We start from the raw sequence: 55,235 nt of genomic DNA, 5'->3' as shown, positions 1-55,235 counted from the left end.
GAGCGCCAGCTCGGGGCCCCCGGTCTTCACGATGCGGCCATTGGCCATGATGTGCACCACGTCGGGCGTGATGTGGTCGAGCAGACGCTGGTAGTGCGTGATGACAAGAAACGACCGCCCCTCGTTGCGGAGCGCGTTGACGCCGTCGGAGACGAGCTTCATCGCGTCGACGTCGAGGCCCGAGTCGGTCTCGTCGAGGATGCACATCTTCGGCTCGAGAACCGCCATCTGCAGGATCTCGTTGCGCTTCTTCTCGCCACCCGAGAAGCCGACATTGACGGGACGCTTGAGCATCTCGGCGTCGATCTTCAGGTCCTTGGCCTTCTCGCGCACGATCTTGAGGAACTCGGCCGCCGAGGCCTCCTCTTCGCCGCGTGCCTTGCGCTGCGCGTTATAAGCGGTGCGCAGGAAGGTCATGTTGCCGACGCCCGGAATCTCGACCGGGTACTGGAACGCGAGAAAGAGACCGGCGGCGGCGCGCTCCTCGGGCTCCATGTCCAGAAGATCGATGCCCTCAAGCTCGGCGGAGCCTTCGGTCACTTCGTAGCCGTCGCGTCCCGACAGCACGTAGGAGAGCGTCGATTTGCCCGAGCCGTTCGGCCCCATGATCGCATGCACCTGACCTGCGCCGACCTCGAGGTCGACGCCCTTCAGGATCTGCTTGTCCTCTTCTTCAAGTTTGACCTTCAGGCCACTGATCTTAAGCATTTATTTCTCCTTCCGCATCACTTCCTGCGGGTGAATGTCTCTAGGATCCAGGTCAGGTCGTCTGCCGGGATCGATGTGGGATCGAGGGCGAACTCGGCCATGCGGCCATGCATCGCCACCGGGGCGCCGTAGCGTTCGACCTCGTGGTAGATCGGCCGCCCGGCATAATCGTCGAAGAACAACCGCACCGGACGTGTGATCCGGAACAGCGTGGTCAGAAAGCACGCCGCACGGAACCGCCCATCGACCAGAACCACGTCGGGATGGACGAAATCGTCCCGGTCCCAGACGGTCGTCGGATAGCGGTGAAACCGCCGCCAAGTCGAAGCCTCGTCCGCCGGCTGGCCCCACTTGTTCGTGGGGCCGATATCGCCGTGATGCAGATGCACCGTGGCCTCCGGAGGGCTGGCCTCGAACCAGCGGGTCAGCTCCGCGATATAAGCGCGGTCGCTTTCCACGGCGAAGACGGTCCGACCCGGCAGCAGCGCCGCCATCGCGGTTGAACCGCCAGAGCCGTATTCGAGGATCGTGGTCGCACCCTCATAGGCCGCGCCAAGGGCGCGGGCCTCCGCCTCCGGAAAGGCGAAGTCCGGGGGCGCGACCAGATCCATCAGCCGACCGAGCCTTCGAGCGAGATCGCGACGAGGCTTTGGGCCTCCATGGCGAACTCCATCGGCAGCGCCTGCAGGACCTCCTTGCAGAAGCCGTTGACCACGAGGGCCACCGCCTCCTCTTCGTCCATGCCGCGCTGGCGGCAGTAGAACAGCTGCTCGTCATCGACCTTCGAGGTGGTCGCCTCGTGCTCGACGCGAGACGAGTTGTTCTTGACCTCGATATAGGGGACGGTGTGCGCCCCGCATTTGTCGCCGATCAGAAGGCTGTCGCACTGCGTGTAGTTGCGGCTTTCCTTGGCCTTGGGGTGCATCGAGACGAGGCCGCGATAGGTATTCTGCGCCTGCCCAGCCGAGATGCCCTTGGAGACGATGCGCGACTTGGTGCGCTTGCCCAAATGAACCATCTTGGTGCCGGTGTCGGCCTGCTGGTGGTTGTTGGCGATAGCGATCGAATAGAACTCGCCCTGGCTGTCGTCACCGCGCAGGATGCAGGACGGGTATTTCCACGTCACGGCGGAGCCGGTCTCGACCTGGGTCCACATCACCTTGGCCCGGTCGCCGCGGCAATCGGCCCGCTTGGTGACGAAGTTGTAGATGCCGCCCTTGCCGTCCTCGTCGCCCGGATACCAGTTCTGCACCGTGGAATATTTCACCTCGGCGTCTTCCTCGACGATGATCTCGACCACGGCAGCGTGCAGCTGCGCTACGTCGCGCTTGGGCGCGGTGCAGCCTTCGAGATAGGACACGTAAGAGCCCTTGTCGGCGATGATTAGCGTCCGCTCGAACTGGCCGGTGTTCTCGGCGTTGATGCGGAAATAGGTCGACAACTCCATCGGGCAGCGCACGCCCGGCGGCACGTAGACGAAGGAGCCATCCGAGAAGACGGCCGAGTTCAGCGTGGCGTAGAAGTTGTCGGATTGCGGCACCACGGTGCCGAGATACTTCTTCACCAGCTCGGGATGCTCGCGGATCGCCTCCGAGATCGAGCAGAAGATCACGCCCGCCTTCTTCAGCTCGGCCTGAAAGGTCGTGCCGACCGAAACGCTGTCGAACACGGCGTCCACGGCCACCTTGCGCTCACCATCGGCGGGCATGGCCTCGGCGCCCTCGACACCGGCGAGGATCATCTGCTCTTTCAGCGGAATGCCGAGCTTCTTGTAAGTTTCCAGAAGCTTGGGATCGACCTCGTCGAGCGATTTGGGCTTCACTTCCATGCTCTTGGGGCGGGCATAGTAGAAGATGTCCTGAAAATCGATCGGTGCGTATTTCACCATCGACCAGTTCGGCTCGTCGAGCTGCTCCCAGCGGGCAAAGGCCTGCAGACGCCATTCGGTCATCCACTCGGGCTCTTCGTTCTTTTCCGAGATCAGCTTGACGATGCCGGTGTTCACGCCCTTGGGGGCGTAATCCATCTCGATCTCGGTGTTCCAGCCGTGCTTGTAGGCGCCCGACAGCTTCGCCACGGCATCGACCGTTTCCTGGTCGACGCCTTCCTTGGCTTCGTTGGTCATGTCCTTCTCGAGGATCGCCATGACGGTCTCCTTTTGTCACTCACGCCGCGCGGGCGCGCATTTTCCTGTAGGCCGAACTCCAGGCATCCGCGAAACGCATCACCTGTTCTTCGGTCGTCTCTACTCCGAGCGAGACGCGGATCGCGGATTGCGCGACGTCGCTCTCGTATCCCATGGCGGTCAGCACCCGGCTGGGGCGGACCTTGCCGCTCGAACAGGCCGATCCGGCGGAAATCGCGATGCCGGCGAGGTCCATCGCCATCACCTGCGTCTCGCCCTTCCAGCCAGCGGCGGCAAAGCAGCTCGTGTTGGGCAGGCGTGCAGCGCCCCTGCCGGCAAAGATAAGATCTGGTGCGGCGTTTTCCACCGCCTGCTCCATCCTGTCGCGCAGAGTTTTCACCCGGCTCCAGACGCCCTCTCCGAGGTCGCGCTGCGCCGCGCGGGCCGCCGCCGCCATCCCGGCGATGCCGATCACGTTCTCGGTCCCGGCGCGGCGGCCCATCTCCTGCCCGCCCCCCCTGATCCGCGCGGCAAGATCGGTGCCACGCCTGAGGATCAGCACGCCGACCCCCTTGGGCCCGCCGAACTTGTGGGCCGAGAGGATCGCCATGTCGAGGCCGGACCAGTCGAAGGCGAAGGGCACGCGCCCGAAGCCCTGCGTGATGTCCGACACCGCCAGCCCTTGGGGCAGCGACTGGATCACGCCGGTCTCGGAATTGGCGAGCTGCAGCACCGACCGGGCCGGTTCGGCCACCGTGACACCGCCATCCCCATTGACCGGCAGCGCGTCCGACACCCATGCGGCCACGGCGTCATGTTCGACCGCCGCACCGTCGAGCCCGCGCCCGTCGAGCGCCAGTGCCGCGGCCTCGGTCGCCCCTGATACGAAGACGATGTCGGCCGAGGCCGCGCCCGCCGCTTCGGCGATCTCGGCGCGCGCGCGCTCGATCACGGCCTTGGCGGCGCGGCCCTCGGCGTGGACCGAGGACGGGTTGCCGGTGACGTCCATCGTCGCGATCATCGCCTCGCGGGCCTCCGGCCTGAGCGGCGCGGTGGCGTTGTGGTCGAGGTAGATCCGGCTCATTCGTCCACCACATGAAACAGCGTCGGCACGGCCGGGCACGGGGCGAGCCCGTTGCCGGTCACATCCGACAGGCGGGTCTGGTGCAAAAACACGTAGACATGCGCCGAGAGTCCCTCCCAAAGCCGGTTGGTGAGGGATTGCGCCCTGCTGCCCGACGCGCCGCCCGAGACACCCGCGCCCTTGTGCATCGCGCTGACGGTTTCATCGACCGCGCCGAGGATCTCGGCCACCCGGATCTCGGAGGCGGGCCGCGCGAGGCGGTAGCCGCCGCCCGGACCACGCACGCTGTCGACGAGACCGTCGCGGCGCAGCTTGACGAAGAGCTGTTCGAGATAGGGCAGTGAAATGTCCTGACGCCGGGAGATTTCGCCCAGCGTCACCAGCGCGCCCGGAGGCTGCAGCGCCAGATCGGCCAGCGCCACCATGGCATAACGCCCCTTGGTCGACAGCTTCATGGCTCTCCCGCTCCGTTCCGACGCCCGCGTGGGGCCATTGTGATTGACGCCGCAAGGGGGTCTGGTTAACTCCCCTACAGCCGCTCCGATGCAACCGCCTCCGGAGTTAGAACCGTTCTAAGGTGTCCGATGGTTTCTGTCAAGAAACTGTCACACGCACCGCAGCCGCAAGGGACGTCCATGCCCGAAGTCATCTTCCCCGGCCCCGAGGGCCGGCTCGAAGGCCGCTACCACCCGCAGAAGGACCGCGATGCGCCGATCGCCATCGTGCTGCATCCGCATCCGCAGTTCGGCGGCACGATGAACAACCGGGTCGTCTACAACCTGCATTACGCCTTCTACGAGATGGGCTTCACGGTGCTGCGCTTCAACTTCCGCGGCGTCGGACGGAGCCAGGGCGAATACGACCAGGGTATCGGCGAGCTTTCGGACGCGGCCTCCGCGCTCGATTATCTCCAGTCGATGAACAACAATGCCAAGCATTGCTGGGTCGCCGGCTTTTCCTTCGGCGCGTGGATCGGCATGCAACTCCTGATGCGCCGCCCCGAGATCACCGGCTTCGTGTCGGTCGCGCCGCTGGCCAACATGTACGACTTTTCGTTCCTTGCGCCCTGCCCTTCGTCGGGCCTGATCATCAACGGCTCTGCCGACCGCGTGGCGCCGCCCGCCGATACGGTGGGCCTCGTGAACAAGCTGCACGACCAGAAGGGCATCACCATCACCCACGAGGTGGTCGAGGGCGCCGGACACTTCTTCGAAGACCCGCACATGGACACGCTGATCGGCTCGGTGAAGGGCTATGTCGGCCGTCGCCTGACCGAGAACACCCGCTGATGGGCATCACCGAGGATCTCGCCGACGCGCTCGCGCGCGACGTCATCGCCGCCGCGGAAAAGCTGGGCGATGACGAGGTGATTTCCGAAGTGTCCGAGGCGCTCGGCGCGTCCTCGACGACGACGCAAGAGGCGTTCCTGACGATGGTGCGGGTGCGGCTCGCCGAACAACGCGCGCGGCGGCTTCTCGACGAGAGGCTGCGCCAGGGCAGTCGGAAATGAGCCGCCTCGACGCGCAGCTGGCGTTCCTCGGTGAGGCGGACCGCCTGAAATCGGTGCTGCGCGCGACCTCCCTGCACGACCGGTCACGCCGCGAAAACTCGGCCGAGCATAGCTGGCACGTGATGCTGCACGCGCTCGTCCTCGCAGAGCATGCGGCGCGACCGGTCGACATTTTCCGCGTCATGACAATGCTGCTTCTGCATGATCTGGTGGAGATCGACGCGGGCGACGCGCCGGTTCACGGGGATCACGACCCGGCCGAGCAGGAGGCCAAGGAGCAGGCCGCCGCCGACCGTCTCTTCGGCCTGCTGCCGGTTGATCAGCGCGACGCGATGCGCTTCATTTGGGAAGAGTTCGAGGCCGCCGAAACCGACAACGCCATCTTTGCCAAATCCATCGATCGTGTGCAGCCAGTGCTGTCGAACCTCGCCACCGATGGCGGCACTTGGCCCGAATACAACGTGACGCCCGAGCAGCTGGAAACCCGCGTCGGCGTCAAAGTCGCGCGCGGCGCGCCCGCCGTCTGGTCCGGCCTTCGCTCGCGCATCGACGCGTGGTTCTCCGGGCGCTGAGCCCCTGCCACTCTACTCTCGAAGTACTTGTAACCGCCGCCCCGGTCAGGCGCGCGGCGTCACATCGCGCGCCGACGCCACCGCGTCCCGCTCCAGATGCTCGCGCAGGATCGCCGCGTTGCGCAGGTTGGCCTTGAAGCCGAAATCGATGAGATCGCCGATCACCGGGATCGAGCCCACGACGTAGTCCACGCCCGTGTTCACCGCCATCCGCCCGATCTTGCGGCGCGGCACGCCGAGCTGATGCGCGCGCCACACCAGCCATGCCGAGGGCGCGAGCGAAATCGTGTCGCCGACGCCCGGGATCAACCCGAGCAGGCTGTCATAGCCGAACCGGAACCCGAACAGCTTGAAACGCGCATCCATCAGATGCGCCATGCGGTCGAGCCGGGCCAGCTCCTCGGCATGGCGGATGGGTGCGGCGGTGTCTTTCGGCATGATCTGGCTCCTTTAGCTGCCTCAACACGTGAAACTGCGCGAAGTTCGATCGTATACGAGTGTATGCCGCCTTCCAAACCGGCGCGAGACACGTTATGCCCCGCGACGAGACAGCATAACAAACGCGGAGGCCCCCGTGACCAAGATCAAAGTCGAAAATCCGGTCGTCGAGCTCGACGGCGACGAGATGACCCGGATCATCTGGGACTTCATCAAGCAGAAACTGATCCTGCCCTATCTTGACATCGACCTGAAATATTACGACCTCGGCATCGAGGCACGCGACGAGACCGACGACCAGATCACGGTCGACGCGGCCCACGCGATCCAGAAATACGGCGTCGGCGTCAAATGCGCGACGATCACCCCCGACGAGGCCCGCGTCGAGGAGTTCGGCCTCAAGCGAATGTACCGCTCGCCCAACGGCACGATCCGCAACATCCTCGGCGGCGTCATCTTCCGCGAGCCGATCATCTGCCGCAACGTGCCGCGCCTCGTGCCGGGCTGGACCCAGCCGATCGTCGTCGGCCGTCACGCCTTTGGCGACCAGTACCGCGCCACCGACTTCCGCTTTCCGGGCAAGGGCAAGCTGACGATCAAGTTCGTCGGCGAGGATGGCGAGACCATCGAGAAGGAGGTGTTCGACGCGCCCTCCTCCGGCGTCACCATGGCGATGTACAACCTTGACGATTCGATCCGCGACTTCGCCCGCGCCTCGATGAACTACGGCCTCGCCCGCGGCTGGCCGGTGTATCTGTCGACCAAGAACACGATCCTCAAGGCCTATGACGGCCGCTTCAAGGACCTGTTCCAAGAGGTGTTCGACGCCGAGTTCGCCGAAGACTTCAAGAAGGCCGGCATTACCTATGAGCATCGCCTGATCGACGACATGGTCGCGGCGGCGATGAAGTGGTCTGGCGGCTATGTCTGGGCCTGCAAGAACTACGATGGCGACGTGCAGTCCGACACCGTGGCGCAGGGCTTCGGCAGCTTGGGCCTGATGACCTCGCAACTGATGACCCCGGACGGCAAGATCGTCGAGGCCGAGGCCGCGCATGGCACCGTGACGCGTCACTTCCGCCAGCACCAGAAGGGCGAGCAGACCTCGACCAACTCGATCGCCTCGATCTACGCCTGGACCGGCGGCCTCAAGCACCGTGCCAAGCTCGATGACAACGCGCAGCTCATGACCTTCGCCGAGACGCTCGAGAAGGTCACCGTGCAGGCGGTCGAGGACGGTCACATGACCAAGGACCTCGCGCTGCTCGTCGGGCCCGATCAGAAGTGGCTCACCACCATGGGCTTCCTCGAGAAGATTGACGAGTATCTCAACAAGTCGCTCGCCTGAGCGCCATGCGCTTTCCGCGCAAGTTGATGATGGTGGCGGCGGTCCTGATCGGGGCCGCCGTCCTCGTCTCTGTCGCCCGCGACCGCTGGGGCGGCGAACGCCTTCCCGTGGCCGATGACTGCATCTCGGCCGTGCGCACCAACCGCTGCGACGTCGATCTCGTGGTGCATGCGGGCGATCTGGTCAACGGCCGGCGCATCTGGCTGCGGCCCGACCAGGCGCTGCCGCGTGACGCGCAGCCGCCCTTCCACGCCTGCGAACTGCCGAACCTGCCCGTGCAGATGTCGCATCGGTTCATCCCCGGCGCGCGGGTCTGGGGCTGCGAGCTTCCGCCGCGCCGGCGTGGCGACTGACCCCTAGACAGGTCAGAATGCCTGCCCTATGTGACGGGAATGCGCAGCGTCTCTACCCCCACCCGCCACTCCGTCGTCGAGGACCTCCAGGGCCTCGGCATCGGTGTCTTCGCCTGCTCGATCGGGCTGCATGTCCTGACGCAGGTGGGCCTGATCACCGGCCAGACGGCGGGCATCGCCGTGATCATCTCCTATCTGACAAGCTGGTCCTTCGGCGCGGTGTTCTTCGCGATCAACCTGCCGTTCTACTGGCTGGCCTGGGTGCGGATGGGGCCGGAGTTCACGCTCAAATCGATCATCTCGGTGACGCTGCTCTCGGCCGTGACCGAGTTTCTGCCAGCGCATTTCGAAATCGTGCGCCTCGACACATGGCTCGGCGCGACCGTGTTCGGCGTGCTCACCGGCCTCGGCCTCTTGGGTGTGTTTCGCCACAATGGCAGCCTCGGAGGCTTGGGCATCGTGGCGCTCATCGTGCAGGATCGCCTTGGCTTTCGCGCGGGCTACGTGCAGCTTGGGGCCGACGCGATGATCTTCGCCACAGCCCTGATGCTGTTCGACACGACCACGGTGCTGTGGTCACTTCTGGGCGCGGTGATCCTTAACACGGTGATCGCGTTCAACCACCGCCGAGACCGTTACATCGCCACCTGAGGTGCCGCCCATGCCTTGGATCGTCCTGTTTTTCGCCATCGCATGCGAAACCGTCGCCACCACCGCGCTGCATGCCAGCCAACAGTTCACTCGCCCCGGCCCTGCCGTGGTCGCCGTGCTGGGCTATTGCCTGTCGTTCTACCTGCTGTCGCTGGCACTCGAAGCCATCCCCGTGGGCATCGCATATGCGATCTGGGCGGGCCTCGGGATCGTGCTCATCGCCGCGATCGGCTGGACCCTGTTCGGCCAGAAGCTCGACGCGGCGGCGCTGGTTGGCATGTCGCTGATCCTGTCGGGCATCGTCGTCATCAACGTCTTTTCGGGCAACAACCCGCACTGAGAGCGTCTCGTCGCGCGCATCCCCGCCATGCCGCTGCGCCGCGGCGACAAGGCTGGCCAACCGCGCGATTTTGGTGTAGAGGCGCGCTGACCCCTGAAAGAGTGAATTGAATGGAAATCCGCAACATCGCGATCATCGCGCACGTTGACCATGGCAAGACGACGCTGGTGGACGAGCTCCTGAAACAGTCCGGCGCCTTCCGCGAGAACCAAGCCGTCTCCGAGCGCGCCATGGACAGCAACGACATCGAGCGCGAGCGCGGGATCACCATCCTCGCCAAGGCGACCTCTGTCGAGTGGGGCGACACCCGCATCAACATCGTCGACACCCCCGGTCACGCCGATTTCGGCGGTGAGGTGGAGCGGATCCTGTCGATGGTCGATGGCGTGGTGCTGCTGGTAGACGCTGCCGAAGGCCCGATGCCGCAGACCAAATTCGTGACCTCCAAGGCGCTGGCCCTCGGCTTGCGTCCGATCGTGGTGCTCAACAAGGTCGACAAGCAGGACGCCGAGCCCGACCGTGCGCTCGACGAATGCTTCGACCTCTTCGCCAACCTCGGCGCCGATGAAGATCAGCTCGATTTCCCCGCGATGTACGCCTCCGGCCGCTCCGGCTGGGCCGACATGGAGCTCGATGGGCCGCGCAAGGACCTGACCGCGCTGTTCGACCTGATCGTCAAGCACGTTCCCGCGCCCAAGCAGCAGCAGGCCAAGAACGAGCCCTTCCGCATGCTGGCCACCACGCTGTCGGCCGACCCGTTCCTGGGCCGAATCCTGACCGGCCGCGTCGAGAGCGGTTCGCTGCGCGCCAACGAGACCGTCAAGGCGCTGTCGCGCAAGGGCGACAAGATCGAGCAGTTCCGCGTCTCCAAGATCCTCGCCTTCCGCGGCCTCGGCCAGCAGCCGATCGAGGTCGCCGAGGCCGGTGACATCGTGACGCTGGCAGGCATGTCCAAGGCCACCGTGGCCGACACGATCTGCGACCTTTCGGTCGAGGAGGCGATCCCGGCCCAGCCGATCGATCCGCCGACCATCACCGTGACCTTCGGCATCAACGACAGCCCGCTCGCCGGTCGCGATGGCAAGAAGGTGCAGTCGCGTGTGATCCGCGAGCGGCTCCATAAGGAAGCCGAATCGAACGTCGCGATCCGCATCGACGACACGCCCGGCGGCGAGGCCTTCGAGGTGTCGGGCCGTGGCGAATTGCAGATGGGCGTGCTGATCGAGAACATGCGCCGCGAAGGCTTCGAGCTGTCGATTTCGCGGCCGCAGGTGATCTTCAAGGAAGAAGACGGCGTCCGCATGGAGCCGGTCGAGGAAGTCACCATCGACGTCGATGACGAATACACCGGCGCCGTGGTCGAAAAGCTCACCGGCGCCCGCAAGGGCGAGCTGGCCGAGATGAAGCCCGCGGGCACCGGCAAGACCCGGATCATCGCCTACGTGCCCTCTCGCGGCCTGATCGGCTATCACGGCGAATTCCTGACCGACACGCGCGGCTCGGGCGTTCTCAACCGCATCTTCCACGGCTGGACCCCGCACAAGGGCGCGATCCAAGGCCGTCGTCAGGGCGTGCTGATCTCAATGGAGAACGGCACCGCGGTGGCCTACGCGCTGTGGAACCTCGAGGATCGCGGCAAGATGTTCATCCACCCGCAGGCCCCGGTCTATGAGGGCATGATCATCGGCGAGCACAGCCGTGACAACGATCTCGAAGTGAACCCGCTCAAGGGCAAGAAGCTGACCAACGTGCGGGCCTCGGGCACCGACGAAGCGGTCCGCCTGACGCCGCCCGTCGAGCTGAGCCTCGAGCAGGCGATCGCCTATATCGACGACGACGAGCTGGTCGAAGTGACCCCGCTCGCCGTGCGCATGCGCAAGCGGTTCCTCGACCCGCATGAGCGCAAGCGTCAGGCGCGCGCGAGCTGATCGACGTCACCCGAACATGAAGACGCCCGGTCGAAAGACTGGGCGTTTTTCGTTCCGTCGTGGTTTCAGACCGGCGTGACCGCGTCGCCGAGTTCGACCCATCCCGGCTCGATCACCTCCAGACACCAGCCGCCATGCCCGCGCATCGCGTTATAACCGCCCTCGCCAAGCGCGACCTCCATGCGCGAGCACGGCGCGCAGGGCACCGAAAACCGCAGCAGAGCCGTGCCGACGCGCAGGTCGCGGTGCCGCGCGGCGGTCAGGTTCACACCCGATACGACGATGTTGCGGCGCAGGGTTTCGGGCGCGACCGTCTCCAGCGCCGACAAAGACGCGATGACCGGCAGATGCTCGGATTGGAGGAGCGTCACCGCCCGCTTGCCTGGCCGCGCGTGATCGCCCGCGAGGCCCGAGGCGGTGATCTCCACCCTGGCGAAGGAGAGAAGGCCCGCGCGTCGCGCGGGCCTCGTTCCGATCCACTCGACCCGGCCGGGGCGCGGAAACCGCGAGGTGAGGCTTGCGACCGTCTCCAGCCTCAGATCTCCTCGACGATCACCAGATCGCGCTCGGCCGCGCCGCGCGCAAAGCTCAGCGCCTCCTGATAGGCCGCCGAATGGTAGCAGTCATGCGCCGCCTGAAGGCTCGGGAACCGGGCCACGACATTGCGCGGACGGTCCTTGCCCTCAAGCTGCTCATAAGCGCCACCACGTACCAGAAAGGCGCCGCCGTGATCGGCGATCGCGCCGGTCGCGCGTTTCGCGTATTCCATGTAGGCTGCCTCGTCGGTGACGGTCACATGGGCGATCCAGAGCGCGCTCATGCCACGCCCTCCACGGCCTGCGCCAGCACCGCCTCGGCGGCCTTGATCGCGGCCTCGGCATTGTCGGCGCTCGCCGCGCCGCCCTGCGCCATGTCCGCACGGCCGCCGCCGCCCTTACCGCCAAGCTCGGCCACCGCCGCGCGCAGCAGATCGACCGCCGAGACCTTGTCCTTGAGATCATCGGTGACGCCCGCCGCCACGGCTGCCTTGCCACCGGTCTCGGCAATGAGCAGCACCGCGCCCGAACCGATCTGGCCCTTGATCTGGTCGATCAGCGCCGGAAGATCCTTGCCGGTCACGCCCTTGAGCACCTGGCCCTGAAACTTCACGCCGGCGACCTCGACCGCCTGCGCGCCCGCCCCGCCGGAGCTTCCGCCCATGGCGATGTCGCGCTTGAGCTGCGCCACCTCATTGGCGAGACGGCGGCGCTCTTCGGCCAGCGCCTTCACCCGTTCGAGCACCTCCGACACCGGCGTCTTGAGAACCTGCGCCACCTCCGAAAGGGTCTGGCCCTGCTGTGCGAGATGCTTGAGAGCCTCGCGGCCGGTCAGCGCCTCGATCCGGCGCACGCCCGAGGAGGACGCGCTGTCCGATAGCAGCACGAAAGCCCCGATGTCGCCGGTCTGGCGCACATGGGTGCCGCCGCACAGCTCGATCGAATAGGTCGCCTGATCGGTGCCCTTGCCCGAGCCGTCGAGCCGGCCCATCGACACGACGCGAACCTCGTCGCCGTATTTCTCGCCGAACAGTGCCTGCGCGCCAAGGCCCCGCGCCTCGTCCGGCGTCATCACCCGCGTCTCGACGGGATAGTTCTGCCGGATCATCTCGTTGACCTCGTCCTCGATCTTCTCGATCTCGGCGGGGGTCAGCGCGGCACCGTGGCTGAAGTCGAAGCGGAGCCGGTCATGCGCGTTGAGTGAGCCGCGCTGGGCCACGTGATCGCCCAAGGCCGCGCGCAGCGCCTCATTGAGCAGGTGCGTTGCCGAGTGGTTGGCGCGGATGCCGGTGCGGCGCGTGTGATCGACCTTGAGCTCGGCGCCCTGCCCGCGTTCGACATGCCCCTCGGCCACCTCGCCCACATGGACGAAGAGCCCGGCGATGCGGCGGCAGTCATTGACGCGCACAAGGCCCGTCTCGGTGCGGATCGTGCCGGTGTCGCCGACCTGACCGCCGCTTTCGGCGTAGAACGGCGTCTGGTTCAGCACGACCTGCACCTTGGTGCCGATCTCGGCCTTGTCGATCTGCTCGGCACTGCTCAGCACGGCGAGGATCTGGCCCTCGGCTTCCTCGGTGTCATAGCCGAGGAACTCGGTCGCGCCATGCGTGTCGGCGAGGTCGTACCAATGCGAGGCGTCGGCCACCTCGCCCGAGCCGGACCATGCGGCGCGGGCCTTGGCCTTCTGCTCGGCCATGGCGGCGTCGAAGGCTTCGGTGTCGACGCCGCGGCCCTTCTCGCGCAGCGCGTCCTGCGTGAGGTCGAGCGGGAAGCCGTAGGTGTCATAGAGCTTGAACGCCGCCTGACCGGGCAAAGCCGCCCCTTCGGGCAGGCCCGACAGCTCGTCATCCAAGAGCCGCAGGCCCCGCTCCAGCGTCTGCCGGAACCGGGTCTCCTCGGCGCGCAGCGTCTCTTCGATCAGCGCGCGGGCCTGACCCAGTTCGGGATAGGCCGCGCCCATTTCCTGCACCAGCGCCGGCACCAGACGGTGCATCAGCGGGTCCTTGGCGCCAATCTGGTGGACGTGGCGCATGGCGCGGCGCATGATCCGGCGCAGCACGTAGCCGCGCCCCTCGTTCGAGGGCATCACGCCGTCGGCGATCAGGAAGGAGGTCGAGCGCAGGTGATCGGCCACGACGCGGTGATGCATCTTGGCATCGCCATCGGGATCGGTCGAGGTGGCATGCGCCGAGGCCTCGATCAGCGAACGCATCAGGTCGGTGTCGTAATTGTCGTGCTTGCCCTGCAAGAGCGCGCCGATCCGCTCCAGCCCCATGCCGGTGTCGATCGACTGCTGGTCGAGGTCGCGGCGGGTGCCGTCCTCGAACTGCTCGTATTGCATGAAGACGATGTTCCAGATCTCGATGAACCGGTCGCCATCCTCTTCGGGGCTGCCCGGAGGGCCGCCCCAGATCTCGGGGCCGTGGTCATAGAAGATCTCGGAGCACGGGCCGCAGGGACCGGTCGGCCCCATCATCCAGAAATTGTCCGAGGTCGCGATGCGGATGATCCGCTCGTCGGGCAGGTTTGCGATCTTCTTCCAAAGGTTCGCCGCCTCGTCGTCGGTGTGGAACACCGTAACCAGAAGCTTGTCGGGGTTCAGGCCGAAATCTTTGGTCAGAAGCTCCCACGAATAGCGGATCGCCTCTTCCTTGAAGTAGTCGCCGAAGGAGAAGTTGCCCATCATCTCGAAGAAGGTGTGGTGCCGCGCGGTATAGCCCACATTGTCGAGATCGTTGTGTTTGCCGCCCGCGCGCACGCATTTCTGCGCCGTGGTGGCACGGGTGTAGTCGCGCGTCTCGACCCCGGTGAACAGGTTCTTGAACTGCACCATGCCCGAGTTGGTGAACATCAAGGTGGGGTCGTTGCGGGGCACCAGCGGCGAACTGCGGACCACGGCGTGGTCCTGCCGCTTGTAGAAATCCAGAAAAGTGGAGCGGATATCGGCGAGGCTGGTCATGACGTCTCCTTCGGGTCGCGGCGTAGCCGTCCTATCCCCGGCCTCGCTGCGCGTAAAGTCCCGCGCGCATCAACGCCCGTGGCGGCCCTCTCGAACGCAGGAGGGCCGGAGCTTGCGCCCCGGCCCTCCTGTTTTATGCGGGAGCGGATCACATGTCGACGAGATCGTCGTCGTCGCCACCGCCGTTTCCCGTCTCTTCGGTCATGCCGAATTCGAGACCATGGGCGGCACGGATCTTGTCTTCGATCTCGTTGGCGACGCTCGCGTTCTCCTTGAGGAAGGTCTTGGCGTTCTCGCGGCCCTGACCGATCCGCTGATCGCCATAGGAGAACCACGAGCCGGACTTGTCGACCACGCCGGCCTTCACCCCGAGATCGAGAAGCTCGCCGGTCTTGGAGATGCCCTCGCCATACATGATGTCGAACTCGACCTGCTTGAACGGAGGCGCGACCTTGTTCTTGACGACCTTCACCCGGGTGGCGTTGCCGACGACCTCGTCGCGGTCCTTGATCGCGCCGATGCGTCGGATGTCGAGGCGCACGGAGGCATAGAACTTGAGCGCGTTGCCGCCGGTGGTCGTCTCGGGCGAGCCGAACATGACGCCGATCTTCATCCGGATCTGGTTGATGAAGATGACCATGCAGTTGGAGCGCGAGATCGAACCGGTGAGCTTGCGCATCGCCTGAGACATCAGGCGGGCATGCACGCCGACCGAGCTGTCGCCCATGTCGCCTTCGAGTTCGGACTTCGGCGTCAGTGCCGCGACCGAATCGACCACGACCATCGATACCGCGCCCGAGCGGACCAGCGTGTCGACGATCTCAAGCGCCTGCTCGCCGGTGTCGGGCTGGGAAATCAACAGTTCGTCGAGGTTCACCCCGACCTTCTTGGCGTATTGCGGATCGAGCGCGTGCTCGGCGTCGACGAAGGCGCAGACGCCGCCCTTCTTCTGCTCCTCGGCGACGGCGTGCAGTGTCAGCGTCGTCTTGCCCGAGCTTTCGGGGCCGTAGATCTCGATGATCCGCCCTTTGGGCAGGCCGCCGATGCCCAGCGCGATGTCGAGACCGAGCGATCCGGTCGAGGTCGCCTCGATGTCGGGAAACTTGTTCTCGCCACCGAGCTTCATGATGGAGCCCTTGCCGAACTGCCGTTCGATCTGGGCCAGGGCGCTGTCGAGCGCCTTCTGCCGGTCTGCCGTGCGCTTGTCGCTCATCTGGAGAAGATCTGCCATTGCCATTGTTCGCAATCCTTATCCCACACCCGCCACATGGCGGCAATCATTGCGTCGTTCATGTCTTGTTCACTACGCTGGATATGAGACCATAAGGAGAACATTGCAAGGGAAACCTGCCCGCAGTTTCCCTCGAGAGCGGTTAATGTAAGGTTACCGAGATCACGTCACGGAGAGCGTCATGCTGGTATTCTGGAAAGAGCGCCTGATCCTGCTGGCGGTGCCCAAGACCGGCACCACGGCACTGGAGGGCGCGCTGGCGCCGCGCGCGCAATTCGTGCTGCGCGACCCGCCGCAGATCAAGCACGCGCCGCTCTATCGCGCCCGTCGCTTCGTGGTGCCGCTGATCGAGGCGGCGGGGGGCGAGGGCTTCGAGACGGTGGCGGCGGTGCGCGAGCCGGTGGACTGGCTCGGCAGCTGGTGGCGATACCGGCAGCGCGACGATCTGGCGGGGCATCCCAATTCGACGCACGGCGTGCCCTTCGAGGAGTTCGTGGACCAGTACGCCCGTGGCAAGCCCGCGCCCTACGCTTCGGTCGGCAGCCAGGCGCGTTTCGTGGGCGACGGAGAGGGCAGCATCGGCGTCGATCACCTGTTCCGCTACGAGGCGATGGAGAGCCTCAAGGGGTTTCTCGAAGAGCGGCTGTCGCTGTCGATCGATCTGCCCCGGCTCAATGTCTCGCCAGAACGTCCGATGGAGCTTCCCGACCACGTCGCCTCCAAGCTGCGGCGCAAGCGCGAGGCCGAGTTCGCGGTCTGGCAGGCGGCGCGCGCCTAGGCCGCCTCCGGCGTCGTGCCCAGCGCGGCGGCGCGTTCGGGGTCCATGCCGCGCTTGAGCGCGCTCTCGCGCACCGCCTCGCGCAGCGCCGGGCTGCGCCGCATCAGCCGCAGGAACCGCGCCTCGTCCAGTTCAAGGAGCACCCCGTGGCTGATCGCGCGCACCTCGACGCGCCGCCTGCGTGGCGAGAGCAGCGCCAGCTGACCGAACATCTCGCCCCGGCCAAGCCGCACCGTCTGGCCCGCGGTTTCGACCTCCACCGCGCCCGAGGCGATGAAGCTGACCGCCCGGGCGGTGGCGTCGCGCTGCTGCAGCACCTCGCCGGCGGCGACGAAGCGCGTGACCAGCGCCTTGGAGAGCCGCTGGCGCACCGCCTCGTCGAGATCGGCGAAGAGCGGGAATTGCTGCACCAGAACGGCCTTTTGCACCGCGAGGTCGAGCTTGGGCCGGGCCTCGGCCTCCATGCGCTGCGCTTCGAGCTGCGCCAGCAGCGTCGCGTGAAGTTCCGGCCCGATCAGCCCGTCCTCGCGCAGCGCCGCGTATTCGCGCTCCTCGATCCGAAGCGCGGTGCGGCGGATGAAGCGGCGCTCCAACTCCTCGGCATAGCCCGGATACTGGAGCCTGAGCCCGTCGAGCGCTTGGGCCACCTGCTCACCGCGCCGTCCGATCAGCTCGTGCAGCAGCTCCGCCACGCGGCGTCCGTGAATGCGGCGGATGCGGCTGTCGATGAAGCCGTCGAGATCGCGCAGCACAAGCCCTTGGGTCAGCAGCAGTTCGAACCGGTCGGAGGTGAGCCCCGCCAGCGGTCCGGAGATGTGCAGCCGGTTGTGCAGGAAGGCCGCAAAGCGCGTCGGCCCGCCCTGCCCGAGGCTTTCGCGGGCGGCGCGCCGATACCCCATGCGCCCGCTGGAGCGGGTCATCTCGATCAGCCGATCGGCTTCGGCCAAGGCCCGCTCGGCCTGCCGGTTGGAAATCGCCCGGTCCCGAAACAATTGAAGAACATGCTCGCGTTCCGCGCCGGCCAGCGCGATCAGGCCCAGCGTGATCCGGTCGCGGTCCGAGATCGCCTCGCCCTCCTCCGCCTTGGCCACCGCCTCGTCGAGCCGCTCGGCAAAGCTCTTGGCCTCCGAGCGGACCGTCTCGCGCGTGAGGCCGTAGTTCTCGGCCGCCTCGCTCACCGACTCGCGCACGGTCTGCAGCGCCACGGCGACGACCTGTCGGGCAAGCGCCGCGTCGAGCGGCGACAGCTTCTCGAGACCCAGCCGCTTGACCAGAGGGCGCAGGGTGACGCCCTGCACGATCAGGGTGAACAGGGTGAAACCGGTGGCGAGGATGCCGGTGAGGCGACGCACCTCCTCGGGCACCCGCAGGCTTTCGGTCACGGCCAGCGCCAGCGCCAGCGTGATCGCGCCGCGCAGGCCGCCCCAGAGGATCGCCATGCGGTAGGGCCGCTCCACCGGGGGCGAGAGGCGAAGGCGGCTCAGCAGCGGCAGCAGCCCCCACAGGATCGCCACCCGTCCGCCCAGCGCGGCCAGCGTGACCACGGCGACGAGGACGAAATCCATGAGCTGCGCGCCATGCAGCAGCCGCGGGATCAGCAGCGCCGCAAGCAGGAAGATGAAGGCCCCGGCCCAATGCGCCAGCAGGTCCCAGACCTCGCGCATGTTGGTCCACGCCACGGGCGAGAGACGACCGGGGGCCGCGAGGTTGAGTGTCAGCCCCGCCCCCACCACTGCGATGACACCCGAGGCGCCGACCAGCTTCTCGGCCACGATATAGGCCAGATAGGGCAGCGCCACGGAGACCGAGATCTGCGCCAGCGGAAACCGCCCCAGCCAGCGCATCAGCCGCACCGCGATCTGCGCCATGATCCAGCCGGTGAGACCGCCCGCGCCCAGAAGCCACGGGAACTGCGCCAGCGCGGCGCCCAGCTCGGGGTTGGGCACGCCGCGCATCACGAAACCCATGAACAGGCCGAACAGCGCGATGGCGGCGGCGTCGTTCAGGAGGCTCTCGCCCTCGATGATCCGGCTCAGCCGGCGTGGTGCGGCGAGGTTGCGAAAGATCGAGACCACGGCCGAGGGGTCGGTGGTCGACACGATCGAGCCGATCAGAAGGCACGCCATCAGCGGCAGCACGCCCGTCAGGAACAGCGCGTAGCCGACCGAAAAGGTCGCCACCACGACTGCCACGATGGCGAGCGTCAGGATCGGCACCCAGTCGTCGATCATCCGCCGCAGGTTCACCCCCAGCGTCACCTGGAACAGCAGCGTCGGCAGGAACACGTAAAGGAACACGTTCGAGCGGATCGGCAGGTTCAGGATCGCCTCGGCCACCGGGTTCAGCGCATCGGTGATCTGCGTGTTGAGAAAGAACGTGGCCCCCGCGCCCGCCATGAGGCCGAAAGCCGCGAGGATCACGTTGAACGGCAGCCGCAACCGCGCGGCGAGCGGCTCTCCCAAACCGATCAGCAGGAAGAACGAGGCGAGGATGACGGTGGCGATGACGATGTCCATGCCTCCTGCGATACAGCCTTGTCGCGGCGCGGGAAATGGCTTGCGCGCGCGGATCGGCGGCGAAACGTCGCGCCGCCCGAGGGTCTCTTCCGACCGGTCAGGAAACCTGACCGCGCATCTTGCCAGACCGCTGCCGCTGAGGCAGGCTCACCACCGGAACGGCGGCCGGGGAGAGCCGTCGCAACGGGAGGAATTCATGACCATCACCACCATTCTCAAGGGGGCGGCGGCGAGCGCCGCGCTCGTGACCGCGCCGCTGGCCGCAAACGCGCAGGAGTTCATCAACGTGCTGACGGGCGGCACCTCGGGCGTCTACTACCCGCTCGGCGTCGGCCTCTCGAACATCTATGGCGAGAACATCGAAGGCGCGCGCACGCAGGTGCAGTCGACCAAGGCGAGCGTCGAGAACATGAACCTGTTGCAGGACGGGCGCGGCGAGCTGGCCTTCGCGCTCGGTGACACGGTGGCGATGGCCTGGGAAGGCAACGCGGATGCGGGCTTCACCGCGCCGCTCGACCAGATCCGCGGCATCGCCGCGATCTATCCCAACTACATCCAGATCGTCGCTTCCGCCGAGAGCGGCATCACCAGCTTCGAAGAGCTCAAGGGCAAGGGCCTGTCGGTCGGCGCGCCGGCTTCGGGCACCGAGCTCAACGCCCGCGCCATCTTCGGCGCGATGGAGATGAGCTACGACGATCTGGGCAAGACCGAGTACCTGCCCTTCGCGGAATCGGTCGAGCTGATCAAGAACCGCCAGCTCGACGGCACGCTGCAATCGGCGGGCCTCGGCGTCGCCTCGATCCGCGACCTCGCCTCCTCGATCGACATCAACGTGGTGGCGATCCCGGCCGAGACCGCCGAGGCGCTGGGCGCGCCCTATGTCGCCGCGACCATCCCGGCGGGCACCTACGACGGTCAGGAGGAGGACGTGTCCACCGTGGCGGTGTCGAACTTCCTCGTCACCCATGCGGGCGTCTCCGACGATCTCGCCTACGAGATGACGCGCCTGCTCTACGAGAACCTCGACACGCTCGAGGCCAACCACATGGCCGCCGCCGACATCAAGATCGAGAACGCGCTGAACGGCATGCCGATCCCGCTGCATCCGGGCGCGGAGCGCTACTACCGCGAGCAGGGCATGATCGACTGATCGGATTTCGGCCCCCCATAGGGGTCGATCCCGCCCCGAGCGCGCCCCGTCCTCCCGCCGGAAGACGGGGCGTTTTGCCCTGACAGCCCCGAAAGCCCGCGCCATGACCACCCATCCAGACCCGCTCACCGACATTCCCGCCGAGGCCGGAGGCCCCGATCACCACATCTCGGCCTTTCCGCCGGGGACCACGGGGCATTGGCTGTTCTGGATCGCGGTCGCCTTCTCGACCTTCCAGATCGTCACCGCCGCACATCTCGTCGATCTGCCGAGCCAGGTGACGCGGGCGCTGCATGTGGGCTTCCTGATGCTGATGACCTTTCCCCTCGTCGCCGCCGCGCGCGGACGCGGTACGGGGTGGAAGACCGTCGCATGGGCCTTCGCCGCCGCGGGCGTCGCGGTCGCGCTCTACCAGTGGTGGCAGTACCAGCCGCTGATCATGCGCGCGGGCCGACCGCTGCCGATGGACCTCGCGATCGGCGTCACGGCCCTCGTCACGGTCTTCGCGGCCGCTTGGGTGCTGATGGGCCCGGCGCTGCCGATCATCTCGGGCACCTTTCTGGCCTACACGCTGCTGGGACAGTACCTGCCGCCGCCGCTGATCCATCGCGGCTATGATTTCGAGCAGGTGATCGACCACATGGCCTTCGGCACCGAGGGCATCTACGGCATCCCGATCTACGTGTCCTCGACCTACATCTTCCTGTTCATCCTGTTCGGCGCCTTTCTCGAAAAGGCCGGGATGATCCGGCTCTTCACCGATGTCGCGCTCGGGCTGTTCGGCCACAAGCAGGGCGGCGCCGCCAAGGTCGCGGTGGTCTCCTCCGGCCTCATGGGCACGATCTCGGGCTCGGGCGTGGCCAACGTCGTCACGACGGGACAGTTCACGATCCCGCTGATGAAGCGCTTCGGCTACCGCGCGGCCTTTGCCGGCGGGGTCGAGAGCACCGCCTCCATGGGCGGGCAGATCATGCCCCCCGTGATGGGCGCCGTGGCCTTCATCATGGCCGAGACGCTGGGCGTCGAATACGTGGAGGTGGTCAAGGCCGCCATCGTGCCCGCGATCCTTTACTTCCTCTCGGCCTTCTGGATGGTGCATCTGGAGGCCGGAAAGCACGGGCTGCGTGGGTTGTCCAAGGCCGAGCTGCCCTCGGCGCTGGGCGCGCTCCGTGAAAACTGGATGCTGATCGTCCCTCTGGGCATCTTGGTTTACCTTTTGTTCACCGGCTACACGCCACTGTTTGCCGGCACGGTCGGGCTCGGCCTTACCGTCCTTCTGATCCTCGGTGGCTCCATCGCGCTTGGCTTGCCCAGCGCCGTGCTGCGCGCCATTGTCTGGGTTGGCCTCGGTCTCGTCGCCGCCGCCTTCCTGCAATGGGGCATCGAGGTGCTGGTGGTCGCGATCGCGGCGCTCGTCGCGGTCAGCGTCTTTTTCAAGGGCGGGCGCGAAACCCTGCTCCTGTGCCGCGACAGCCTCGCCGACGGCGCGCGCACCGCCCTCCCCGTGGGAGTGGCCTGCGCGCTGGTGGGCGTGATCATCGGCGCGATGACCCTCACGGGGGCGGCCAACACCTTTGGCCAGTTCATCGTCGCGGTGGGCCAGAACAACCTGTTTCTGAGCCTCGTGCTGACCATGATCACCTGCCTGCTGCTCGGTATGGGCATCCCGACCATCCCTAACTACATCATCACCTCTTCGATCGCGGGGCCGGCGCTGCTGGAGCTGGGCGTGCCGTTGATCGTCAGCCACATGTTCGTGTTCTATTTCGGCATTCTCGCCGATCTTACACCCCCCGTGGCGCTGGCCTGCTTTGCCGCGGCCCCCATTGCCCGCGAAAGCGGCCTCAGGATATCGATCGAGGCGATCAAGGTCGCGGCGGCGGGCTTCGTGATTCCGTTCATGGCGGTCTATTCGCCGGCGCTGATGTTGCAGGCGGGCGGCCCGCTGGCCGAGGCGATCGGCTACTGGCCCGCCGTGGCTTGGATCATCACCAAGTCGCTGCTCTCGATCGGGCTGTGGGGCACGGCCGTCATCGGCTGGGTCGGACGGCCCCTGCCCGCATGGCTGCGCGCGCTCGCCATGATCGCGGCCTTCACGCTGGTCGCCGCCTGGCCCGTCACCGATTGGATCGGCCTCGCCCTCGCCCTCCTCGTGGCGCTGCTGATCCGCCGTCGCCCCGTCCCGGCCGCGGCATGAGCGCCTGCCTGATGATCGCGGGCGCGGCGCTGAGCCTCACCACCGGAGGGTTCGACCTCGGCTGGACACATTCGGTCGAAAAGACCGAATGGCGCGAGCGATGGCGCGTTGAAGACGGCGCGCTGCATCTCGAACAGGCCCGGGTGCGCGGCTCGGGCGCGGGGATGGAGCCCGGCCCGACGGCCCGGCTCGAGGAGGGTTGGTGGGTCTGGGAGCCGAGCCTCAGCGTCCCCGCTCTCGACCTCGCGGCCTCGGGCGCCACGGGCGCGGGATGGACGCTATGTGCCGATGGGCAGTGTCGCGAAATTGGCACGCAATCGGGCAAGGCGCTCCACCTCACGCCCTGTTGAGGGACCCTGACGCGGAAAGGCTGGTTGAGTTGGCGGAAGGTCGCCCATGCGGTGCCGCTTTTTCGCCCGGCTGCGAACGCCCTGCACGAGCAGGCTTGAAGAATCGCAACCGCCGGAGTGAAGCAGCGCCCAGATTGGCGGCTTCGTGAAGGCCGCAGACAAGGAACGTGACATGCCGAGCAATATCCCGTCCAAGGACGCACCGTCCCAACCGCGCCAAGGCGCGCAGCAACCCCCTTCGAAACCCATCTTCCGCGATTTCGCGGCGATCTGAGCCGCGCCCTTTCGCGCTCCGGCGCGGCGGGATAGAACATGTCGGACCGCCTCCCTGACGGAGCTATTCGATGCGTTACAACCGCCGCGCCGCCCTCGCGGGCTTTTTGGCCCTCGCCGCCTGCGGACGCAGGCAACCGGCGCCCCCCGACCTTTATCCGAACGAGAGTTCGCAGCTGCGCCAGCTCATCAATGGTTATGCCGACGCCTACAAGGTGCCGCGCGATCTCGTGCACCGCGTGGTGCAGCGCGAAAGCTCCTACAACCCGCGTGCGCGCAACGGCTCGTATTACGGTCTGATGCAGATCAGCCCGCAGACCGCGCGCACCATGGGCCATCGCGGTGCCCCGTCCGAGCTTCTCGATGCCGAAACCAACCTGCGCTACGCTGTGCGCTACCTGCGCGGCGCGTGGATCGTGTCGAACGGCAACCGTGACAAGGCGGTGAAGTGGTATTCGCAGGGCTACTACTACGAAGCGCGCAACCGCTGCCTCCTAGTCGAGACCGGCCTGCGCGACAGCGAAGTGAAGTGTTGATCCGGTGAGCGTAAGCGACCCCGACCGGCTGCGCGAGATCGTGGCCGAGATCTGCGACCATATGGCCGGGCAGACCGACCGCGGCGCGGTGGCGGATTACATCCCCGAATTGGCGCGCGTCGATCCCGGTCGTTTCGCGCTCACGCTTGTTACCCATGAGGGCGAGGTGATCGCAGGCGGCGACGCCGACACCCCGTTTTCGATCCAGAGCGTGTCCAAGGTCTTTGCCCTCGCCGTGGCACTAGGCCGGATCGGCGACGCGCTCTGGAGCCGCGTGGGCCGCGAGCCGTCGGGCGATCCGTTCAACTCCATCGTGCAGTTGGAACATGAACGGGGCATCCCGCGGAACCCCTTCATCAACGCCGGCGCCATCGCCGTGACCGACGCGATCCTCGCGCGGTCCGAACCGCGCGAGGCGCTGGGCCAGATCCTGCAATTCGTGCGCTACCTCGCGGGCGACGACGACATCGCCATCGACCCGGCGGTGGCCAAATCCGAAACCGCCACAGGTTGGCGCAACGCGGCGCTGGCCAATTTCATGCGCGGCTTCGGCACGATCGAGCGGCACCCCGACAAGACGCTCGGCACCTATTTCCACCAATGCGCCATCGCCATGACCACGACCCAACTGGCCCATGCGGGACGCTTTCTTGCCTTTGACGGCGCATTGTCGCCCGGCGGATCGCGCGCCATCGCCCCGCGCATGGCGCGTCAGATCAACGCATTGATGCTCACTTGCGGGCATTACGACGGCTCGGGCGAATTCGCCTTCCGCGTCGGTCTTCCGGGCAAGAGCGGCGTCGGCGGCGGCATCCTCGCCGTGGCGCCGGGGCGCGCCTCGATCGGGGCATGGTCGCCGGGGCTCAACGCGGTGGGCAACTCGCATCTCGCCTCGATGGCGCTGGAGATGCTGGCCGATCGCACCGGCTGGTCGGTCTTCGCGCCCAAATAGACGTCCAGACCACGCCGCTCGACGCAAAAAGGCCCGCGCTGTCGCACGGGCCTTTCATCGGGGTCACGAGGACCGGCTTCAGCCGACCAGTTCGAGGCCCGAGAAGAAGAACGCGATTTCTTCGGCGGCGGCATCGGGCGCGTCCGAGCCGTGCACCGAGTTCTCGCCGACCGACTCGGCGAACTCGGCGCGGATGGTGCCGGGGGCGGCATCGGCGGGGTTGGTCGCGCCCATGACTTCACGGTTCTTGGCGATCGCGCCTTCGCCTTCGAGCACCTGCACGACGACCGGGCCGGAGGCCATGAATTCGGTCAGTTCGCCGAAGAAGGGACGCTCGGCATGCACGGCATAGAACTTGCCGGCCTGCTCCTTGGTGAGCAGGATGCGCTTGGAAGCGACGATGCGCAGGCCCGCCTCTTCGAACTTGGCGGCGATCTTGCCGGTCAGGTTGCGCTTGGTGGCGTCGGGCTTGATGATCGAGAGCGTGCGTTCGGTGGCCATGATGTCCCTCATTTGAACAGGTTGCAGCAGGGGGCGCACGCGGCGACCCCGGTCGGGCTGCGCCCTAGCACGGGCACCGCGCCCTGAAAAGCCGCGACATCGCGCCATGCGCCTCGCGCCGCAGGCCACACCGCGCCCGATCGCCGATCCGGGTCGCCGCCCGTTGACGCGCCGCCCGGCTTCGGGCAAGGCGCTGCCATGTTGCGCATCACAGACATCTCATACTCCGTCGAGGGCCGACCGCTCCTCGAACACACCTCCGCCGTGATCCCGGCCGGCCACAAGGTCGGCGTGGTGGGTCGCAACGGCACGGGCAAATCGACGCTGTTCAAGCTGATCCGGGGCGAGCTGACGCTCGACACCGGCGAGATCGAGCTGCCGCGCGGCGCCCGCATCGGCGGCGTGGCCCAGGAGGTCCCTAGCAACGAGGTCTCGCTGATCGACACCGTGCTGGCCGCCGACACCGAGCGCGCGGCGCTTCTGGCCGAGGAGGCGACCGATCCCGCCCGGATCGCCGAGGTGCAGATGCGCCTCGCCGATATCGACGCGTGGTCGGCCGAGGCCCGCGCCGCGACGATCCTCAAGGGTCTGGGCTTCACCCATGAAGAACAGCTTATGCCCTGCTCGGCCTTTTCGGGCGGTTGGCGGATGCGCGTGGCGCTGGCCGCCGTGCTCTTTGCCGAGCCTGACCTGTTGCTCCTTGACGAGCCGACCAACTATCTCGACCTCGAAGGCGCGCTCTGGCTCGAGAGCTACCTCGTGAAATATCCGCACACGGTGCTGATCGTCAGCCACGACCGCGAGCTTCTGAACCGCTCGGTCGGCGGCATTCTGCATCTGGAAAACCGCACGCTCACCTACTGGTCGGGCAATTACGACCAGTTCGCCAAGAGCCGCGCCGCCCAACGCGCCGTGCTGATGGCCGCCTCCAAGAAGCAGGACGCCCAGCGCGCCCACCTGCAAAGCTTCGTGGATCGCTTCAAGGCCAAGGCGTCGAAGGCCAAGCAGGCCCAGAGCCGGGTCAAGATGCTCGAGAAGATGGAGACGATCCGCGTGCCCGAGGACGCGGCGCGCACCGTTTTCACCTTTCCCGAGCCCGAGGAGCTATCGCCGCCGATCATCGCCACCGAGGACGTTTCGGTCGGCTACGACGGCAAGATCGTTCTGAACAAGCTCGACCTGCGCATCGATCAGGACGACCGCATCGCGCTTCTGGGCCGCAATGGCGAAGGCAAGTCGACGCTGTCGAAGCTCCTGTCGGACCGGCTCGCGCCGATGGGCGGCAAGATCATCCGCTCCAACAAGCTGCGCATCGGCTTCTTCGCGCAGCATCAGGTCGACGAGCTTCGGGTCGAGGAAACGCCGATCCAGCACATCCAACGCGCCCTGCCCGACGTGATGCCCCCCAAGCTGCGGGCGCGGCTCGCTGGCTTCGGCCTTGGTGCTGCACAGGCTGACACCGAGGTGGGTCGTCTCTCGGGCGGGCAGAAGGCGCGTCTGTCGCTGCTTCTCGCCACCATCGACGCGCCGCATCTTTTGATCCTCGACGAGCCGACCAACCACCTCGACATCGAGAGCCGCGAGGCGCTGGTCGAGGCGCTGACCGCCTATTCCGGCGCGGTGATCCTCGTCAGCCACGACATGCACCTTCTGTCGATGGTCGCCGACCGGCTCTGGTTGGTGAAGGACGGACGCGTCTCGGCCTATGACGAGGATCTTCCGACCTATCGCAAGATGCTGATTTCGGGCGACAAGCCCGCCGACAAGCCCAAAGCCGACAAGCCCAAGGCCGAGAAACCGTCGCGCGAGGCGATCCTGTCGCTGCGCTCTGACGCCCGCAAATGCGAGGAGCGGGTGAACAAGATCAACGAGATGCGCGACAAGCTCGCCAAGAAGCTCGCGGATCAGGCGCTCTACGAGGATGGCCGCAAGGGCGAACTCGAGACCTGGAACAAGAAATACGCCGAAGTCATGGAGGCGCTGGGCCGCGCCGAGGCCATGTGGATGGCCGCGCTCGAAAAGCTGGAGCGCGCCGAAGCGGCCTGACGGTTCGGGGGCGCTGCTTCCGCGCCGAAGGCACCCCCAGCGCATCCCAAGGGTCGAGTGACCCGAGGGAGGCGCGTCGTTGGCCGGGGCGCGGGGTTGCCCCGAACCGGCGCGCCCGGCAGGGTGCGCCATGAGAGCGGGTCCGGCCCGCAGGACCGGACGAGGACCCCGACGTGATCGAAATCGCCACGCTCGTCACCGCCTTCACCACGCTGTTCGTGATCGTCGATCCGATCGGTCTCGCGCCGCTCTTCGTGGCGATGACTGCCGGGATGACCCACGCGCAGCGCCGCGGCGTCGCGTTCCGGGCGCTGGCGACCTCGGCGGCGCTGATGCTGCTGTTCCTGATCCTCGGTGACGCGGTGCTGCGCTTTGTCGGCATTTCGGTTCCGGCCTTCCGCATCGCGGGCGGGGTGCTGCTGTTTCTCACCGCGCTCGACATGCTGTTCGAGCGGAGGCAGGCGCGACGGCGCGACAATGCCGAGGAAGGCAACGAGGACGATCACGATCCCTCGATCTTTCCGCTGGCGCTGCCGCTCATCGTCGGCCCGGGTGCCATCACCACGTTGATCCTGCTAACCGCCGAGGCCGACGGCCCGCTCGGCTATGCGGCGATCTACGGTGTGGCGCTCACGGTGTTGGCCACGGTGTGGATCGCCTTTGCGCTGGCCAATCCGCTGGCGCGGGTGCTGGGGCCGGTCGGGCTCAATGTCGTCACGCGGGTGCTGGGGATGCTGCTGGCGGCGCTGGCGGTGCAGTTCATCATCGACGGTCTGCACGGATCCGGCTTCGGCCTGCCTTTCCCCGGCGCGAATTGACCCCATATCAAGGGGCATGACCCCCGATAACCTCGCCAGCCTCGCCTATCTCGGACTTCTCGGTGCCGCCATCGCCGGGTGGTTCATCGTGCAGAACCGCGACCGGCTGGGCCAGATCGCCCAGCAGGCCGCGCTCTGGGCGCTGATTTTCATCGGTGTCATCGCTGCCGCCGGGCTGTGGTCGGACATCCGCGACGACGTGGTGCCGCGCCAGACCATGATCGGCACCCAAGGTATCGAGGTGCCGCAGGCGCGCGACGGGCATTACTACCTCACGCTCGACATCAACGGCACGCCGATCGATTTCGTGGTCGACACCGGCGCCACCGACATGGTGCTCGGCCGCGAGGATGCGCGCCGCGCCGGGATCGACCCCGAGGCGCTGAACTATCTCGGCTCCGCCGTCACCGCCAACGGCACCGTGCGCACCGCGCGCGTGACGCTCGACAGCGTGGCGCTCGGTGCGATCGAGGATGAGGGGCTGAGCGCCGTCGTCACCGATGGCGATCTGGCCGGCTCGCTTCTGGGGATGGGCTATCTGCGCCTTTTCGGCCGCATCGAGATCGAGGGCGGAAAGCTGATCCTGACGCGCTGAGCCGCGCGCTGTCAGCCCTCGGCCTTCTTGGTCCAGCGTCCGTCCTGCTGCGCCCAGTACTGTGCCGCGCATCCCGCTCCGGTGAGCCGTTTCCACTGCCCCCGCGCGGCCTGCACCGCCGCCTCGTCGAAACCGTCGAACAGGATGCAGACCCGCTCGGCGGCCTGCACCTCCTCCGCCTGCGCCTCCGCCCCGTCGAGACAGATCACGCAAGGCACGCCCGGCGCCGCCTCTCCCTCGGCGGTGAGCAGAATGGGCTGCGCCGCTTCATGCGGCCCACCGGCGCGGCCATGCGGCAAAAAGCTCTCGGGCGGCCCCATGCGCCACAGCGCCGCATCGAGCCGGTCCATGGCGCGCGCGGCGCGGCCCCTGATCTCCACCCGCCAACCCTGCTTGCCCGCGAGCTTGAGAAGCTGCGGCAAAAGCTCCTCGGCCGGGCCGTCGGTCAGGTGGTAAAAGAAGGCCGCGCCCATCGCCTCAGCCCTCGTAGCGGTCGGCCACGAGACGGTTGAGCGCCATCACGCCCCAGCCGGTCGCGCCTTTCGGGGCCAGCGCCGATTCGGATTTCAGCGAGGCGGTGCCCGCGATGTCGAGATGGATCCAGGGCGTGCCGTCCTGCACGAAGCGCTTGAGGAACTGCGCCGCCGTGATCGAGCCGCCCTCGCGCCCCGTGCCGACATTGCGCACATCCGCGATCCGGCTTTCGAGCGTCTTGTCATAGGCGTCGCCCATCGGCATCCGCCACGCACCCTCGCCCTCGCCCTGGGCGGCCGCGAGGAACGCCTCGGCAAAGCCGTCCTCGTTCGAGAACACGCCCGCGTTCTCATGGCCCAGCGCCACGATGATCGCACCGGTGAGCGTGGCGAGGTCGATCATGCCGGAGGGCTTGAACTGCTCCTGCGCGTACCACATCACGTCGGCCAGAACGAGGCGGCCCTCGGCGTCGGTGTTGATCACCTCGACCGTGTCGCCCTTCATGGAGCGCACCACGTCGCCGGGGCGTGTCGCATTGCCCGAGGGCATGTTCTCGACCAGCCCGACGAGGCCTACCACGTTGGCCTTGGCCCGGCGCAGCGCCAGCGCGCGCATCGTGCCCGCGACGGTGCCTGCGCCACCCATGTCCATGGTCATGTCCTCCATGCCGCCCGCGGGCTTGAGCGAGATGCCCCCAGTGTCGAACACCACGCCCTTGCCGACGAGCGCCAGCGGCGCCTCGTCGCCGCCGCCCTGCCAGCGCATGACCACGACCTTGGAGGGGCTGTCAGAGCCCTGCCCCACGGCCAGCAGCGCGCCCATGCCGAGACGCGCGAGGTCGTCCTCCTCAAGGATCTCGACCTCGAGCCCCAGCTCCTGCATTGCCGCGAGGCGGGCGGCGAAATCGTCGGTGGTGAGCACATTGGCGGGCTCGTTCACCAGATCGCGGGTGAAGGCCACCCCTTCGGCGATCGCCGCCATCGGCCCCGCGGCACGGGCCAGCGCCTCGGAATCGTCGGACATGACGCGCACACGCCCCTCGGGCTCGGCGGTCTCGTCGGGCTTGCGGTGCGCGTCAAAGCGGTAGGCGCGCAGCGCCATCCCCAGCGCCACCTCCTCGGCATGGCGCAGCCCCGTGGCCAGCACCGTCAGGTCGCCGCGCCCGGCGCTCTTGGCGATGGCGCCACCGGCGCGCCGCATCGCCAATCGCCCGGCCTCGGCGTCGTGCTTGACCGCGAGCACGGCCTCGGCGGCGAGACCCGCGGGCACCGCGATCTCGACGATCTCGCCCGGCCTGGCCCGGCCCCAGCGATGGCCCGAGGCCAGCCGCGACAGCGCCCCGCCCATCGCCGCGTCGAGGTCGCGTGCGACCTCGCTGTCGGGACCGTCGACGCCGAGGAATACCGCGACGCGGCCCGTGGCCTCGCTCAGCGCCTGCGCGTCGTAGGGAAGGAAATCGATGCGGGGGGTGCGGGACATGCCGGCTCCTTGGGGATCGTTGGCTTTGGCGGCGGAGCCTAGCCGCCATGCGCGGCATTGGCCAGATCGCGGTTCAACCCGCCAGCCCGCTCGGCTAGGATGCGCACAGGCAGGCGGCCGACGCGGGCGGCCATCAGTTGCGAGGCGGCCGTGGCACGATTCGACAGATACATGCTGTCGCAGCTGTTGATGCTGTTCGGCTTCTTCGCGCTCGTGCTGGTGCTCGTCTACTGGGTCAACAGCGCAGTGCAGCTGTTCGACCAGCTCGTGGCCGACGGTCAGAACCTGTCGGTGTTCCTCGAACTCACGATGCTCACCCTGCCGTCGCTGATCCGGCTGGTGCTGCCGCTCTCGGGCTTTGCCGCCGCGCTCTACGTCACCAACCGGCTGAGCGCCGACAGCGAACTCACGGTGATGCGGGCAACGGGCTTCTCGCCGTTCCGGCTGGCGCGACCGGTGCTGGTCTTCGGCTTGGTGACGGGGCTCCTGACCGGGGCGCTGACAGTGGTGATCAATCCGATGGCCCAGGCCCGGCTTGCCGACCGGCAATCCGAGATCGCCCGCACCGCCACCGCGCGGCTCTTGCAGGAGGGGCAGTTCCTGTCGCCGATCGCGGGCGTCACGCTCTATATCCGCGACATCACCACCGAGGGCGAGCTTCGCGACCTTCTGATCTCGGACACTCGCAACGCGGAGGAGAGCGTCACCTACACCGCGTCGAGCGCCTATCTGGTCGAGACCGCTGCCGCGCCGCAATTGGTGATGATCGACGGTCTGGTGCAGGTGCTGCGCCGCGGAACCAACCGGCTTTCGACCACGAGGTTCGAGGATTTCGCCTATGATCTCGCCCCCCTGACACAGGGCGGCGAAGTGGGACGCCTGCGCACCCAACGGGTCTCCACGCGCGATCTGTTCTTTCCCACCCCCGCCCTTCTCGACGCCACCGAACGCAGCGCGGCGCAGCTCGCGGGCGAGGCGCATGACCGGATCGCCGCCGCCGTGCTGGCCGCCGCGGCACCGCTGATCGGCTTTGCCACGCTGCTGCTGGGCGGGTTCTCGCGCTTTGGCGTCTGGCGCCAGATCCTCGGCGCGATCGGGCTGATCATCGTGGTCCAGGCGCTCGAATCGCTCGCCACGTCGCTGCTGCGCGGCAACCCGGACCAGTGGCCGCTGATCTACCTGCCCGGCGGCGCGGCTTTCGCGATCGCTCTGATCGAACTCACGCTCGCCGGGCGACCGGCCCGGCGCGGGATCGGGCGGCGTCGCCGCGCGGAGCGGCTCGCATGATCCTGCACCGGTATTATGCCCGCCGCTACGTCGTGGCGTTCCTAGGCACGCTGGGGGCCTTCTTCACCATGCTCGCGATGCTCGATCTCGTCGAGCAGGCGCGCCGCCACGGCGGCACCGCCAGCGCGGGCGATCTCGTGGCGCTCAGCCTGCTCAACGTGCCGGCGGATCTCTACGAGATCCTGCCGCTGATCGTGATCATCTCGGGCATCGCGCTGTTTCTCGGCCTCGCGCGCTCCTCCGAGCTGGTCGTGACCCGCGCGGCGGGTCGCTCGGCGCTGTCGGCGCTGACGGCACCAGTGCTGATGACGGTGGTGATCGGCGTGATGACGGTGGCGCTGTTCAACCCGCTGGTCGCCGCGACGAGCCGCGCCTACGAAGCCCGCACCGACATCCTGCGCGGCGAGAACCGCGTCATCACCCTGTCGGATGACGGTCTCTGGCTGCGCCAGGGCGACGACGGCGCGCAGACGGTGATCCGCGCCGTGAGCAGCAATCTCGACGGCACGGTGCTGCGCGAAGCGAGCTTCCTGTCCTACGACGCGTCGGGCCGCCCGCGCGAGCGGATCGAAGCGAACCTCGCGCAGCTGCAATCCGGGCATTGGCTGCTGCGCGGGGTCAAGCGCTGGCCGCTCTCGGCCGACAACCCCGAGACACAGGCCGAGCAGCTGCCGCAGATGACGCTGACCTCCTCGCTCACCGCCACCCAGATCCGCGACAGCTTCGGCGATCCGGCGGCGATTTCGGTGTGGAAACTGCCGGGCTTCATCAAGCGGCTCGAGACGGCGGGCTTCAGCGCGCGGCGTCATCAGGTCTTCTTGCAGACCGAGCTGGCGCAGCCCGCCTTCCTGACCGCGATGCTGCTGATCGGCGCGGGTTTCACCATGCGCCACCAGCGCGGCGGCCGCGTCGGGGTGATGGTACTCGGGGCGATCCTGCTGAGTTTCGGCGTGTACTTCCTGCGCAACTTCGCGCAGATCCTCGGAGAGAACGGGCAGATCCCTCCCGTGCTCGCGGCCTGGATCCCGCCCGTCGCGGCGATCCTGTCCTCGCTCGGCCTGTTGCTACATCTGGAGGACGGATGATCCGCCTGCTCTCTGCCCTTCTGAGCCTTTTGCCTTCACTCGGCGCGGCCCAGGGCCTGGCCCAGCTCGTGGCCGACAACGTCACCGTGACCGCACAGGACACGCTGGTGGCGCGCGGCAATGTCGAGGCCTTCTACGACGGCACCCGCCTCACCGCCTCCGAGATCGCCTATGACCGCAGCGCCGACCGGCTCACCGTCACCGGGCCGATCCTGATCACCACGCCCGGGGGCGAGGTGATCACCGCCGACGCCGCCGAGATCGACCCCCAGCTCGAATCGGGACTGCTGCGCGGTGCGCGGCTGGTGCTCGACCGGCAACTTCAGATTTCGGCGGGCCGCATCGACAGGACCGGCAGCGGCCTCACCGCGCTGACCCGCAGCGCCGCCACCTCGTGTCAGGTCTGCGGCAACGGCCCGCCCCTGTGGGAAATCCGCGCCGCCCGCGTGGTTCATGACGAGGTGGGGCAGCAGCTCTATTTCGACGATGCCAGCTTTCACATTCGCGGCGTGCCGGTGATCTGGTTGCCGCGCCTGCGCCTGCCCGACCCGACGCTGGAGCGCGCCTCTGGACTTCTGGTGCCGCAGCTGTTTTCCTCGGACACGCTCGGGATCGGGGTGAAGCTGCCCTATTTCGTGCGCCTCGGGGGGCGCCGCGACCTGACCGTGACCCCATGGATCGCCACCAAGTCGCGCAACCTCGAACTGGGCTACCGGCAGGCGTGGCGCAGCGGCTGGGTCGCGCTCGACACGCATCTGGCCGAGGACGACACCGAGCAGGGGCTGCGCTACGCCATTCTGGGCGAGGGCGCTTTCTCCCTGCCCCGCGACGTGCGCCTCGATTTCGATCTCGAAGCGGTCTCCGACGATGCCGTCCTGCTCGATTACGACTTGTCGGACGCCGACCGGCTCGACAGCCGCCTGCGCGCCTACCGGCTGCGCGACGGCGGCTATGCGCTGGGCCAGATCACCTATTACGAAAGCCTGCGCGACGGCGAATCGAGCACCTCGCTGCCGCCGCTTGTGGCGCGGCTCGAACGCGAGGCGGTGCTGCGCCCCGGCCCCTTCGGCGGCCAGCTGACGCTGCGCGCGGATGCCGATGCGCTGTGGCGCGACGGGCCGACGCCGGCCGCGGCGCGCGACGTGATGCGCGCCGGGGTGTCCGCCGGCTGGCAGCAGGACCGGCTGGTCGGCCCCGGCGTGATCCTCGGCACCGAGCTGCAGGGCCGCGTCGACGCCTATGTCGTCAGTGACGATCCCTCGCGCGACGCGGTGTCCCCGCGTGCATGGGAGGCCGCGGGCGTGACGCTTCGCTGGCCGCTGATCCGGCAAGAGACCGGCACCGACGCCACGCAGGTGATCGAACCGGTGGCAAGCCTGTCCTACGCGGCACAGCAAGGCACGGCGCCCGCCAACGAGGATTCGCGCCTGCCCGAGTTCGGCGCCGCCACCCTGCACACGCTCGACCGGTTGCCCGGTGAGGATCTGCAGGAGACCGGGCTGAGCGCCGGGCTCGGTCTGCGCTGGAGCCGCACCGCCACCAACGGGCGCACCTTGTCGGTGCTGGCCGGTCAGCTGCTGCGCGACGACGATCTGGGGGATCTGTCCGACGGCGCAGGTCTGGGCCGGGCGCGCTCGGACTGGCTGATCTCGACGCGCGCCGATCTGGGCGAGGATATGGGCCTCGCGCTTCACGCCACCTTCGACAACCAGTTCGACGTGTCGAGCGCCGAGGCCCGGCTCGAATTCGACCGCGACCGGATCGACCTGTCGGGGGCCTATCTGTGGCTCGAGGCCGAAACCGGCGGCGACGAGGTCGAGGCGATCAGCGAGGCCTCTATCGACGCGACGCTGCGCCTCGGGCCGCGCTGGAGCCTCGAGGCGCAGGCCCGCTACGACATCGCCGCCGACGCGCCGGTGCGCGCCGAGATCGGCGCCGGCTGGCGCAACGAATGCGTCACGGTGGACCTTTCCGCATCCCGCCGCTACACCGATACCGAAGAGGTCGACCCCTCCACGAGCTTCGGGCTTTCGGTCAATCTGAACGGCTTTTCCGCCGGTCGGCAGGCCCGGCCCGCGGCGCGGGATTGCGAGGGATGAGACCTGACGATCTGACGAGGATGGGAGCCGGAATGCGGGCTTTGGATTTCGTGGGGGCAGCGGTTCTGGCCATCGCCCTGGCCGCGCCGATGGGCGCGACGGCGCAGGGGCTGTTCGCACCGGCCGTCACCGTGAACGGCAGCGCCGTCACCAATTACGAGCTGGACCAGCGCGCCAAGCTGCTCGAAGCCTTCAACACCCCCGGCGACATCGCCGAGCTGGCCCGGACCCAGCTGGTCGAGGAGAAGCTCAAGCTTCAGGAACTCGACCGCGCCGGCATGGAGCTGACCGAGGAAGGGCTGACCACGGCGATGGAGGAGTTCGCGCAGCGCGCGAACCTGCCGCTCGACGCGTTTCTGGGCCAGCTTTCGGGTCAGGGCATCGCGCGCGAGACGCTGCGCGACTTCGTCAAGGTCAACACCTCGTGGCGCGACTACATCCGCCGCCGCTACGGCTCCGGCATCGAGGTCTCGGAGGCCGAGATCGATGCGGCGCTGGCGCAGACCGGCGGGCCGGAATCGGTCGAGCTTCTGCTTTCGGAGATCATCATCGCGGCCCCGCCGCCGCGCGCGCAGGCCGCGCTGGCCCGCGCCGAGGCGATCTCCAAGCTGCGCTCCACCGCCGCCTTCGAGGCCGAGGCCCGCGAGGTCTCGGCGCTGCCGACGCGCACGCAGGGCGGTCGGCTCGACTGGGTGCCGCTGACCAATTATCCCGCCGGTCTGCACGGGCTGCTGCTGTCGCTCGAACCGGGCGAGGTGACGCCGCCGATCCCGATCCAGAACGGCGTGGCGCTGTTCCAGCTACGCGACATTCGCGAGGCGCCGCAGGCCCCCGCCGCGATCGCCGAGATCGACTATGCCCAGTTCGCCATCCCCGGCGCGGGCACCGCCGAGGCGCAGGCGAACGCCGCGCGGGTCAGGGGTATCGTCGATACCTGCGACGACCTCTACGGCGTCGCCCGCGGCCTGCCCGAGGAGCGTCTCGTGCGCCGCAGCGTCGCACCCTCGGCAATCCCGCAGGATCTGGCGCTCGAACTGGCGCGGCTCGACCGCGACGAGGCGTCGTGGAACCTTGTGAACGACGGCTCGCTCCTGTTCACCATGCTGTGCGCGCGCACCCCTGCGGCGGCCGTCGCCGATGCCGACAGGGAGGCGGCGCGCAACCAGATCACCAGCCGCAAGCTCACCGCGCGGGCCGACCTCCTGCTCGCCGAGCTGCGCGCGCAGGCGCGTATCGCCCCGTGACGCCGATCGCGATCTCTTGCGGCGAGCCTGCGGGCATCGGCCCGGAGATCGCGGCCCGCGCGTGGCAGAGCCTGCGCGGCGAGATCCCGCTCCTGTGGCTCGGCGATCCGTGCCATCTGCCGGATGCCGTGCCGTGGTGGGCCGTCTCCGACCCTGCCGAGGCCGTGGCGCTCTCGAACGAGGCGCTGCCGGTGCTGCCGCGCGATTTCGGCCCCCCCGCCATTCCGGGGCGGCCCGCCCCGGCCCATGCCCAGGGCGTGATCGACGCGATCCGCGACGGCGTGGATCTGGTGCGCGGCGGCGCCTGCGCCGCGCTGTGCACCGCCCCGATCCACAAGGCGGCGCTGATCGACGGGGCGGGGTTCGCCTATCCGGGCCACACCGAATATCTCGCGGCGCTGGCGGGGGTGGACGAGGTCGTCATGATGCTCGCCTGCGAGGCGCTGCGGGTCGTGCCCGCGACGATCCACGTGCCCCTTTCGGAGGTGCCCGCAAGGCTCACGCCGGAACTGCTCGACGCCACGATCCGGATCACCCACGCGGCGCTGATCCGCGATTTCGGCCTCGGCGCGCCGCGCCTCGCCATTGCCGGGCTCAACCCCCATGCGGGCGAGGACGGCAAGATGGGGGGCGAGGAGATCAAGATGATCATGCCGCTCCTCGACCGGTTGCGCGCCGACGGCTTCGATCTCGTGGGGCCGATGTCCGCCGACACGATGTTCCACGCCGCCGCGCGCGCGAGCTACGACGCGGCGATCTGCATGTATCACGATCAGGCGCTGATCCCGATCAAGACCATCGATTTCTCGGGCGGCGTCAACGTCACGCTCGGCCTGCCCTTCATCCGCACCTCGCCCGATCACGGCACCGCCTTCGGCATCGCCGGCAAGGGGCTGGCCGATCCGTCGTCGATGATCGCCGCGATCCGCATGGCGGCACGGATGGCCAAGGCCCGCGAAGCGCGCTAGACGAACGGCGCGCAGGACGCCGGGCCGCGCGTCACGACCATCTCCATAGCAAGGTAGGACACGCCAATGGCCGCCATCGACGATCTGCCGCCACTGCGCGAGGTCATCGCCACCCATGGGCTGCAGGCCAAGAAGGCGCTCGGGCAGAACTTCCTGCTCGATCTCAACCTGACCGCGCGCATCGCGCGGGCGGCGGGCGATCTCGCGGGCTCCGACATCCTCGAGATCGGGCCCGGACCGGGCGGGCTGACCCGCGGGCTTCTGGCCGAAGGCGCGCGGCGCGTCCTCGCCATCGAGAAGGACCCGCGCTGCCTGCCCGCGCTGCAGGAGATCGCGGCGCGCTATCCGGGAAGGTTGCAACTCATCGAAGGCGACGCGCTCAAGATCGATCCGCTGGCGCATCTGACGCCGCCGATCCGGGTCGCGGCCAACCTGCCCTACAATGTCGGCACCGAGCTTCTGGTGCGCTGGCTGACGCCGCCCGAATGGCCGCCCTTCTGGGAAAGCCTGACGCTGATGTTCCAGCGCGAGGTGGCCGAGCGGATCGTCGCGGCGCCCGGCTCCAAGGCCTATGGCCGCCTCGCGATCCTCGCGCAGTGGCGCGCCAGCGCGCGGATCGTGCTCGACCTGCCGCCGCAGGCCTTCGTGCCCGCGCCCAAGGTCTCCTCGGCGGTGGTGCATCTCACCGCCCTGCCCGAGCCGCGCTTCCCGGCCGATCCGGCGGTGCTGAGCCGCGTCGTGGCGGCGGGCTTCAACCAGCGCCGCAAGATGCTGCGCGCCTCGCTCAAGGGCGTGGCACCGGGGATCGAGGAGCATCTGGCCGCCGCGGACATTCCGCCGACCGAACGAGCCGAGCAGGTCGGTCTCGAAGCCTGGTGCGCGTTGGCCCGGTCGGTCAAGGCGGCGACTTAGCAGGCCTCACCTGACGACCCGACATGAAAAAGGCGGCACCCTCGGGGCGCCGCCTTTTTTCGATCCGGTCAAAGGGTGGCTTACTCGGCGGCTTCGGCCGCGCCGCCCTCGGCGGGCTTGTCGGCCGCTTTCTCGGCGCGCGGCTTGCGCGCGCGCGGCGCGGGCTTTTCGCCTTCCGGCGTGTCGCGCTTCACCCGCGGCTTGCGGGTCCGCTTGGGCTTGTCGCCCTCGGGCTGCGCCTCGGCAGGCTGCGCGGGGATTTCGCGGCCCGTGTCCCGGCCACCGTCCCGATCTGCGTCGCGGCCCGTATCCCGACCCGTGTCACGGCCTGCATCCCGGCCGCCATCGCGGTTTTCGGGCGTCTCGACGAGGTCGCTCGTGGGCTCTTCATGACGGGCCTCGCGCTGCGGCGGCGCATCACGCTGCGTGTCGCGCTGGTTTTCGCGCTGCGGCTCGGACTGCGGCTGCGCCGCCTCCTCCTGCGCGCGCAGCCGCGCGGCCCGCTCGCGGTCGCGTTCGGCCTGACGGTCGCGCTCGGCCTGCCGCTCGCGGTTCTGGGCCTCGACCTCGTCGCGCTTGGCGTCGATTTCCTTTTGTGCCTCGGCCAGCATTCTCAGGTAATGCTCGGCGTGCTGGGCAAAGTTCTCGGCGGCGACGCGGTCGCCCGACAGCTGCGCGTCGCGGTGCAGCTGCGTGTATTTCTCGATGATCTGCTGCGGCGTTCCGCGCACCTTGCCGTCCGGGCCCGAGCTGTCGAACACGCGGTTGACGATGTTGCCACCCGAGGGACGGTTGTTGTTGCGGTTCTTGTTGCCGCGCGAGCGTGACTTCGATGATCTCATGTGATTCTTCGGTTCCGGCCTGGCTCAGGCGTTGCGCTTGTGCCCCGGTCTGCGCACGCGTGGCGCGCTGCTGCGACGTCGGGGCCTGCGATGATCTGGCAGCGTCTCGGGGCGGGAGGGCGCGCACGCCTTCCTCCGTCCGATGCCAAGGACTAACCATGCGCATGGCCCTTGGGCAAGCAGAAACTACGACAAACGCCCCGAAAGCAGGTTTTTCCGGGCCTAGAAACCCGATTGCGGCAATCCCAGCACGATCACCCGGTCGCGCCCGTCGAGATCGGGGATGAGGGCGATCGGCGCGAAGCCACGCGCCACGGCGAGGCTTCCCACCGCCTCGGCCTGCCCCACGCCCAGCTCCATCACCAACCGCCCGCCGGGGGCCAGCACCTCGGTCGCCCCGGCGAGGATCGCGCGGTAGCATGACAGCCCGTCCGCCCCGTCGGTGAGCGCGCCCGCGGGCTCCCAATCGCGCACCTCGGGGGCGAGATCCGCCATCTCGGCGCGCGCGATATAGGGCGGGTTCGAGACCACGAGGTCGAACATCCCCTCAACCCGGCTCACCCAGTCGGAGACCGAGATATGCACGCGGTCCGCCAGCCCCAGAGCCTCGGCGTTCTCGCGCGCCACAGCGCAGGCGGCCTCCGAGACATCGACCCCGATGCCGCGCGCGTCGGGCATTTCCGCCAGCAAGGTCAGAAGGATGCAGCCCGAGCCCGTGCCGAGGTCGAGCACGTGGCCGAAGGGTTCGGACAACGCCGCCTCGATCAGCGTCTCGGTTTCGGGGCGCGGATCGAGCACGTCGCGCGTCACCTTGAAGCGGCGGCCATAAAAGGCGCGGCTGCCGGTGAGATGCGAGACCGGCTCGCGCGCGCAGCGTCGCTCGATCAACGCCTCGAAGACGGCGAGCTTTTCGCCGTCCACCGGTTCGGGCAGCACCAGCGTCAGCCGCCCCGGCTCCACCCCGAGGCTGTGCGAGAACAGCCGCCGCGCGTCGCGCCCCGGATCGGGCACGCCCGCCTCGGCAAGCCTGCGCGTCGCCGCGACGAGCGCCACCGCCCCGGTGAGCGGCCCTGACGGCAGCGGGCTCACGCCTCCATCTCCGCCAGAAGCGCCGCCTGCGCCTCGGCTGTCAACGCGTCGATGATCTCGTCGAGATCGCCGCCCATCACTGCGTCAAGCCGGTAGAGCGTCAGGTTGATGCGATGATCGGTCAGGCGGCCTTGCGGGAAGTTGTAGGTGCGGATGCGCTCGGACCGGTCGCCCGAACCGACCTGCGCCCGCCGATCGGCCGAGCGCGCGCCGTCGACCCGCATCCGCTCGGCATCGAAGAGCCGCGAGCGCAGCACCTCCATCGCCAGTTCACGGTTGCGGTGCTGGGACTTCTGGCTCGAGGTGACGACGATGCCGGAGGGGATATGCGTGATCCGCACCGCCGAATCCGTGGTGTTCACGTGCTGCCCGCCCGCGCCTGACGCGCGCATCGTGTCGATGCGGATGTCGTTCTGGTCGATCTTCACGTCCACGGCCTCGGCCTCGGGCAGCACGGCGACCGTCGCGGCCGAGGTGTGGATGCGCCCGCCGCTCTCGGTCTCGGGGACGCGTTGGACCCTGTGCACGCCGCTTTCGTATTTCAGCCGGGCAAAGACGCCTTCGCCCTCGACCCGCGCCACGACCTCCTTGATGCCGCCAAGCTCGGTGGCCTGCTCCTCGATGATCTCGAAGCGCCAGCCGCGCCCTTCCGAATAGCGTTGGTACATACGCAGCAGGTCGGCAGCAAAAAGCGCCGCCTCGTCGCCGCCCGTGCCGGGACGGATCTCGATCATCGCGGGGCGCGCATCGGCCGCATCACGGGGCAGCAGCGCGAGGCGCAACGCCGTCTCGGCATCCTCCAGCCGCGCCTTCAGCCCCGGAAGCTCCTCCTCGGCGAGGGCGCGCATCTCGGGGTCCTTCAGCATCGCCTGCGCCTCCGTAATCTCGGCGGCGAGGCGCGCGTGCTCGGCGGCGATTTCCACCACCGGCTTCAGCTCGGCATATTCCCGGCCCAGATCGGCGATCTCGGAGCCCGAGGCCCCGGACGACATCTTCGCCTCGATAAACTCGAAGCGGGCGATGATCTGTTCGATCTTGTCCTGTGCGATCATGGATCACCCATCCTTCATAGCCCCTGACGCGTCAAGTGGGCGCTCCGCGCCGCGGCAACCGCTCTTCGAGCGCGCCCATCCACGTCTCGACGCGCTTGCGGTTCACGCCCATATCCGCGATGCCAAAGCGCTGCCGCGCCCAGATCATCAGCGCGGCACCGCCTGCCTCCGGCACCGCCTTGACGCTGGTGTAATCCGGGAATCCCAACCACGCAGAGCGGGTGACATAGGTCACGCGCCCTTCCGCCGGGCTTTCGAACAGGACCCGCGTGCGCGGCGTGGCGCGCGCGATCTCGTCAAAGGCCGAGAGCAGCGTCGCTGGATCGGTGTCGAAGATCGGCGGCGCCGCGTTGGCGGGGCCGGTGCGGACCAGCCAGCCGCCCTTGCGCGGCGCCTCGGGCACCCGTTCGACCTCCATCGGATCGACATGCCAGCGCGCGACATCCGATGGCGCGGTGCGGACCCAGACCAGCGGCGCGGCAAGGGAGACCAAGGCCACGATAGAGATCATATTCAAAAAATTCATATCGTTGCCTGCCATTCCTTATGCGAGGATCCGCCGTCGGCGCGCCAGTGTCAGCTGCGGGCGGGCTGCGCCCGCTCGACCAGCCGCGCGAAGAAGGACGCGCCGTAAGGGGCTGTCTCGTCGTTGAAATCATATTCCGGGTGGTGCACGCCTGCCGTCTCGCCATTGCCAAGAAAAAGATAGGCGCCGGGCCGGGCCTCCAGCATGAAGGAGAAGTCCTCGGCCCCCATGGCGCGCGGGCTATCGGGATCGCTCGCCCGGCCGACCTCGCCGGCGACCTCGGCCGCAAAGCCCGCGCGGTCCGCATCGTTCACCGTCGCCGGATAGCCGAGGTTGTAATCGAGATCCGCGCGCACGCCGTAGGCCATGGCCTGCCCCTCGCAGATCTCGCGCATCCTCCGCATCACCATCTCCTGCACGCTCTTGTCAAAGCTGCGCACCGTGCCGTTGATCCATGCGGTCGCGGGGATCACGTTGTCGGCGCTTCCCGTATGGATCTGTGTGACCGAGATCACCAGATCCTGCCGCGCGTCGTGGTTGTGGCTGACGATGGTCTGGATCGCGGTGACGATGCCGCAGGCCGCGACCACCGGGTCGGCCGCATCCTGCGGCATCGCGCCGTGCCCGCCTTTGCCGGTCACGGTGATGGTGAAATCATCCACCGCCGCCATGATCGGCCCCGGCGCCGTGCGAAAATGCCCCACGGGCAGGCCCGGCTCGTTGTGCAGCGCATAGACCTCGCCGATGCCGAAGCGCTCCATCACGCCCTCTTCGACCATCACGCCCGCACCGCCGCCGCCCTCCTCGGCGGGCTGGAAGATCAGCGCGACGGTGCCCGCGAAATTGCGCGTCTCGGCAAGATACTTCGCCGCCCCGAGCAGCATGGTCGTGTGCCCGTCATGACCGCAGGCATGCATCCGGCCTTTGTTGGCAGAGGCATGCGGCAGGCCCGTCTCCTCATCCATCGGCAGCGCATCCATGTCGGCGCGCAGTCCGATCACCGGCCCGTCGCCGCGGCCCCGGATCAGCGCCACGATGCCCGATGTGGCGATCCCTTCATGAAGCTCGTCGACGCCAAAGTCGCGCAGCCGCTCCGCGATGAAGCCCGCCGTCTCGTGGCAGTCGAAGCCGATCTCGGGCGTGGCATGGAGCTTGCGCCGCCACGCCTTCATCTCTTCGGCGAAATCGGCGATGCGGTTGACGACGGGCATGGCTGGCGCTCCGGGCTTTGAAATCCTAGCCTTCGGCTTGCCACCGACAGGAGCCATCCGCAATGCCCCAGACCGAGCCCGAGATCCTCGAGACCGACCATGACGCCGCCCGCGAAATCGCGCGCCTGTCCGCGATCATGCGGGCGCTGCGCGATCCAGATCACGGCTGCCCTTGGGATATCGAGCAAGATTTCGCCTCGATCGCGCCCTACACCATCGAAGAGGCCTATGAGGTCGCCGATGCCATCGCGCGCGAGGATTGGCCCGAATTGCGCGGTGAGTTGGGCGACCTGTTGCTGCAATCGGTCTACCACGCGCAGATGGCGACCGAGGCCGGGTATTTCGACTTGGCCGGCGTGGCGCGCGCGATTTCGGACAAGATGATCGCCCGGCATCCGCATGTCTTTGGCGAGGAAAGCCGTGATCGTACCGCCCAAGAGCAGACGCAGGCCTGGGAGGCGATCAAGGCGGCGGAACGCGCGGGCAAATCCGAGACCGGCGTGCTCGACGGCGTGGCGCTCGGCCTGCCGGCACTGATGCGCGCGGCCAAGTTGCAAAAGCGCGCGGCGCGGGTGGGATTCGATTGGCCGCAGACGGCGCAGGTCCTCGACAAGCTGATCGAGGAGGCGCACGAGCTGGTCGAGGCCCGTGATACTTTAGGCGAAGACGAGATCGAGGCCGAGATGGGCGACCTGCTTTTCGTCATGGCCAATGTCGCGCGGCACATGGGCGTCGATCCCGAGGTGGCATTGCGCCGCTCGAACGACAAGTTCACACGCAGGTTCAAATACATAGAGCGCGAACTTGAGAAACGTGGCAAGCGGCCCGTGGAGAGCGACCTCGATGAAATGGATGCGCTGTGGAACGAGATCCGGCGGGCGGAAAAAACTGCCGACTGAAAAACTCGGGTATTGACCCTACAAATTTGCTCGGATTTAAGCGCCGCCAATCGCAACACGCAATTGGAGCGTCACATGACCCTTCGCCCCGTCCTGACCATCGCCGCAGCCCTCGCCGGCACCTCGGCCCTCGCCGACGTCAACGTCTACACGACTCGCCAGCCCGAGCTGATCCAGCCGGTGGTCGACGCCTTCACCGAAGAAACCGGCATCGCCGTCAACCTCGCCTTCGTGGAAGACGGCCTCGTCGAGCGTCTGCAGGCCGAAGGCCAGCGCTCGCCTGCCGATCTGGTGATGACCGTCGACATCGCGAACCTGAGCCAGATCGTCGACGCCGGCGTGACCCAGCCGGTCGAGAGCGATGTGCTGATGGAAGCCGTGCCCGCCAATCTGCGCGGCGAAAACGGCGAATGGTTCGGCGTCACCACCCGCGCCCGCATCGTCTATGCCAGCCAGGAGCGCGTGGCCGACGGCGAAATCACCACCTATGAGGATCTCGCCTCCGACAAATGGGAAGGCCGGATCTGCACCCGTTCGGGCCTGCACGACTACAACCTCGCCCTCGTCTCGGGGATCATCGCCCATCACGGCGAAGAATACGCCAAGGAATGGGCGCAGGGCGTGAAGGACAACCTCGCGCGCAAGCCCGAGGGCAACGACCGTGCGCAGGTCAAAGCGATCTGGGCCGGGGAGTGCGACATCTCGCTCGGCAACACCTACTACATGGGCAAGATGCTCGAGGATGAAGAGCAGACCGAGTGGGCCAACGCGGTACGCATCACCTTCCCGGCCTTCGAGAACGGCGGCACCCACGTCAACGTCTCGGGCGTCGCGCTGACCCAATCGGCGCCGAACAAGGACGAGGCCGTGACATTCATGGAGTTCCTCGTCTCGCCGCAGGCGCAGGAAGTCTACGCCGAAGCCAACTACGAGTATCCGGTGCTCGAAGGCGCCCAGGCCTCGGATCTGGTGCAGGGATGGGGCGAGTTCACCGCCGACGACACGCCGCTGCCGACGCTGGCCGATCACCGTGCCGCGGCGCTGCGGATCATGGAAGAAGTGAACTTCGACGGCTGATCGCCCCTCAAGCGAAAGAAAGGCCCGCCTTCATTCCGAAAGCGGGCCTTTTTCGTTCCATTACAGAGACTTGATCAATCAGGCCTCGGCCTTCTCCTCAAGCTCCAGCCACTCGGTCTCGGCGGCCTCCAATGCCGCCTGACGCTCGGCCATCGCCTCGGTCGCCTTGCGGAACTTCACCGGCTCGCGGGTGAACAACTCCGGATCGGCGAGCAATTGCTCCAGCTTGGCGATCTCCTGACCCAGCCGGTCGATCACGCCGGGCAGCTCTTCGAGCCGATGTTTCTCGGTAAAGCTGAGGCTGGATTTTGCGGCCTCGGCCTTGGGCTTGCGCGCGCTCGGGGCCGGTGCGCTCCCGCGCGGCGCGGGGGCGTGGGTCACAGGCTCGGGGGCGTCGTTGAACGCTCGCTGGCTCTGGTAGTCGCTCCAGCCACCGGCATAGAGCACCGCCTTTCCGTCGCCTTCCATGGCAATGGTCGTGCTCGCCACCCGGTCGAGGAAATCGCGGTCGTGGCTCACCAGAAGCACGGTGCCGTCATAATCGCCCAAGAGATCCTGCAGCAAATCCAGCGTCTCGATGTCGAGATCGTTGGTCGGCTCGTCGAGCACCAGCACGTTCGAGGTCTGCGCCATGATCCGCGCCAACAAGAGCCGCGCCTTCTCGCCCCCCGAGAGCGACTTGACCGGCGCGCGGGCCTGACCCTCGTCGAAGAGGAAGTCCTTGAGATAGCCGATGACATGGCGCGGCGTGCCGCGCACCATCACCTGATCCGAACTGCCTGAGACCGCCATCAGCGGGTCGTTGGTCAGGCTGTCCCACAGCGTCGCCTCGGGATCGAGCCGGGCGCGGGCCTGGTCGAACACCGCGATCTCGAGGTTGGTGCCATGCTTGACGCGGCCTTCATCGGGTTCAACTTCGCCAAGCAACATCTTGATAAGAGTTGTTTTTCCTACGCCGTTCGGCCCAACGAAGGCGATCCGGTCGCCGCGCATCACGGTGAGGTCGAACCCCTCCACGATGCGCTTTCCGGCGTATTCTTTGCTCAGGTCGAAGGCCTCGATGACCTTCTTGCCCGAGGTCGGCCCCTCGCCAAGCGCCATGGCGGCGGTGCCCTGCCGGCGGATTTGGCCCGCCCGTTCGGCGCGCAGATCCTGCAGCGCCCGCACCCGGCCCTGGTTGCGCTTGCGCCGCGCCGAGATGCCCTCGACGGCCCAGCGGCCCTCCGACTTGATCTTGCGATCGAGCTTGTGGCGCGCCATGTCCTCGTCTTCCCAGACCTTGTCGCGCCAGGCCTCGAAGCCGTCGAAGCCGGTCTCCTGCCGCCGCACCGCGCCGCGGTCGATCCACTGCGTCGCGCGGGTCAGCGCCTTGAGAAAGGCGCGGTCGTGGCTGATCAGCACGAAGGCGGCGCGGGTCTGCTTCAGCTCCGCCTCGAGCCAGGCGATCGCCTCGATGTCGAGGTGGTTCGTGGGCTCGTCGAGCAGCATCAGCTCGGGCGCCTCGGCCATCAGCCGCGCCAGCGCCGCGCGGCGCCGCTCGCCGCCCGAGGCGGTGGCGGGATCGCGCTCGGGGTCGAACTTGAGCCCCTCGGCGGCCACGGCGAGTTTGTATTCCTCGCCCAGATCGAGGTTCTGCGCGGCCCAGTCGCCCAAGGTGGCGAAGCCCGCGAAATCGGGGTCCTGCTCCATGTAGCCCACCGTCGTGGCGGGCGGCACGGCGCGGATGCCGCGGTCGGGCTCCACAAGGCCCGCCATCACCTTCATCAAGGTGGACTTGCCTGATCCGTTGCGGCCGACGAGGGCGACCCGGTCGCCCTGTTGAACCGCGAGTGACAACCCGTCGAAGACGGGGTCGCCGCCAAAGGTGAGGGAAATGTCGGTGAGCTGAAGAAGGGGTGCGCGTGCCATGCCCGCCAGCTAGAGGGCGGCGCGCGGCTTATCAAGGGCCAAAGGCGAGAGCGCGCAGCGCCCGGGCCCGCACCGGCGGGATCGCGTCGAGATCGACCATGCACAGCACGTGCATCGTGTTCATGCGGCGGTCGATCACCGCATGGTCGCCCACCACGCCGCCCATCCCGAGATAGCTGCGCAGCAAGGGCGGCAGCGCCGCGCGCGCGACACGCGGATCGCCCGGCGACCCGGCAAGATCGCGCGTCTCTGCCGCCCGCCGTCCGGGCCGCAATTCGGGCGCGGCGAGGTGATGCGCGGCCAACCAGGCAAAGGCCGGGGCGTGCGGATCGGGATCCGTGCCGGGAAACGAGGCGCAGCCGAAGAGCATCGTCGCGTGCGTCTCGACCACCAGACGCGTCAGAACCGCAATCGCAAGGCGCAGCGTTTCGCCGTCGCGCGCCTCGGGCGCGATGCAGAACCGTCCGATCTCCATCGACCGCCCCGGCCAGCGTCCCAAGGCCGAAAGGTCATAGGCCTCGGCGCTCGCCGCCTGCGCCACAGCGCCCGGATCGAACAGGCGCCAGCGAAACGCACAGAGCGCCCGGCCCTCCCCATCCTCGATCAGAACGTGGCGACAGGCGGCGTCGAACCCGTCGGCCTCGCTGACAGCCCCGCCCAGCGTCACGAAGCAGCGTTCGCGCAAGGCCAAAGCGCGCGCCAATGCCGCGCCTTCGGCCTCGCGTGCCACCATGCGCCCGCGCGACAGGATCACGCTCATGCGTGCCCCCGCTGGCAAGTCGGGCCTTGCTGACTACATAGGGAGACGAGACCACGGAGGACCTGATGGACAAGATCGACAAGACCGACGAGCAATGGCGGGCGGAGCTGTCCGACCTCGAATACAAGGTGATGCGCAAGCACGGCACCGAGCGCGCCTTCAGCCATGACGATTTCCCGAAAGAACCCGGCACTTTCGCCTGCAAAGGCTGCGGACGGCCGCTGTTCGAGAGCCGGACCAAGTTCGACAGCGGCACCGGCTGGCCCAGCTTCTACGCGCCGCTGACGCCCGAGGCGGTCGAGGAGCAGGTGGATCGCAGCTTCTTCATGAAGCGCACGGAGGTGCATTGCGCGGCCTGCGAATCGCATCTGGGACATGTCTTTCCCGACGGCCCCGCGCCCACCGGCCTGCGCTACTGCATGAACGGCGTGGCGCTCGAGTTCAAGCCGGCGACCTCGGACGAGAGCGCGGCTTGAGCCGCGGCTCATTCGTCGTTGATCAGCGCGCTCGGGTCGAAGTTGCCCGCCGCGCCCGCCAGTTGCCGCAGGAAGGCGCCGTTCTCGACGCTATCTTCGGTGACCCGGCGGGTCAGCGGCACGATGCGCCCGTCGCTGAGGTCGAAGCGTTCGAGGTTCGACACCGCGCCCGCAGGCGAGAAGCTGATCGCCACGACTTCGCGGCTCACCTCCTCGGGGGCGAAGAAGCCGTAATGGCGAAACACCGAGCGCACGTAATAGAGGTCGTTCTCGCCGATCGCGCCCAAAGTGGTCGGCTGTCCGGCCTTCTGGATCACCGCCTCGCGGTTTTCGCCCAAGGAAATGGTGTCGAGCACCGCCTCGCCCGGCACATAGCCGTGGTAGCGCTCGGTCGGGCTGCAGGCCACGAGCCCTGCAAGCCCCGCGAGGGCTGCGCCGCGGCGAATGCCGCGGCCGATCCTGTCACGGCCGGTATCCATGCCCATCTGCGCCTGCCCCTGCTCTTGCCTCAAGCCTTTGCGGCTTCTAAAGCCGCTTACAACAACCCCATGCATCTCTTCAAGGAAGGAAGCGGACCATGCCCGAGGCGACCCCCCTGCCGCGACACGTGATCCGCCTCGGTGATCTGTCGCAGCGCCGCGATACCGAGACGCTGATCGAGCCCGACGCCCCGGCCCGCGCCGCCATCGCGGCGCGTCTGGAGATACGCGGCCTTCGCAAGCTGCGGTTTCGCGCGGTGCTGACCCCCGAGGACAATCGCGGCTGGCGGCTCGAAGGCGATCTGGGCGCGACCGTGGTGCAGGACTGCGTGGTGACGCTCGATCCGGTGACGACGCGGATCGACGAAAAGGTGATCCGCCGTTACCTCGCCGACGTGACCGAACCTGAGGCCACGGAGGTCGAGATGTCCGAGGACGACACGATCGAGCCGCTGCCCTCGGCGCTCGACATCGCCTCGGTGATGATCGAGGCGCTGGCGCTGGCGCTTCCCGATTATCCGCGCGTCGAAGGCGCTGCCGCGGGCGACCACTCGGTGGCCGAGCCCGGCGCCGAACCGATCACCGATGAGGACGTGAAGCCCTTTGCCGGGCTCAAGGGGCTGCGCGACCGCCTCAAGGGGGACGAAGACGCCGCCGACTGATACGTTTCTCTTGCTTTTCGTCGCGACCGCAGTATTTTCGCGGCCTCTTTCCATTCCACGGCTCGACAGCCCGGTTCTTATCGCCTAAGAGCGGCCGGACGTCGCGGGATGGATCCCCTGACCGGGGCCGTGTGCCCACCCGCCAGCCGGGCCGGAAACGTTTTCCGCGCCCACTTAGACTAGAGCCAGATTCCTTCGAGGTTGTGACATGGCCGTTCCGCAGAACAAGATCTCCAAGTCGCGCCGCAACCAGCGTCGGGCCCATGACGGCCTGACCGGCGCGAACCCCAACGAATGCACCAATTGCGGGGAGCTCAAGCGCCCCCACCACGTCTGCCCCTCCTGCGGCAGCTATGCCGATCGCGAAGTGATCGCGCAGGCCGCCGAGACCGAGCTGGACGACGACGCGGCGTAAGCCCGTCGCCGGGCTTTGGCGCGGGACGGGCTCGCCCCGGACCGCGCCGCCCCTCGGGGTCTTGCCCGGTTGTCTGTCGCATCGACACCGGCGCGCGCCTGAGATGACCGCGCCCAGAGCATCGGGGCCGCGATGACGGGCTTGTCCCAAGACCGATCCATCACGCTATCCATCGACGCCATGGGCGGCGATCAGGGTCCGGCCGTCGTGGCCGCTGGCGTGATCAAATTCCTTTCCTCCGACCCCGCCGCGCAGGTTCTCCTGCACGGTCAGCGCGAGATCCTCGAGCCGCTCTTCGCGGGCTCGGACGTCGCCGCACGGGTCGAGATCGTCCACGCCACCGGAGTCGTGGCGATGACAGACAAACCCAGCAACGTGATGCGCAGCGGCAAGGCCACCTCGATGTGGTCCGCGGTCGACGCGCTGCGCGATCGCCGCGCCGATGCCTGCATAAGCTGCGGCAACACCGGCGCGCTGATGGCGGTGTCGATGATCCGGCTGCGCAAGGCCGAGGGCGTCAACCGGCCCGCCATCGCCTGCCTGTGGCCCTCGCGCAATCCCAACGGCTTCAACGTCATGCTCGATGTCGGCGCCGACATCCGCGCCGATCAGGACGACCTGCTCGCCTATGCGATGATGGGCGCCTCCTACGCGCGCAACGGCCTCGGGCTCGAGCGGCCGCGCGTCGGCCTGCTCAATGTCGGCACCGAGGAGCACAAGGGCCGGGCCGAGCTCAAGGTCGCCTCCGACATGATCGCCTCGGCCGCCGATAAAGGCGATTTCGACTATGTCGGCTTCGTCGAGGGCGGCGACATCCCCTCGGCCCGCGTCGACGTGATCGTCACCGACGGCTTCACCGGCAACGTCGCGCTCAAGACCGGCGAAGGCACCGCCACGCTGATCTCGGGGCTGCTGCGCGAGGCGTTCCTGTCCTCGATCGCCTCCAAGGTCGCGGCGCTCCTGACGCGCGGCGCCATGGCCGGTCTCAAGTCGCGGATCGACCCGCGGCAGGTCAATGGCGGCGTGTTCCTCGGGCTGGGCGGCCTCGTGGTCAAGAGCCACGGCTCGGCCGACGCCACCGGCGTCTGCGCGGCGCTGAGCCTTGCCGCGCGGCTCGCGCGGTCCGATTTCTCCGAACGCCTGGCGCATCGCATCGCCGGCGTCTCGGCCCTGCATCAAGACACCCCGAAGGAGATCGAGGCATGACCATTCGCGCGGTCGTCAAGGGTGTCGGGCACTACCTGCCCGAACGGGTGATGCAGAACGCCGAGTTCGAGAGCTTCGTCGCCACCTCCGACGAATGGATCCGCTCGCGCTCGGGCATCGAGCGGCGCCACATCGCCGCCGAAGGGCAGTCGACCTCCGATCTGGCCGCCCGCGCCGCCCGCGCGGCGCTCGCCGATGCCGGGATCGAGGCGGAGACGGTCGATGCGATCATCCTCGCCACCTCGACCCCCGACCTGACCTTTCCCTCCGCCGCGACCATGGTGCAGCGCGAGCTTGGCATGACGCATGGTTTCGCCTTCGACGTGCAGGCGGTCTGCGCCGGATTCGTCTATGCGCTCACCACCGCCAACGCGATGATCCTCACCGGTCAGGCGAAACGCGTGCTCGTGATCGGGGCCGAGACCTTCAGCCGCATCATCGACTGGACCGACCGCACCACCTGCGTGCTGTTCGGCGACGGCGCGGGCGCGCTGGTGCTCGAGGCGGCCGAGGGCGATGGCAGTTCCGCGGATCGCGGCATCCTTTCAGCCGATCTCAATTCGGACGGGCGCCACCGCGAGATTCTCTATGTCGATGGCGGCGTTTCGACCGGCACCACCGGCCATCTACGCATGGAGGGACGCGAAGTGTTCCGCCACGCTGTCGAAAAGCTCGCCCAGACCGCGCATCTGTCGCTCGAGAAGGCCGGTCTCGGCCCCGAGGACATCGATTGGGTCGTGCCGCATCAGGCCAACATCCGCATCATCCAGGCCACGGCCAAGAAGCTGGGACTGTCGATGGATCGGGTCGTCGTGACGGTTCAGGATCACGGCAACACCTCGGCGGCCTCGATCCCGCTGGCCCTCTCGGTCGGACAGGCCCGCGGCCAGATCAAGCGCGGCGATCTCGTCGTCACCGAGGCGATCGGCGGCGGCCTTGCCTGGGGCTCTCTCGTGCTGCGTTGGTGATCGGCGCGGCGTCGCTGCAACAGTGCCATCCATCCACTTGAGATTGACTTGAAATTGCCCCTGCCCTTAAGGTTGCGGAAGTTCAGGGAGATCAAAATGGCGGACAAGACTTTGACGCGGATGGATCTTGCCGAGGCCGTGCACGAAGAGGTGGGGCTGTCTCGCAATGACAGCGCCGAACTGGTCGAGACGGTGCTGGGTCACATCTCGGACGCGCTGGTGGCGGGCGAACAGGTCAAGATCAGCTCTTTCGGCACCTTCTCGGTGCGCGACAAGGCCGCGCGCATCGGCCGCAACCCCAAGACCGGGGAAGAGGTGCCGATCCACCCGCGCCGGGTTCTCACCTTCCGCTCTTCGCATCTGATGAAGGACAAGGTCGCTTCGGGCAACAAGGGCTGAGTCAGGTAAATGGCGAAATCGGCCCACGCCTTCCGCACCATCGGTGAGGTTTCGGAGGTGCTCGACACCCCGGCGCATGTGCTGCGATTCTGGGAGAGCAAGTTCGCGCAGGTGCGGCCGGTCAAACGGGCGGGCGGGCGGCGCTATTACCGGCCCGAGGATCTGGCGCTGCTATGCGGGATCAAGGCGCTGCTGCATGATCAGGGCATGACCATCAAGGGCGTGCAGAAACTGTTGCGCGAAAAGGGCGCGCGCCATGTCGCCGATCACGGCCTGCCCGCCGCCGCGCCCCAACCCTCCCGCCCGCGCCTCGTCGCTGGCGCCGCGCCCGTTGAGGATGCGGTCCTCGTGCTCGATCGCGAGGAAGACCCGGCACAAGGGGCCGCGACCGCCCTGCCCCGATCGCGCGCCGCCTCGCCGCTTGCGGCTGTTCTGTCCGCCGATCCGACTCATCTGGCGACGCGCGCGGCGCGGATCGCGCCGCTGCTGCGGCGTCTGGAATCTCTACGCCTGCGCATGATCGCCGCTCGTGATCGCCCGCTCTGAAAACCTGAAATTTTTTGCGCAAATCGGCTTGCTCCCGCCCGCCGTATGGGGCATTAGCAGCCTCAGTCGGGCTATAGCGCAGCCTGGTAGCGCGTCCGTCTGGGGGACGGAAGGTCGCAGGTTCGAGTCCTGCTAGCCCGACCATTTATGACCGCCCGCCGCCTCAAAGCGGCGGGCGTCGTCATGTCAGAGGAGCCGACCGTGACCGGAGTTCTGCCCCGCCAGGGGATCGCCGCGCTGATCGAAACCGGTGCCATCTCGGCCTCCGAACCGATCGATCCCACCCAGATTCAGCCCGCCAGCCTCGATCTGCGGCTTGGCCGCATCGCCTACCGGGTGCGCGCCTCGTTCCTTACGGGCAATGGCCGCCGGGTCGCGGACCGGATCTCCGAATTCGAGATGCACCGCATCGATCTCGATGGCGGCGCGGTGCTCGAAAAGGGCTGCGTCTACGTGGTGCCGCTGATGGAGCGGCTGGCCCTGCCGGAGGGCGTTCAGGCCGTCGCCAACGCCAAGAGCTCCACGGGGCGGCTAGACCTGCTGACGCGTCTCATCACCGATGGCGGCACCGAATTCGACCGGGTGGCCCCCGGCCATGACGGCCCGCTCTATGCCGAGATCTGCCCGCGCAGCTTCTCGGTGCTGGTCCGGCCGGGCATGAAGCTCAACCAGATCCGGTTTCGCGGGGGCCAAGCGGTGCTCGACGACGCGCAGCTTGCTGCGCTGCACGCCCAAGAGCCCCTGGTGACCGGCGAGGCGCTCATTTCCGAGGGGCTGGGCTTTTCGGTCGACCTGTCGCCCGAGCTTGCGGCCTGCGCGGGGTTTCGCGCCAAGCCGCATACCGGGGTGATCGATCTCGACCGCATCGACCATTACGACCCGGCCGAGTTCTGGGAGGTGGTCACGGCGGCACATGGCCGGATCATCCTCGACCCCGGCGCCTTCTATATCCTCGTCAGCCGCGAATCCGTCACCATCCCGCCCGCCTATGCCGCCGAAATGGCGCCCTACCTCGCCATGGCGGGGGAATTTCGGGTGCATTACGCCGGGTTCTTCGACCCCGGTTTCGGCTATGCCGAGGCGCGGGGCAAGGGATCGCGCGGGGTGCTCGAGGTGCGCTGCCACGAGGCGCCGTTCGTGCTCGAACATGGGCAGGTTGTGGGCCGACTGGTCTATGAGCGGATGGCCGAGACGCCCGACCGCCTTTATGGCGCCGGCATCGCTTCGAACTACCAGGGCCAGGGCCTCAAGCTTTCCAAGCAATTCCGAAGCCCCTGAGGCGTCTCAAGAGACCGTGTCGGCGGCGCGCCGGCGTCGAGGACCGGGCCGTGGTGCCCTGCCCTGAGCGGTGTTCGACTCCTCGCAGGGTGAGGCATCCGAGCCTGCTTCGAGGGTTGGCAAGCGCGGCTCGACCCGGTTGCGACCTGCGTTCTTGGCACGGTAGAGCGCGGCGTCGGCGCGCGAGATCGCCGCGTCGAGCGTCTCCTCGCCCGTCAACATCTCGGCGCAGCCGATCGAAGCGGTGACCGGCATGGAGCCATCAGGCAGCGACAGTCTGTCCTCGAAGCAACGGCGCACCCGCTCGGCCAGCGCGATCGCCCCGGTCAGCCGCGTGGTGGTGAGGATCAGCAGGAATTCCTCCCCGCCCCAGCGCGGCAAGGTCCGACCGCCGCAGCCAGCGCGGCAGCAGATGTCCCACCTCGCACAGCAACCGGTCGCCTGCGGCATGGCCATAGCGATCATTCACCGATTTGAACCGGTCGATGTCGATCAGCACCACGGCGAGGCCGGTCCCCTCGCGCTGCGCGGCGGCGATCGCGCGGCTGGCAAAGACGTCGCAGGCCCAGCGGTTGGACAGCCCCGTCAGCGCGTCCGTCACCGAAAGCCGCTCCAGCGTCGCCTGCTGCCGCTGACGGGTGTTTTCCGTGCCGGCCAGCATAGCGACGGTCGAGATCAGCCCCGCGATGGCCAGCACCAGCATCACGGTCGTGAACAGCGGCGCGGCGGTGATCCATTGGGCGGGGTGCAGTTGCAACAGCAGCAGCCCGCCGATCCAGAACCCGCTGAGTGCCAGAAGAAGCTGACGGCGCAGCAATCGCGAGACCGCGCTGTCGGAGAGCAGGAGACGCAGCGCCAGAGGATCGATGTGCCGCCCCACCGTGGCCAGCATCAGCAGCAGCGCGATCAACGTGGTGATGGGGGACATGCCGCCAAAGGCCGGGTGCAGCGCGTAGCTGTACGCAACGATCACCGTGCAGCATACGCCAAAGGCGGCGACGATGGCAGCCATGCCGAGGGCCGATCGGTGACCCAGCAGAATGGCGAGAGCGATCGCGGCGAAGGTGCCGAGAGAATTGAAGCCCATCGCGGTTTCCCCGCGAGGGGCCGAATCCCACGTGAACATCCCGAGCCATTGCCCCACCGGCATCGGGGTCTCGAGCCAGAGCAGTTCGATTCCGCGCAGCCCCAGAAGCGCCGCCGCCAGCGAGGCCAGGGCGAATTCAAACCTGCGGTTCGACGCGCACCGCCCCAGCGCCAGCAAAAGCGCGGTCAGCGCGGTCAGGGGATGGGTGCCGCCCCCCTCCTCCACTGGCAGATACAGCATGCGCAGGTCCAGCAGGTAGCCCGCCAAGGCCAGACAGCAGATCCCCGCCGCGGCGGCGGCGAAGCGAAAACG

The 55,235-nt window shown here is 67.7% G+C and carries 56 protein-coding genes, 1 tRNA gene and 1 pseudogene (1 of these 58 running past the window's edge); 34 read left to right on the top strand and 24 right to left on the bottom strand.

The features are described from left to right. The 5 genes in view from sufC to iscR are tightly spaced (at most 19 nt apart) and all read right to left on the bottom strand, a layout consistent with a single transcriptional unit that may run on beyond the window. A protein-coding gene (gene sufC, locus ACJASC_RS08095; RefSeq protein WP_415145038.1) for a Fe-S cluster assembly ATPase SufC crosses the window boundary here: on the bottom strand, positions 1-708 show its 5' portion. The gene continues 48 nt to the left of window position 1, outside the view; the window shows 708 of its 756 coding nt (coding positions 1-708); the start codon lies at positions 706-708; the stop codon falls past the left edge of the window. A gap of 17 nt (positions 709-725) precedes the next feature. Then, complete coding sequence (locus ACJASC_RS08090) at positions 726-1,319, bottom strand: O-methyltransferase (RefSeq protein WP_415145036.1); 594 nt, start codon at positions 1,317-1,319, stop codon at positions 726-728. Beyond that, a complete protein-coding gene (gene sufB / locus ACJASC_RS08085; RefSeq protein ID WP_415145034.1) occupies positions 1,319-2,854 on the bottom strand; it encodes a Fe-S cluster assembly protein SufB in 1,536 nt (511 codons plus the stop codon). The genes ACJASC_RS08090 and sufB overlap by 1 nt, the downstream gene beginning before the upstream one ends. Before the next feature lie 19 nt (positions 2,855-2,873). After that, on the bottom strand, positions 2,874-3,917 hold the full coding sequence (locus ACJASC_RS08080; RefSeq protein ID WP_415145032.1) for a cysteine desulfurase family protein: 1,044 nt from the start codon (positions 3,915-3,917) through the stop codon (positions 2,874-2,876). Continuing rightward, complete coding sequence (iscR, locus tag ACJASC_RS08075; protein ID WP_021692954.1) at positions 3,914-4,372, bottom strand: Fe-S cluster assembly transcriptional regulator IscR; 459 nt, start codon at positions 4,370-4,372, stop codon at positions 3,914-3,916. Before iscR ends, ACJASC_RS08080 begins: the two co-directional genes overlap by 4 nt. A gap of 180 nt (positions 4,373-4,552) precedes the next feature. Between iscR and ACJASC_RS08070 the strand changes: the two genes are divergently transcribed. Genes ACJASC_RS08070 through ACJASC_RS08060 form a run of 3 tightly spaced genes read left to right on the top strand, consistent with a single transcriptional unit; the run spans position 4,553 to position 5,999 of the window. Further along, positions 4,553-5,206, top strand: coding sequence for an alpha/beta hydrolase (locus ACJASC_RS08070; protein ID WP_021692955.1), 654 nt, complete (start codon positions 4,553-4,555; stop codon positions 5,204-5,206). Beyond that, positions 5,206-5,427, top strand: coding sequence for a hypothetical protein (locus tag ACJASC_RS08065; protein ID WP_021692956.1), 222 nt, complete (start codon positions 5,206-5,208; stop codon positions 5,425-5,427). The genes ACJASC_RS08070 and ACJASC_RS08065 overlap by 1 nt, the downstream gene beginning before the upstream one ends. Continuing rightward, positions 5,424-5,999, top strand: a complete 576-nt coding sequence (locus ACJASC_RS08060; RefSeq protein WP_415145029.1) for an HD domain-containing protein — start codon at positions 5,424-5,426, stop codon at positions 5,997-5,999. The genes ACJASC_RS08065 and ACJASC_RS08060 overlap by 4 nt, the downstream gene beginning before the upstream one ends. Before the next feature lie 45 nt (positions 6,000-6,044). Here ACJASC_RS08060 and ACJASC_RS08055 read toward each other — a convergent pair whose 3' ends face one another. Continuing rightward, a complete protein-coding gene (locus ACJASC_RS08055) occupies positions 6,045-6,437 on the bottom strand; it encodes a DUF4112 domain-containing protein (protein ID WP_415145027.1) in 393 nt (130 codons plus the stop codon). Between the two features lie 136 nt (positions 6,438-6,573). Here ACJASC_RS08055 and ACJASC_RS08050 point away from each other — a divergent pair, with 136 nt between their 5' ends. From ACJASC_RS08050 to typA, 5 genes are all read left to right on the top strand, one after another. After that, complete coding sequence (locus tag ACJASC_RS08050) at positions 6,574-7,785, top strand: NADP-dependent isocitrate dehydrogenase (RefSeq protein ID WP_021692959.1); 1,212 nt, start codon at positions 6,574-6,576, stop codon at positions 7,783-7,785. A 5-nt stretch (positions 7,786-7,790) separates the two neighbouring features. After that, the gene (locus tag ACJASC_RS08045) at positions 7,791-8,138 is read left to right on the top strand and encodes a hypothetical protein (protein WP_415145025.1); all 348 of its coding nucleotides are present in this window, start codon (positions 7,791-7,793) and stop codon (positions 8,136-8,138) included. A 39-nt stretch (positions 8,139-8,177) separates the two neighbouring features. Then, positions 8,178-8,789, top strand: a complete 612-nt coding sequence (locus ACJASC_RS08040) for a YitT family protein (protein WP_347222022.1) — start codon at positions 8,178-8,180, stop codon at positions 8,787-8,789. A 10-nt stretch (positions 8,790-8,799) separates the two neighbouring features. Beyond that, positions 8,800-9,129: a DMT family transporter gene (locus tag ACJASC_RS08035; RefSeq protein WP_021692962.1), complete on the top strand. Its 330-nt coding sequence runs from the start codon at positions 8,800-8,802 to the stop codon at positions 9,127-9,129. Positions 9,130-9,239: 110 nt separating this feature from the next. Next, entirely contained in the window at positions 9,240-11,057 is a 1,818-nt protein-coding gene (gene typA, locus ACJASC_RS08030; RefSeq protein WP_021692963.1) for a translational GTPase TypA, read from the top strand. A 65-nt stretch (positions 11,058-11,122) separates the two neighbouring features. Here the strand turns inward: typA and ACJASC_RS08025 are convergent, their stop codons facing one another. From ACJASC_RS08025 to recA, 4 genes are all read right to left on the bottom strand, one after another. After that, positions 11,123-11,485 (bottom strand): MOSC domain-containing protein, encoded by a 363-nt coding sequence (locus ACJASC_RS08025; protein ID WP_021692964.1) that lies wholly within the window; start codon positions 11,483-11,485, stop codon positions 11,123-11,125. Positions 11,486-11,592: 107 nt separating this feature from the next. After that, positions 11,593-11,877 (bottom strand): DUF1330 domain-containing protein, encoded by a 285-nt coding sequence (locus ACJASC_RS08020; protein ID WP_415145022.1) that lies wholly within the window; start codon positions 11,875-11,877, stop codon positions 11,593-11,595. Beyond that, positions 11,874-14,552, bottom strand: coding sequence for an alanine--tRNA ligase (gene alaS / locus ACJASC_RS08015; RefSeq protein WP_415145020.1), 2,679 nt, complete (start codon positions 14,550-14,552; stop codon positions 11,874-11,876). Before alaS ends, ACJASC_RS08020 begins: the two co-directional genes overlap by 4 nt. A 148-nt stretch (positions 14,553-14,700) precedes the next feature. Continuing rightward, on the bottom strand, positions 14,701-15,789 hold the full coding sequence (recA, locus tag ACJASC_RS08010) for a recombinase RecA (RefSeq protein WP_415145018.1): 1,089 nt from the start codon (positions 15,787-15,789) through the stop codon (positions 14,701-14,703). Positions 15,790-15,964: 175 nt separating this feature from the next. Between recA and ACJASC_RS08005 the strand changes: the two genes are divergently transcribed. Continuing rightward, positions 15,965-16,561 (top strand): gamma-glutamyl kinase, encoded by a 597-nt coding sequence (locus tag ACJASC_RS08005; RefSeq protein WP_415145016.1) that lies wholly within the window; start codon positions 15,965-15,967, stop codon positions 16,559-16,561. Here ACJASC_RS08005 and ACJASC_RS08000 read toward each other — a convergent pair. Further along, positions 16,558-19,077, bottom strand: a complete 2,520-nt coding sequence (locus ACJASC_RS08000) for a cation:proton antiporter (protein WP_415145014.1) — start codon at positions 19,075-19,077, stop codon at positions 16,558-16,560. The two genes, ACJASC_RS08005 and ACJASC_RS08000, sit on opposite strands and share 4 nt — an antisense overlap. Positions 19,078-19,273: 196 nt before the next feature. Here ACJASC_RS08000 and ACJASC_RS07995 point away from each other — a divergent pair, with 196 nt between their 5' ends. From ACJASC_RS07995 to ACJASC_RS07975, 5 genes are all read left to right on the top strand, one after another. Then, positions 19,274-20,227, top strand: coding sequence for a TAXI family TRAP transporter solute-binding subunit (locus ACJASC_RS07995; RefSeq protein WP_415145012.1), 954 nt, complete (start codon positions 19,274-19,276; stop codon positions 20,225-20,227). 103 nt (positions 20,228-20,330) lie between these two features. Next, entirely contained in the window at positions 20,331-22,424 is a 2,094-nt protein-coding gene (locus ACJASC_RS07990; protein WP_415145010.1) for a TRAP transporter permease, read from the top strand. Continuing rightward, positions 22,421-22,774 (top strand): DUF1850 domain-containing protein, encoded by a 354-nt coding sequence (locus tag ACJASC_RS07985; RefSeq protein WP_415145008.1) that lies wholly within the window; start codon positions 22,421-22,423, stop codon positions 22,772-22,774. Before ACJASC_RS07990 ends, ACJASC_RS07985 begins: the two co-directional genes overlap by 4 nt. 344 nt (positions 22,775-23,118) lie before the next feature. Beyond that, positions 23,119-23,583 (top strand): transglycosylase SLT domain-containing protein, encoded by a 465-nt coding sequence (locus tag ACJASC_RS07980; protein WP_415145006.1) that lies wholly within the window; start codon positions 23,119-23,121, stop codon positions 23,581-23,583. A 4-nt stretch (positions 23,584-23,587) separates the two neighbouring features. Then, positions 23,588-24,535 carry a glutaminase gene (locus ACJASC_RS07975; RefSeq protein WP_021692974.1) on the top strand — a complete coding sequence of 316 codons (948 nt, stop codon included), beginning with the start codon at positions 23,588-23,590 and terminating at the stop codon, positions 24,533-24,535. 78 nt (positions 24,536-24,613) lie between these two features. Here the strand turns inward: ACJASC_RS07975 and ndk are convergent, their stop codons facing one another. Continuing rightward, the gene (gene ndk / locus ACJASC_RS07970; protein WP_021692975.1) at positions 24,614-25,036 is read right to left on the bottom strand and encodes a nucleoside-diphosphate kinase; all 423 of its coding nucleotides are present in this window, start codon (positions 25,034-25,036) and stop codon (positions 24,614-24,616) included. Between the two features lie 198 nt (positions 25,037-25,234). On the opposite strand from ndk, the gene ACJASC_RS07965 reads away from it, so the two are divergent. The 3 genes from ACJASC_RS07965 (at position 25,235) to ACJASC_RS07955 (ending at position 28,495) form a co-directional block, all read left to right on the top strand. Beyond that, positions 25,235-27,082 (top strand): ABC-F family ATP-binding cassette domain-containing protein, encoded by a 1,848-nt coding sequence (locus tag ACJASC_RS07965; RefSeq protein WP_415145003.1) that lies wholly within the window; start codon positions 25,235-25,237, stop codon positions 27,080-27,082. Positions 27,083-27,255: 173 nt separating this feature from the next. Then, entirely contained in the window at positions 27,256-27,900 is a 645-nt protein-coding gene (locus tag ACJASC_RS07960; RefSeq protein WP_415145001.1) for a MarC family protein, read from the top strand. A 16-nt stretch (positions 27,901-27,916) separates the two neighbouring features. Further along, positions 27,917-28,495 (top strand): retropepsin-like aspartic protease family protein, encoded by a 579-nt coding sequence (locus ACJASC_RS07955; RefSeq protein ID WP_415144999.1) that lies wholly within the window; start codon positions 27,917-27,919, stop codon positions 28,493-28,495. Between the two features lie 11 nt (positions 28,496-28,506). On the opposite strand, the gene ACJASC_RS07950 is transcribed toward ACJASC_RS07955, so the two are convergent. Genes ACJASC_RS07950 through ACJASC_RS07940 form a run of 3 tightly spaced genes read right to left on the bottom strand, consistent with a single transcriptional unit; the run spans position 28,507 to position 30,621 of the window. Then, entirely contained in the window at positions 28,507-28,968 is a 462-nt protein-coding gene (locus ACJASC_RS07950; RefSeq protein ID WP_415144997.1) for a DNA polymerase III subunit chi, read from the bottom strand. 4 nt (positions 28,969-28,972) lie between these two features. Beyond that, positions 28,973-30,448: a leucyl aminopeptidase gene (locus ACJASC_RS07945; protein WP_415144995.1), complete on the bottom strand. Its 1,476-nt coding sequence runs from the start codon at positions 30,446-30,448 to the stop codon at positions 28,973-28,975. A gap of 38 nt (positions 30,449-30,486) precedes the next feature. Continuing rightward, positions 30,487-30,621, bottom strand: coding sequence for a hypothetical protein (locus tag ACJASC_RS07940; RefSeq protein ID WP_021692982.1), 135 nt, complete (start codon positions 30,619-30,621; stop codon positions 30,487-30,489). Here ACJASC_RS07940 and lptF point away from each other — a divergent pair. From lptF to rsmA, 6 genes are all read left to right on the top strand, one after another. Next, positions 30,620-31,735 (top strand): LPS export ABC transporter permease LptF, encoded by a 1,116-nt coding sequence (lptF, locus tag ACJASC_RS07935; protein WP_021692983.1) that lies wholly within the window; start codon positions 30,620-30,622, stop codon positions 31,733-31,735. The genes ACJASC_RS07940 and lptF overlap by 2 nt on opposite strands. Continuing rightward, entirely contained in the window at positions 31,732-32,820 is a 1,089-nt protein-coding gene (gene lptG, locus ACJASC_RS07930; protein ID WP_021692984.1) for an LPS export ABC transporter permease LptG, read from the top strand. Before lptF ends, lptG begins: the two co-directional genes overlap by 4 nt. Further along, on the top strand, positions 32,817-34,919 hold the full coding sequence (locus ACJASC_RS07925; RefSeq protein ID WP_415144992.1) for an LPS-assembly protein LptD: 2,103 nt from the start codon (positions 32,817-32,819) through the stop codon (positions 34,917-34,919). The genes lptG and ACJASC_RS07925 overlap by 4 nt, the downstream gene beginning before the upstream one ends. 32 nt (positions 34,920-34,951) lie before the next feature. Beyond that, positions 34,952-36,163: a peptidylprolyl isomerase gene (locus ACJASC_RS07920; RefSeq protein WP_021692986.1), complete on the top strand. Its 1,212-nt coding sequence runs from the start codon at positions 34,952-34,954 to the stop codon at positions 36,161-36,163. Continuing rightward, on the top strand, positions 36,160-37,131 hold the full coding sequence (pdxA, locus tag ACJASC_RS07915; protein WP_415144990.1) for a 4-hydroxythreonine-4-phosphate dehydrogenase PdxA: 972 nt from the start codon (positions 36,160-36,162) through the stop codon (positions 37,129-37,131). The genes ACJASC_RS07920 and pdxA overlap by 4 nt, the downstream gene beginning before the upstream one ends. A gap of 66 nt (positions 37,132-37,197) precedes the next feature. Continuing rightward, positions 37,198-38,043 (top strand): 16S rRNA (adenine(1518)-N(6)/adenine(1519)-N(6))-dimethyltransferase RsmA, encoded by an 846-nt coding sequence (gene rsmA / locus ACJASC_RS07910; protein WP_415144988.1) that lies wholly within the window; start codon positions 37,198-37,200, stop codon positions 38,041-38,043. An 80-nt stretch (positions 38,044-38,123) separates the two neighbouring features. Here the strand turns inward: rsmA and ACJASC_RS07905 are convergent, their stop codons facing one another. The 5 genes from ACJASC_RS07905 to ACJASC_RS07885 form a co-directional block, all read right to left on the bottom strand. Beyond that, positions 38,124-38,885 carry a DUF4167 domain-containing protein gene (locus tag ACJASC_RS07905; protein WP_415144986.1) on the bottom strand — a complete coding sequence of 254 codons (762 nt, stop codon included), beginning with the start codon at positions 38,883-38,885 and terminating at the stop codon, positions 38,124-38,126. A gap of 222 nt (positions 38,886-39,107) precedes the next feature. Beyond that, a complete protein-coding gene (prmC, locus tag ACJASC_RS07900) occupies positions 39,108-39,974 on the bottom strand; it encodes a peptide chain release factor N(5)-glutamine methyltransferase (protein WP_415144984.1) in 867 nt (288 codons plus the stop codon). Further along, positions 39,971-41,026: a peptide chain release factor 1 gene (gene prfA, locus ACJASC_RS07895; protein WP_415144982.1), complete on the bottom strand. Its 1,056-nt coding sequence runs from the start codon at positions 41,024-41,026 to the stop codon at positions 39,971-39,973. Before prfA ends, prmC begins: the two co-directional genes overlap by 4 nt. 31 nt (positions 41,027-41,057) lie before the next feature. After that, on the bottom strand, positions 41,058-41,537 hold the full coding sequence (locus ACJASC_RS07890; protein WP_415144980.1) for a DUF1499 domain-containing protein: 480 nt from the start codon (positions 41,535-41,537) through the stop codon (positions 41,058-41,060). Between the two features lie 65 nt (positions 41,538-41,602). Next, a complete protein-coding gene (locus ACJASC_RS07885; protein WP_415144978.1) occupies positions 41,603-42,763 on the bottom strand; it encodes a M20 aminoacylase family protein in 1,161 nt (386 codons plus the stop codon). A 62-nt stretch (positions 42,764-42,825) separates the two neighbouring features. Here ACJASC_RS07885 and mazG point away from each other — a divergent pair, with 62 nt between their 5' ends. Together mazG and ACJASC_RS07875 are read left to right on the top strand one after the other, a co-directional pair. Continuing rightward, entirely contained in the window at positions 42,826-43,662 is an 837-nt protein-coding gene (gene mazG, locus ACJASC_RS07880; protein WP_415144976.1) for a nucleoside triphosphate pyrophosphohydrolase, read from the top strand. Positions 43,663-43,737: 75 nt separating this feature from the next. Further along, positions 43,738-44,739 carry a Fe(3+) ABC transporter substrate-binding protein gene (locus tag ACJASC_RS07875; RefSeq protein ID WP_415144974.1) on the top strand — a complete coding sequence of 334 codons (1,002 nt, stop codon included), beginning with the start codon at positions 43,738-43,740 and terminating at the stop codon, positions 44,737-44,739. Between the two features lie 78 nt (positions 44,740-44,817). Here ACJASC_RS07875 and ACJASC_RS07870 read toward each other — a convergent pair whose 3' ends face one another. Both ACJASC_RS07870 and ACJASC_RS07865 read right to left on the bottom strand, forming a co-directional pair. Further along, positions 44,818-46,647 carry an ABC-F family ATP-binding cassette domain-containing protein gene (locus ACJASC_RS07870; protein ID WP_415144972.1) on the bottom strand — a complete coding sequence of 610 codons (1,830 nt, stop codon included), beginning with the start codon at positions 46,645-46,647 and terminating at the stop codon, positions 44,818-44,820. A 31-nt stretch (positions 46,648-46,678) separates the two neighbouring features. Continuing rightward, entirely contained in the window at positions 46,679-47,407 is a 729-nt protein-coding gene (locus tag ACJASC_RS07865) for a GNAT family N-acetyltransferase (RefSeq protein ID WP_415144970.1), read from the bottom strand. Positions 47,408-47,472: 65 nt separating this feature from the next. Between ACJASC_RS07865 and msrB the strand changes: the two genes are divergently transcribed. Next, positions 47,473-47,883: a peptide-methionine (R)-S-oxide reductase MsrB gene (msrB, locus tag ACJASC_RS07860; RefSeq protein WP_021692998.1), complete on the top strand. Its 411-nt coding sequence runs from the start codon at positions 47,473-47,475 to the stop codon at positions 47,881-47,883. An 8-nt stretch (positions 47,884-47,891) separates the two neighbouring features. Here msrB and bamE read toward each other — a convergent pair whose 3' ends face one another. Next, positions 47,892-48,362 carry an outer membrane protein assembly factor BamE domain-containing protein gene (bamE, locus tag ACJASC_RS07855; protein ID WP_045319718.1) on the bottom strand — a complete coding sequence of 157 codons (471 nt, stop codon included), beginning with the start codon at positions 48,360-48,362 and terminating at the stop codon, positions 47,892-47,894. A 98-nt stretch (positions 48,363-48,460) separates the two neighbouring features. Between bamE and ACJASC_RS07850 the strand changes: the two genes are divergently transcribed. From ACJASC_RS07850 to ACJASC_RS07815, 8 genes are all read left to right on the top strand, one after another. Further along, positions 48,461-49,024, top strand: a complete 564-nt coding sequence (locus ACJASC_RS07850) for a YceD family protein (RefSeq protein ID WP_415144967.1) — start codon at positions 48,461-48,463, stop codon at positions 49,022-49,024. Between the two features lie 208 nt (positions 49,025-49,232). Continuing rightward, positions 49,233-49,439 carry a 50S ribosomal protein L32 gene (gene rpmF / locus ACJASC_RS07845; protein WP_021693001.1) on the top strand — a complete coding sequence of 69 codons (207 nt, stop codon included), beginning with the start codon at positions 49,233-49,235 and terminating at the stop codon, positions 49,437-49,439. A gap of 132 nt (positions 49,440-49,571) precedes the next feature. Then, the gene (gene plsX / locus ACJASC_RS07840; protein ID WP_415144965.1) at positions 49,572-50,645 is read left to right on the top strand and encodes a phosphate acyltransferase PlsX; all 1,074 of its coding nucleotides are present in this window, start codon (positions 49,572-49,574) and stop codon (positions 50,643-50,645) included. Next, positions 50,642-51,613 (top strand): beta-ketoacyl-ACP synthase III, encoded by a 972-nt coding sequence (locus tag ACJASC_RS07835; RefSeq protein ID WP_415144963.1) that lies wholly within the window; start codon positions 50,642-50,644, stop codon positions 51,611-51,613. The genes plsX and ACJASC_RS07835 overlap by 4 nt, the downstream gene beginning before the upstream one ends. 96 nt (positions 51,614-51,709) lie before the next feature. Further along, positions 51,710-52,012, top strand: coding sequence for an integration host factor subunit alpha (ihfA, locus tag ACJASC_RS07830; RefSeq protein ID WP_021693004.1), 303 nt, complete (start codon positions 51,710-51,712; stop codon positions 52,010-52,012). Positions 52,013-52,021: 9 nt separating this feature from the next. Then, the gene (locus ACJASC_RS07825; RefSeq protein ID WP_415144960.1) at positions 52,022-52,558 is read left to right on the top strand and encodes a MerR family transcriptional regulator; all 537 of its coding nucleotides are present in this window, start codon (positions 52,022-52,024) and stop codon (positions 52,556-52,558) included. Positions 52,559-52,625: 67 nt separating this feature from the next. Continuing rightward, positions 52,626-52,702 (top strand) — tRNA-Pro (locus ACJASC_RS07820). Between the two features lie 57 nt (positions 52,703-52,759). Further along, positions 52,760-53,836 (top strand): 2'-deoxycytidine 5'-triphosphate deaminase, encoded by a 1,077-nt coding sequence (locus ACJASC_RS07815; protein ID WP_415144958.1) that lies wholly within the window; start codon positions 52,760-52,762, stop codon positions 53,834-53,836. 6 nt (positions 53,837-53,842) lie between these two features. Here the strand turns inward: ACJASC_RS07815 and ACJASC_RS07810 are convergent. Beyond that, a pseudogene (locus tag ACJASC_RS07810) lies at positions 53,843-54,497 on the bottom strand (GGDEF domain-containing protein). Positions 54,498-55,235: the final 738 nt, after the last annotated feature.

The organism is Limimaricola cinnabarinus (assembly GCF_047631075.1).
Classification (GTDB): Bacteria; Pseudomonadota; Alphaproteobacteria; order Rhodobacterales; family Rhodobacteraceae; genus Limimaricola; species Limimaricola cinnabarinus.
This window is presented reverse-complemented; position numbering and strand designations above follow the sequence as displayed.

Bases quoted from the DNA above. Each gene is read 5' to 3' on its own strand.
- ACJASC_RS07865 (WP_415144970.1), bottom strand. From the start codon at position 47,407: ATGAGCGTGATCCTGTCGCGCGGGCGCATGGTGGCACGCGAGGCCGAA.
- plsX (WP_415144965.1), top strand. From the start codon at position 49,572: ATGACGGGCTTGTCCCAAGACCGATCCATCACGCTATCCATCGACGCC.
- ACJASC_RS08040 (WP_347222022.1), top strand. From the start codon at position 8,178: ATGCGCAGCGTCTCTACCCCCACCCGCCACTCCGTCGTCGAGGACCTC.
- typA (WP_021692963.1), top strand. From the start codon at position 9,240: ATGGAAATCCGCAACATCGCGATCATCGCGCACGTTGACCATGGCAAG.
- ACJASC_RS07870 (WP_415144972.1), bottom strand. From the start codon at position 46,647: ATGGCACGCGCACCCCTTCTTCAGCTCACCGACATTTCCCTCACCTTT.
- iscR (WP_021692954.1), bottom strand. From the start codon at position 4,372: ATGAAGCTGTCGACCAAGGGGCGTTATGCCATGGTGGCGCTGGCCGAT.
- msrB (WP_021692998.1), top strand. From the start codon at position 47,473: ATGGACAAGATCGACAAGACCGACGAGCAATGGCGGGCGGAGCTGTCC.
- ACJASC_RS07940 (WP_021692982.1), bottom strand. From the start codon at position 30,621: ATGTATCTGTCGAATCGTGCCACGGCCGCCTCGCAACTGATGGCCGCC.
- prfA (WP_415144982.1), bottom strand. From the start codon at position 41,026: ATGATCGCACAGGACAAGATCGAACAGATCATCGCCCGCTTCGAGTTT.
- ACJASC_RS08070 (WP_021692955.1), top strand. From the start codon at position 4,553: ATGCCCGAAGTCATCTTCCCCGGCCCCGAGGGCCGGCTCGAAGGCCGC.
- ACJASC_RS07885 (WP_415144978.1), bottom strand. From the start codon at position 42,763: ATGCCCGTCGTCAACCGCATCGCCGATTTCGCCGAAGAGATGAAGGCG.
- ACJASC_RS07995 (WP_415145012.1), top strand. From the start codon at position 19,274: ATGACCATCACCACCATTCTCAAGGGGGCGGCGGCGAGCGCCGCGCTC.
- ACJASC_RS08005 (WP_415145016.1), top strand. From the start codon at position 15,965: ATGCTGGTATTCTGGAAAGAGCGCCTGATCCTGCTGGCGGTGCCCAAG.
- ACJASC_RS07985 (WP_415145008.1), top strand. From the start codon at position 22,421: ATGAGCGCCTGCCTGATGATCGCGGGCGCGGCGCTGAGCCTCACCACC.
- ACJASC_RS08060 (WP_415145029.1), top strand. From the start codon at position 5,424: ATGAGCCGCCTCGACGCGCAGCTGGCGTTCCTCGGTGAGGCGGACCGC.
- ACJASC_RS07945 (WP_415144995.1), bottom strand. From the start codon at position 30,448: ATGTCCCGCACCCCCCGCATCGATTTCCTTCCCTACGACGCGCAGGCG.
- rsmA (WP_415144988.1), top strand. From the start codon at position 37,198: ATGGCCGCCATCGACGATCTGCCGCCACTGCGCGAGGTCATCGCCACC.
- ACJASC_RS07980 (WP_415145006.1), top strand. From the start codon at position 23,119: ATGCGTTACAACCGCCGCGCCGCCCTCGCGGGCTTTTTGGCCCTCGCC.
- ACJASC_RS07875 (WP_415144974.1), top strand. From the start codon at position 43,738: ATGACCCTTCGCCCCGTCCTGACCATCGCCGCAGCCCTCGCCGGCACC.
- lptF (WP_021692983.1), top strand. From the start codon at position 30,620: ATGCTGTCGCAGCTGTTGATGCTGTTCGGCTTCTTCGCGCTCGTGCTG.
- lptG (WP_021692984.1), top strand. From the start codon at position 31,732: ATGATCCTGCACCGGTATTATGCCCGCCGCTACGTCGTGGCGTTCCTA.
- ACJASC_RS08000 (WP_415145014.1), bottom strand. From the start codon at position 19,077: ATGGACATCGTCATCGCCACCGTCATCCTCGCCTCGTTCTTCCTGCTG.
- ACJASC_RS08090 (WP_415145036.1), bottom strand. From the start codon at position 1,319: ATGGATCTGGTCGCGCCCCCGGACTTCGCCTTTCCGGAGGCGGAGGCC.
- sufB (WP_415145034.1), bottom strand. From the start codon at position 2,854: ATGGCGATCCTCGAGAAGGACATGACCAACGAAGCCAAGGAAGGCGTC.
- ndk (WP_021692975.1), bottom strand. From the start codon at position 25,036: ATGGCCACCGAACGCACGCTCTCGATCATCAAGCCCGACGCCACCAAG.
- ACJASC_RS07925 (WP_415144992.1), top strand. From the start codon at position 32,817: ATGATCCGCCTGCTCTCTGCCCTTCTGAGCCTTTTGCCTTCACTCGGC.
- ACJASC_RS07990 (WP_415145010.1), top strand. From the start codon at position 20,331: ATGACCACCCATCCAGACCCGCTCACCGACATTCCCGCCGAGGCCGGA.
- bamE (WP_045319718.1), bottom strand. From the start codon at position 48,362: ATGGATACCGGCCGTGACAGGATCGGCCGCGGCATTCGCCGCGGCGCA.
- ACJASC_RS07905 (WP_415144986.1), bottom strand. From the start codon at position 38,885: ATGAGATCATCGAAGTCACGCTCGCGCGGCAACAAGAACCGCAACAAC.
- alaS (WP_415145020.1), bottom strand. From the start codon at position 14,552: ATGACCAGCCTCGCCGATATCCGCTCCACTTTTCTGGATTTCTACAAG.
- mazG (WP_415144976.1), top strand. From the start codon at position 42,826: ATGCCCCAGACCGAGCCCGAGATCCTCGAGACCGACCATGACGCCGCC.
- recA (WP_415145018.1), bottom strand. From the start codon at position 15,789: ATGGCAATGGCAGATCTTCTCCAGATGAGCGACAAGCGCACGGCAGAC.
- ACJASC_RS07950 (WP_415144997.1), bottom strand. From the start codon at position 28,968: ATGGGCGCGGCCTTCTTTTACCACCTGACCGACGGCCCGGCCGAGGAG.
- ACJASC_RS08080 (WP_415145032.1), bottom strand. From the start codon at position 3,917: ATGAGCCGGATCTACCTCGACCACAACGCCACCGCGCCGCTCAGGCCG.
- ACJASC_RS07955 (WP_415144999.1), top strand. From the start codon at position 27,917: ATGACCCCCGATAACCTCGCCAGCCTCGCCTATCTCGGACTTCTCGGT.
- ACJASC_RS08020 (WP_415145022.1), bottom strand. From the start codon at position 11,877: ATGAGCGCGCTCTGGATCGCCCATGTGACCGTCACCGACGAGGCAGCC.
- ACJASC_RS07920 (WP_021692986.1), top strand. From the start codon at position 34,952: ATGCGGGCTTTGGATTTCGTGGGGGCAGCGGTTCTGGCCATCGCCCTG.
- ACJASC_RS07965 (WP_415145003.1), top strand. From the start codon at position 25,235: ATGTTGCGCATCACAGACATCTCATACTCCGTCGAGGGCCGACCGCTC.
- ihfA (WP_021693004.1), top strand. From the start codon at position 51,710: ATGGCGGACAAGACTTTGACGCGGATGGATCTTGCCGAGGCCGTGCAC.
- ACJASC_RS07825 (WP_415144960.1), top strand. From the start codon at position 52,022: ATGGCGAAATCGGCCCACGCCTTCCGCACCATCGGTGAGGTTTCGGAG.
- ACJASC_RS08065 (WP_021692956.1), top strand. From the start codon at position 5,206: ATGGGCATCACCGAGGATCTCGCCGACGCGCTCGCGCGCGACGTCATC.
- ACJASC_RS07890 (WP_415144980.1), bottom strand. From the start codon at position 41,537: ATGATCTCTATCGTGGCCTTGGTCTCCCTTGCCGCGCCGCTGGTCTGG.
- ACJASC_RS07835 (WP_415144963.1), top strand. From the start codon at position 50,642: ATGACCATTCGCGCGGTCGTCAAGGGTGTCGGGCACTACCTGCCCGAA.
- rpmF (WP_021693001.1), top strand. From the start codon at position 49,233: ATGGCCGTTCCGCAGAACAAGATCTCCAAGTCGCGCCGCAACCAGCGT.
- ACJASC_RS08055 (WP_415145027.1), bottom strand. From the start codon at position 6,437: ATGCCGAAAGACACCGCCGCACCCATCCGCCATGCCGAGGAGCTGGCC.
- ACJASC_RS08045 (WP_415145025.1), top strand. From the start codon at position 7,791: ATGCGCTTTCCGCGCAAGTTGATGATGGTGGCGGCGGTCCTGATCGGG.
- ACJASC_RS08035 (WP_021692962.1), top strand. From the start codon at position 8,800: ATGCCTTGGATCGTCCTGTTTTTCGCCATCGCATGCGAAACCGTCGCC.
- ACJASC_RS07850 (WP_415144967.1), top strand. From the start codon at position 48,461: ATGCCCGAGGCGACCCCCCTGCCGCGACACGTGATCCGCCTCGGTGAT.